The organism is Enterocloster lavalensis (assembly GCF_046603895.1).
Taxonomy (GTDB): Bacteria; Bacillota; Clostridia; order Lachnospirales; family Lachnospiraceae; genus Enterocloster; species Enterocloster lavalensis.
Genome location: NZ_CP176637.1, coordinates 1267545 through 1325215 on the forward strand (window position 1 = coordinate 1267545; position 57671 = coordinate 1325215).

Below are 57671 nucleotides of genomic sequence, written 5' to 3' on the forward strand. Positions count from 1 at the left end.
GCGCGGTTGAGAGGTCCGGTAAGGTTCTTGTGCCGGAATGAGATTGGAATGCGGCTGAAAATCAATAAATCCCCCGTCAGCGGGCGCGGTTCTTGTGGCGCCCGGGTGGCGGGGGATTTTTTTGTGGGGGGTGGGAGGTGGGCGGCGCGGCGGCGTGGGGGCGGCGCGCAGTATGTGGGCGCGCGGGCGCAGGGACGGCGGCGCCCGGCGGGCCGTGTTCGGGGGCGCAGAGGCGGCGCCCGGCGGGCCGCAGGCGGACGGAGCCGCCGGACTCACCCGCCCTGCGCGCTACAGCAACACTCCGCTTTTAAACAGCATAATCTCCCGGAACCCGTTGATCTCGCTGCGGGTTTTCTTGCCCGAGGCAACTTCCAGCACCAGCTTCCACAGCTTTTCCGACAGCTTTTCCAGAGAATCCCCGTTCACGATAGTGCCCGCGTTAAAATCGATCCAATGGCGCTTGCGCTCATACAGAGCGGTGTTGGACGAGAGTTTAATGCACGGGATGGCAGTGCCCAGCGGATTCCCCCTGCCGGTGGTGAACAGCAGAATCTGCGCGCCCGAGGCCACCAGGTCGGTGATGCTGACGTTGTCGTTTCCCGGCCCGGTCATCAGGTTTAATCCGGGCCTGCGAACCGGTTCCCCGTAGTCCAGGGTATCGCTCACCACGGCGCGGCCGCCCTTCTGCACGCAGCCCAGGGATTTCTCCTCCAAAGTGGTGATCCCGCCCTCCTTGTTGCCCGGGGACGGATTCTCGTACACCGGCTGGCCATAGTCCAGATAATACTGTTTGAAGGAATTGATCAGGTTCACCACCTTCTCAAAAGTCTCCCGGGAGTCGGCCCGGTTCATGAGAATCGTCTCAGCCCCGAACATTTCCGGCACCTCCGTCAGCACGGCCGAACCGCCCAGAGAAGTGATCCGGTCGGCCACAGTGCCGCAGAGCGGATTGGCGGTCACGCCGGACAGGGAGTCCGAGCCTCCGCACTTGAAGGCGATTTTAAGCTCCGACACCGGCACCCGCACCCGCTTATCCCGCTTCACGATCTCCGCCAGCTCCCGCAAAAGCTCCAGCCCGGTCCCGATCTCATCCCCGGCCTCCTGGGTGACCAGCACCCTGAACCGGTCCCGGTCGTAATCCCCCAGCACAGGGAGAAATTCGTGGATATTGTTATTCTCGCAGCCCAGGCTCACCAGCAGCACGCCGCCCGCATTGGGGTGTTTGGCGATGGCGGCCAGTAGCTTCTGCGTCATCCGGTGGTCGTCCCCCAGCTGGGAGCAGCCGGAATTGTGCGGAAACGCGAAAATGCCGTCGCAGGCATCGCCGAATTCCACGGAGGCCAGCTTTGCCAGCACATCCGCCGTGTGGTTGGCGCAGGAAACTGTGGGAATAATCCAGATTTCATTGCGCACCCCCACCGCGCCGTTTTTGCGGCGGTAGCCCTTGAACGTTGGTCCCGAAGGGGCGGACGACAGGCGCGCCAGGGCCCCCGTTCCCGCAGGGGCCGCCGCTCCCGCCGTTCCCGCAGGGGCCACCGCCCCCGGCATTCCCGCAGGGGCCACTGCTCCCGGCGCCCCCTGCTCTCCCGCCCTCACGCTGTAAGACGGGCGGTACTCATATTCCAGCGTGCCCTCCAGGTTGGTGCACATATTGTGGGAGTGCACCCAGGAGCCTGCGCGCACCCGCTTTGTGGCGTGTCCGATGGGATAACCGTACTTGATCACGTCCTGGCCCGGCTCCAGATCAGACAGAGCCACCTTGTGGCCTCTGGGAATCACCTCCGCGGCCGTGCAGCAGCCGCCCGTGAACTGAATCTCACAACCGGGCTCCAACTGCTCCAGCGCGATGGCCACATTATCCGCCTCATAAATTCTAAAATAAGCGGTCTTCAACGGATCACCGCCTTCATCTCCCCGATAAACCGTCCGGCCTCCGCCAGAATGGCCTCCCGCGACGGAAGATTAAAGCACTCAAACGAACAGTAATCCTCAAATCCCGCCGCCTTCAGCAGCCGGAAAATAGCCGGGAAATCCAGATGGCCATACCCCGGAAACCAGCGGTTGGAGTCCGCCAGATGCACGTGCATAAGCCTGTCCCCCATGCGGTCAATGGCTTCCCCGAAGTCCCGGTCCTCGATGTTAGCGTGAAACACATCCCAGTGCACGCCCACGCACTCCGGGTTGCCCAGATCCCGCTCAATAAAATCCATGCAGGAATCCACAGTATTGAACAGCGCCGTCTCATAACGGTTGATGGTTTCCAGAATCAGCTTCACCCGCTGCTGCCCGGCGTAATCCACCACCTTCTCCAGATTTCGCGCCAGCAGGGTCCGCTCCTCCCGCTCCTTCCCCGGCGTTCCCAGTCCGCGGATCAGCCCCAGCGTCACCTTGCAGTCCAGAATCTTCGCGGCCCGGATATGCTCCATCAGGCGCTCCTGCGCCCGTTCCAGCGTCTCCCCATCATCCAGCAGCGTGATGTGCTCCAGCGTCCTGGCCTGGCCGGTGGAAATGTTGGAACAGGCCAGCCCGCGCCTGTCAAGCTCCGCCTTAAATCCCTCCACGTCCAGGTCCCGGTAGTGGGAAATGCACACCTCGGCGGCGTCAAATCCGCTGTCCCGAAGCCAGTCCAGGGCCTCCGGGTACTGCGCCGCGGTAAAAGGAGAGAAAATTGTGTCGTACTGGATGGTCATCGTTGAACTGAATTTCATCATCTTCCGCCCTCCCCTTTAAAAGCCATGGGACAGCGCGCCGCCGTCCACCGCGAAGTCCTGGCCGGTGAGATAGGTGGAACCCTGGCTCAGAAGGAACAGCATCATATATCCGATCTCCACCGGATCCCCGAACCGCCCAAGCATAGGTTTCGCCAGAGCCGCCTTGTGCCGTTCCGGATTTTTCCGGTACATCTCCTGGTTCAGCTTGGTGGAAAACCATCCCGGCGCCACGCTGTTGACCAGAATATTGTCATGCTTCCACTCCTCGGCCAGACCGATGGTCAGCCCCTTCACCCCGGACTTGGTCATGCAGTAGGGAACCACGCCGGAATGCCCCATATAGGCCGCCATGGAGGAAATGCTCACAATCCTTCCAATATACCGGGATTCCTTCAGGTACGGATAACACATGCGGCAAAGCTCAAAAATGGATTCCAGGTTCACATCCTGAATCTGTTTGTACTTTTCCATGGGATATTCCTCAGCCCGGCACTTGTAGGTGATGCCCGCGTTGTTGATCAGAAAATCCAAATGCCCCTCATCTGCGGCAATCCGCTCCACAATCTCCCGTACCGCTTCCCGATCGGTCAGGTCCGCGTGGATATCGATCATATTTCCGGTGATCTCCTTCTCGTCGCTGCGCTCGATGATATCCAGGTTGTAGACTGTGGCCCCCGCGTTTGTCAGCACCTGGGCGATCCCCATCCCCAATCCCCTGGAAGCGCCGGTCACAATCCCCACGTGCCCCTCCAAATTAAATAGTTCGTTGACATAATCCTGGCTGTTCATCTTCTACCTCCTCTTCTTTTTTGCCACCGTTTCCCGATGCAATTTCAATATAGCACAATCCCCCTGGCCCTTCAACTAAAATCATCAGTTTTTGATAATATTTATTTCATTTTATGTATATATTTATTTCATATAAATTTTTATACCCTTGTGCACTTCATAAATTAGATATAATACTGTCATTTTTTAGTTTAATATAGTCAAAATATATTCAAAATATATTGCATTCATGGGGAGGCAGTGATAAGATGAAAACAGAAAAATATAACCAGGAGGTAACAGCTATGAAGTTTCGACACATCAAGGACATTGACGGATTTTTCGAGGCAGTGGGGTCCTGCAAGGGGCGCGTGGAGCTGGTGACGGACGAGGGCGACCGGCTCAACCTGAAATCCAAGCTGACCCAGTATTTGGCGATGGCTAAGGTGTTTACTCAGGGAAATGAGATACCGGAAATGGATGTTGTGGCGTCGGAGAAGGAGGATATGGAGAGGTTGTTGGAGTTTATTGTGATGGGGTAGGGTGCGGAGAAAGGACGGGATGGGGGGGAGGCTGGGATGCATCCGTTCGTGAGAGGCAGGGGGGCGGGGCTTGAGACTCCGGTTTCCGCGGCGGGAGTGTCTAAGGCCCAAGAAGCCGGGAAAGCCGGGCACCGCTCCGAGCTCCAGCGCCGGCCTGATGCCGGCCCCTCCGCCTACGCTTTGCTCCGGGCGCTGAACGCCCTGCGCAATCCCGCCTTTCCCGACTCCTTGGACCTAAGACTCTCCGAGCCGCTCCAAAGTCGCCTCAATCCCCGCCCCCCTGCCTCTCACCCACTACGTTTTCTCGATTACCTCTTCCCTCGCTTTTCCTTGGGGTAAAAAAATCTCTGGCTTAGGTGACTGCCCTTTGCCAGAGATTTTACAATTTATTCCAAAAATCAGGTTGGAAGATCTTTTACTTTATTTGGGAGTGCGTTGTGGGGGGACTTTTCCTTTACGGCAGGAAATGCCAGGCCATGGCGGGGGAGGGGTTCGGGGGCGTGTGGAGGGGAGTCAATGGTGCTTAGGTACCGGCAGTGCAAAAGAAGGGGGCAAAAGCTTGCCTCAAAGCAAGCTTTTGAGTGGACCTGAACAGCGTATTCCTTCAGGAATACGGTGTGAATGTCCACGGTACCCCTTCTTTTGTGCTGTCGGGACCTTAGCAACATGACTTCCCGGAACTCGCCCCCGAACCCCTCCCCCGCCATGGCCGTCCCTTTCAGCTCACCCCCGTAAAAATGCTTTGCAGATATTCCACATCCCCATGATACCGCTCCCGGCTGGAGTTTTCCAGCAACATCGCGATGTGGGGTTTGTTCTGTTTGACCAGTTTGAGGAGCGGCTCGAAACAGAAGTCGCCTTCCCCTACATGCCGGAACTGCTGGATTCCGTTCTCGTAGACGAAATCTTTCATGTGGAGGGCTCCGATGCGGTCGCCGTAGTAGGCGAAGGCTTTCTCTACGGCCCGGCGCTGGGACTCGGGGGAGACGGAGTCGGGGCCGATCAGGTTGACGGCGTCCAGGATTACCTCCACGTTGGGGGAGTCGATGTCCTCCAGAAAACGCTTCATCCGCGCCGGACTGTACAGCGTGTGGTCGAATACGCCCTCCACGCCCACGATCACGCCCAGCTTCTCCGCGGCGGATACGATCTCTCTCATGCTCTTTAACAGGAGCTGGTAGGCTTCTTCCGTGTAGGTCTCGGGTGTGACGGCCATGTCCGGGTCCAGGCGTCCGGTCTCGGTGCCTACCATGTCCGCTCCGATCACGCGGGCGTATTTTAAGTGCTCAATGAAACGGGCTACCTCTGCCTGCCGCTGGGATTCGATGGGGTTCACCGGGTTGATGTAGCAGCCCAGCACCGCCACGTGGATTCCGTTTTCCTGCAAAAGGGAACGGATGTGGCGGGCGAAACCGGCGCTGTAGTGGCCGGGGGTAAAGTTGTAGTTGGAAATGGATTTGGACATTGCCAGCTGGATCTGGGTGACGCCCGCGGCCTTTACCTGGCCGAAAAGCTCCTCCAGCTCCATTTTCGGGCAAATGTCATGGCAGCGCATTCCTGCATTAATCTTCATCTGTTCTGCTCTCCTTTTTCTGCATGTAACGGTCCATGGCGTCGGCCACGATCTTGGAGTAGGCCACCGCCTCCACTACCGTCTTGGCGCCCAAGACCACGTCGCCGGAGGCAAAGATGCCTTCCACCGTGGTCTCGCCGTATTCATTTGTCTCCAGAAGGCCGTTTTCGGTGGCTTTTAAGCCTTCCGTGGTGTTCACAAGCTTGCTCTTGGGGCCCTGACTGATGGAAATGATCACAGAGTCCGCATGTACCTGCTCGGTGTTCTCCTCATAACCGGTGATATTTCCATTTTCATCGCTGTAAATGCTTCGGAATACCGGGCCGTCGTCGTTGATTTCAATGATCTGTTTGCCGAATTCAAATTTGGCTCCGTCCAGCATGGCGTACTGGGTTTCGTGAAGGCTGGCGTCGGAGCGGGCGCCCCGGGCGTAAAGGGTCACGTCCCGGGAGCCGTGGCGGATCACCGTTCTGGCTACGTCCATGGCCGAGTTGCCCACGCCGATTACGGCCACCGTGTCCCCCAGCTCGTAGGCGTCAGGGTTAGCAAGGTAGTCGATGGCGAAGTGCACGTTCCCCAGGGATTCTCCCTTTATGCCCAGCTTCTTGGGCCGCCACACGCCGGTGCCGATGAAAATGCTCTGGTAGCCGTCCCGGAACAGATCCTTGATCTCCAGGGCTCCGCCGATGGTGGTGTTGGGGCGGATCTTGATGCCCATGGCGCGCAGCTTTTTCTTGTAGCGCTCCAGGATGGTCTTGGGCAGACGAAATTCCGGGATTCCGTACTGGAGCACGCCGCCGATCTTGTCCCGGGAGTCGAAAATGGTCACGCTGTAGCCCTTCTTGGTCAGAAGGATGGCGATGGTGATGCCCGCAGGCCCTGCGCCGATCACGGCGACCTTTTTCCCGTTTTTCGGAGCGCAGTGGACGTCGATGCGCTCGAAACAGGTGTCGGATATATAGTTTTCAATGCTGCTCACATGGATGGGCTGGCCCTTGCGGCCTAAAACGCAGTGGCCCTCGCACTGGCGCTCGTGGTTGCAGACCAGGGCGCAGACCAGGGACAAGGGGTTGTTCTCAAAGGCGATTTTTCCCGCCTCCTCCAGACGTCCCTCCCGCATCGCTTTGATGATCGCCGGTATGGGCGTGTGGATGGGGCACCCCTGCTGGCACATTGGTTTTTTGCACTGGAGGCAGCGGTTTGCCTCGTCGATTACATGTACTGCCATGTTCGTTTTTCCTCCTCTATGAGCTTCTGACTGTTTCATTTTTGTTCAGTCGCATCATAGCACGCAGACAGGGGCCCTGCAACACGCAAAGCCCCATTTTTCTGCACTTTTTGAGGAACAGCCCGTCAGCTTTTTAACGCTTCCCGCCGGTTTTCGGCCCCTTTTCCAGGGCGGGCTTTAAGCCAAATTGCCGCAGCACGCCCGCTGTTTCCATGAATTTGGCCAGATAAAAAAATATCAGGGAATCGATGGGCCACATGATCACGTTGCGCAGAATTCTGGGCGGAAGCAGCAGCCAGAATCCCTTGCCCAGAAGAATGGACAGGCAAAAGGTGTTGAGGATCACATTACAGATCAGCGCGACCGTGAATTTTGCCACCAATACCCGCCACAGGCGCATGGGGCGGCCGTAGAAGAAGCAGCCGTAAATGCACCCGGCCAGCATGGTGACCATGGTCAGCCCCGGGAAATAGGCGTTGGTGGGTTTAGCCAGGTATTTCAGGATATCCATGGTGCCGTTAAACAGCGGCCCTACCACCGGGCCGAACAGCCAGGCCACAAATTCATTGGGGATTCCGGAAAATCCGATCCGCACCGAGGGAATGATTTCCACGGAAAGACTGCCCAGCACCAGCGCGACGGCCCCCATCATGGCGCACACCGTGACGGTTTTTACCTGCTTGAATTCCTGTAGGGATCGGGTGAACAAAGTTGCTAATTTCTTCATAAAAAAATTACCTCCTTTGCAGACCTCTCGTACTACAATAGGAGATAATGATACACTATCCCTGTTGCAGCGGGATGCGGCCTACGCACCGCAAGGGATGATTCCCTTTTCGTCCAGCTGACAACTCCCTGTTCAGCCGGCACTTAACGCGCATAAACCTACTCTGCATTTCCATATTTAATTTTGACAAAGGCGGACCGGGAGAGGTCCGCCCTTCGCCTGACTATAACTATACACGATATTGAAAAATATGCAAGTGAAATTTCCGTTTCGGAAGATAAGCCGTCTGAACGGAAACGTCTCCGCCTTTTACGGCGCCTCCCAATAAAACACCCCGTCCCGCTCCGTCCGCAGCGCGAAGTCCTCCTCGTAGAGGTATTCCAGGCAGGAGAACGTCTTGGAGATCACCATTTTCAGCTTGATGAACTGGGCCTGGTCCGCAGGCACGCGCTCCATGCCGTAGGCCAGACGCGCCACCTCCTGGGTGGTCATGGCCCTGCGGCCGTGGACCAGGATGCTGCGGATCATATCCGCCTTGTCCAGGTAGGAAAACACAATCCGGTTCACCGTGCCCGCCAGATCCGTCACCGGTCCGTTGTGGGCCGGCAGCACCAGGCAGTCCGCGTAATGGTGCTTAATGTATTCCAGGGATTTAAAATACCGGGCCAACAGCCCCTCGTCCGGGTAGCTGGTCCCCACAATGGGCACAATCCCGTTGATCACCTGGTCCGCGATAAACAGCACCTTCTGGTCCGCGTCATACAGCCCAAGCTGGCCGTAAGTGTGGCCGGAGAGCTCCACCGCCTCAAACCGGTAATTCCCGTAACAGAACACATCCCCCGCCGACGCCGGGGTGTAGTAGAAGCCCGGGATGTCGAACTCCCAGCCCTTTTCTCCCTCCGCCCGCCGGTTGATCTCCATAAACATCTCCCAGACCTCGGGCGTGTCCTGCGGAGTCACGCCCACGCTGCGCAGCACCTGGGGCTGATCCTCCGCGGCCCCGTGGCTGTGGCTGTAGTACAGGCAGTCGTAGCAGTGCCGGTCCTCCAGGCGGTTCAAAAACAGCCTGGCTCCCCGCTCCGCGTACACGCTGGCCAGCCCGCAGTGGTCGTGGTGCTTGTGCGTCAGAAAAATGTCCAGCTGGTCGTAACGGATCCCCAGCTCCTCAAGCACTCCCTCCATGACCCGCAGGCAGTCCTTGTTGCGGAAGCCCGCGTCCACCATCAGGCTCCGTCCGCCTTCCGTTCCCTTGACAATAAATATTTTAATTTCGCTGATGCTCAGCTGCCCGCTGTGCAGCTCCACCTCGAAAATCCCCGGCGCGCGCTCAATCATGTTCTCACCTCTTCCTGATTTTTCCGGCGCTTTTCCGTCCGCTTAAGCAGCCGGTGCACGCCCAGGGCGATTGCCGTTCCCAACACGGCCCCCGCCAAAACATCTGTGGGGAAATGCACAAACAGATACAGCCGCGAGAACGCGATCAGCACCGCCAGCGCCAGGGCCCACAGCCCCCAGTCCCTGCGGTACAGGAAAATGCTCACCGCCCCCTCAAAGCTGGCCAGCGTGTGTCCGGACGGAAACGAAAAATCCCTCGGACTGGCAATCAGCAGGGGAATGGACCCGTCCAGCCAGCAGGGCCGCTGCCTGGCGATCAACGGCTTTAGAATTATATTTCCCAGCAGCAGCCCCACCGCCAGTGAGAGCGCCACCGCCAGGCCGATCTTTCTGGTCCGTTTTTGGCAGAATAACAGGGCGGCCACCAGTATCCAGAACCACCCGCTCTCCCCCAGAAACGTAATTCCTTTCATAACCTCATCCAGAAACGGCGTATGCAGCTTCTGGATCATATACAATAGTTCAAACTCCATCCTTTGGCAGTCTCATCCTTCCTGAAAACAGCGTTCCATTATTTTTCCCATTATATACTACGGGCGTTTAAAATGCAAGGCGGCCCGCGGCGGCGCTCCCGCTCTTCACCCGCAGACTGCTCTTCACCCGCGGGCGCTCTTCGCCCACGGTCCGGTCTGCGTCAGCGCTCTTGATATTGTTAATTTTTTATCAATATCAGGTGAATTTTTACAAAAACCTTGCTTTTTTCTAAAACTATGGTAAAATCCCTAACAATTACGAAAAATTCTTCGAAAATAAATCTAAAGGGAGCGTAACATCATGTCAAACTTCAAGGAATTCCTCAAAAAGAAGAACGTGAACTTCACCGTTCAGGCCTATTTCATCGACGCTCTGGGCGCTATGGCCTTCGGACTTTTCGCCTCGCTGCTCATCGGAACCATCTTCGACACCCTGGGGCAGCAGCTACATATCGAGAGTTTCAATGTGATCGCCCAGTACGCCAAGAGCGCCACGGGCGCGGCTCTGGGAGTGGCCATCGCCCACGCCTTAAAAGCGCCCCAGCTGGTGCTCTTCTCCGCCGCAACGGTGGGCATCGCGGGCAACACCCTGGGCGGACCGGTGGGCGCGCTGGTGGCTACGGTGGTGGCTACCGAGCTGGGCAAGCTGGTGTCCAAGGAAACGCGGCTGGACATCGTGGTAACACCCGGAGTCACCATCATTTTCGGCGTGCTGACGGCGCAGTGCGTCGGCCCCACCGTGGCCCGGTTCATGGACTGGTTCGGCACAGTGGTGAAAACCGCCACTGAGATGCAGCCCTTCTTTATGGGAATTCTGGTATCCGCTCTGATCGGAGTGGCCCTGACCCTTCCCATCAGCAGCGCGGCCATCTGTATCGCCCTCTCCCTGGACGGCCTGGCGGGCGGCGCGGCCACCGCCGGCTGCTGCGCGCAGATGATCGGCTTTGCAGTCATGAGCTACCGCGAAAACCGCATCGGCGGGCTGATGGCCCAGGGCCTGGGCACCAGCATGCTGCAGATGGGCAACATTGTGCTCAATCCCCGCATCTGGATCCCGCCCACGCTGGCTTCCATGATCACCGGCCCCATCGCCACCATGGTGTTCCGGATGGAGAACATCCCCACCGGCTCCGGCATGGGCACCTGCGGCCTGGTGGGCCCCATCGGCGTGTTCACCGCCATGGGCGGCGGCGCCAACATGTGGCTTGGCATCCTGATGGTCTGCTTCGTGCTCCCCGCGGTGCTGACCTTTATCTTCGGCGAAATCCTCCGCAAGATCGGCTGGATCAAACCCGGCGATCTGAAGCTGGACCTGTAATCCGGCGTTGGTTGGAGTCCGCCTCACTCCGCCGGTCCCAGGCAGCTGCTTCTCCCATTTAAATGGCGGGCAGGTTAATCCCTGTCCGCCAATTCATATCGAACCGCCTTCATGGACGGTTCATAGAGCTTGTACCGTCCCTTACCGTCCATCTTTGCCGCAAACAGCGCGATGTCCGCTTTCCGGTACAGCTCGTCAAAATCAGTCCCCTGGTCCGGCGTCATGGCGTAACCCACGGACACGGAGAACAGAATCTCCCGGTCACCGTGGCGGCAGATGCTTTTCATGGAGCGGACGATAAAGTCCATCTTCCGGTCCGCGTCCTCCTGCCGGATCTGTTTGCACAGAACCAGGAACTCGTCGCCGCCGATGCGGCACACCACGTCCTTTTCCCGGAAAAGCCGTTTCAGCTTTGCGGCGTTCTCTGCGATGATCTGATCCCCGCAGGCGTGGCCGAACACGTCGTTTGCCACCTTGAAGTCGTCCAGATCCAGCATGATTAACGCCGCCGTCTCATCCTCCTCCATACTGCACAGATACTCGCGGATGCGCGCCACTCCGCTCTGCCGGTTGTAAAGCCCGGTGAGGGAATCCGTGGCCGCCAGCTTTCTCAGCTTCAGCTCCTGGCTCTTCTGCTCGTCGATGTCCATGACAAAAATGCAGGAATACACGTCCGGCCGGTCCCCGATCTGCATCAGGTACATGACCGCCTTCATCCACCGCACCTGGTTCTTGTAAATCCAGCGGTATTCCAGGCTGTCCGTGTAAATCCCCGCCCGGTACAGCCCCATCAGCCGTTCGCGGTCCATAAACTTGGCCACAGCGGCCTGAAACTCAGGGGTCACCAGATTGTTGTTCAGATAGGCGACGGCCTCGGTATAGCTTGTGTCCGGTATACCAGCCTCCCCCATCCATTTCTCCCGCCCTTCGCCGTTTAAAATCATGTCTCTGGTCAGATTCGCCTGGAAATCATAGGTCGCCTGGCTGCGCAGAAGTTCCAGGGTTTTCAGCTGTTCCTCCCGGCACAGGGCCTCATTTTTCTGTTTTGTGACGTCCGTGTAATACCCAACCGCCCGGACGGGTCTGCCCTCCTCGTCCCGGATCGTCTCGCAGCCCACCCGGACCCAGACCGTTTTCCCGCCGCGGACGCGGACCGGGACCTCACAGGTATGGCTCTCGCGGTTTTCCCCGTTTTTCACTTCCTCTGTAAACCTGCGGTACCGCTCCCGGCCCGATTCCTGCAGGCAGAAGTTCTCAAAAATCCGTTCCGGGAAATCCATCACCGTCACCATTCCACTGCAAAACGGTCCGTAGGTGGCGGTCAGCTCCACGTTCTGCACCACGTTGGTCAGAATCAGCGTATTTCTCTCAAAATCCCAGTCCCAGCAGTTGAGCCCCGCCTGTTTGAGGATGCTCTCCGTGCGCTTGCCGGCCACCCAAAGCTCGTGCTCCTTTTGTTTGAGGCCGGTGATGTCCAGCACCACGCCGTGCACCAATCCCCGGATGTCCTCCCGGGCGTACCGGCTCTGGTCCGTGACCCAGATATAACCGTCCGCTCCCATGATCCGGTATTCCAAATCCGCGGTCCCGCCCCCCTTCTCCAGCCGGCCCGCAGCTTCCCTCACCCGCTCCCGGTCGCCCGGGTGGATCATGTTCATCATTTTATTGTCAAACCGCGCCCGGATCTGTTCCGCGCTCCAGCCCAGAATTTCCAGAAAACGGTTGCTGATGTACATAAAGGTGAGGCCGCGGTCATTTTCACAGCAGTGATAACCGCCCGGCGTCTCGTTGTTCAGGAAATGCAGCTCCTGGTTCTGACGGATGATCACCCGGTTGTGTTCCGCCAGCACCCTCTGCGCTGCCATGGACTCGGATATATCCGCGCAGGCGCTGATAATCGCAGGGCGTCCGTCCTCGGTCCGGATCACCTTTCCCTTGTCCAGTGCCCAGAACCAGCCGCCGTTCTTTTTCATCATGCGGTAGGTGGTTATGTATTCCGTACCCGGCTCGGTCAGGTCGCCGATGTCCTCCACCACACGCAGCCGGTCGTCGGGGTGGATGGTGTTGATCACCCGTCCCCGGATCGCCTCCGAGAATTCCCCGAAGGACTGGTATCCCAGAAGGCCCACCATCTCCTGGTTGGCAAAATACAGCGGAAACCCTTCCTCGCAGTACCCGCCGATCAAGCCGCCCGGCGTCATTTGGGCGAAAATGGCCGCGGCGGCGCGGCGGTTGTCCTCGGTCAGCGCCTTGAAACCCTCGTCGTTTTCCGCGGTGCGGACCGCCGATGCCAGCGCCCGCTGGGAGGCTTCCAGCTTATGCTCCCTGCGCTTCTGTTCCGTCACGTCGCTGACCGCTCCGTAGAACATCTGGTGCCCTCCCTGCTCCCGCAGAAAGAACGCCCGCAGATGCATCCAGATGGTGCCCTCTTCCTTGCAGAGACGACGTATATCCCCCTCCGCTCCGTTTAGCGGGTCCAGCCGCGCGCGCCGGAAAATGTCCACCGCCACCGGGCGGTCCTCCTCGTAAATCCCTTCCAGAATCGTTTTCCGGTATTCCTCCAGATCCACGGGATTGGTCCGCGTCACCTTGTAATACTGTTCATTGGCCCGGGTGAGTTCCATCTGATCGCCGCACACGTCGTAGAAGACCACGCCGCCCAAAATATTGTTGATCAGAATATCGCTGGCCACGCCGCCGCGCAGGAGCTCGTCCAGGCTGATGCGCTCCACCCCGGGAGCCGTCAGTCCGCGGAAATCCACATTCCGCTCGTCCGCCAGCCGCGCCTCCAAATCCTCAATGGGCATGGGGCGGTAAAAATAATACCCCTGCCCGTAAATGCAGCCAATATTCAACAGGAAATCCACCTGCTCCCGGGTTTCCACGCCCTCCGCGATCAGGCGCAGCCCCATGAGCCGGGCCATATTGGTGATAGCCTCCAGGATTCCCACGCCCTTGCCAACGCTCTGCTCGTCCATGTCCAGGAACTTCATGTCGATTTTGAGCACGTCCACATTGACGTCCTTTAACATGTTCAGGGAGGAATAGCCGCTGCCGAAATCGTCCATGAGCACGGTAAAGCCCGCAGTTCTGAGCCCCTCCACCACAGCGGTCACCGCCGTCGTGTCCTCGGCGTAGGCGCTCTCCGTGATCTCCACCTCCAGCAGCCGCGCCTCCAGGCCGTACCGGTCCGTCAGTTCCTTTAGCTCTTTCACCACGTCCAGAGTGTACACGTCCACCCGCGAGACGTTGACCGAAATCGGTATCGGGCGGTGTCCATTTTCAATCCATCTCTTCAGATGGAAACAGACCTTGTCCCAAATGTACCGGTCCAGGTTGGAGACAAACCCATTTTCTTCCAATAATGGAATGAAATCCCCTGGCCCGATCAGCCCGCGCTCCGGGTGGTTCCAGCGCACCAGGGATTCCAGGCCGATGATTTTCCCCGTGGCCATATTGCACTTGGGCTGGGCGTAAAATGTGAACTCATCCCGCTCCAGGGCCCGCTGCACCTCGGACAGGAGCATGTGGTTCTCTTCCATCTTCCGCTTCATCCGCGAATCGTAGCGGCAGGACCGGTGGGCATAGTTTCCCTTCATCTCCCCCAGCGCGATCACGGCCCGGTCGTACATTGTGCTGACCGATATGCTCCGGTCCACAATGGGATAAATGCCGAAGGCCGGCTGGAAACCGGCGTTGCCGCCCCGCACCTTGGCATAGCGGATCATCTTGTCCTGAAGGCGTTCCAGCACCTCCGGGCGGTCCGGCAGAATGATCCCAAAATCATCTCCCCCCATATATCCGGCTACCCCGCCGCTGGCCTGTTGTTCCTCCCGGAGACAGGCTCCGATCTTCACCAGAAAGCTGTCCCCGGCCTCCTGCCCGTACCACTCGTTAAACAGCTTGAAATGTTCGATGTCGGCAGCCATGAGACAATAAGGCTCCGGCCCCGCCTGTTTTAAAAACGCCTCCGCCTCCCGGAAAAAGACGGCCCGCCGGTACACGCCGGTCAGGGGATCCACGTTCGTATCCTGTAAACGGGAATTCCGGCGCAATTCCAGCTCACGCCGTTTCTGCTCATCGATATCCTGTATGAAACACATGACAATCTTGTCGCCGTTCGCCCCATGGCGCACCGGAACCAGGGTATGGATCCCCCAGCAGTAGGAACCGTCCGACCGTTTGCCCCGGAACTGCCCTTTGAGCGTGTTGTTGGGTTCTGCCGCCAGGCGGGACGGCAGGCTGTCCAGGCTCCAGAACTTCCGGAACACCTCCCGGTCGTCCGGGTGAACCAGCGTCTGCGCCGCAGCCTCCACCCCCGCGGCCAGCCGTCCGACACAGGCCGGAAGATCGTATTTCCCCTCCACCTGGTAGAGAATCTTGAAAATATCGCGGGTCAGATTCAGCTCAAACAGCACATCATAGGCGGAGGTGCTGGTCAGGTTGAAAAACAGATTCCGGTTGCCCTCCTGTATTTTGCGGGCGAAAACAGCATGGCAGCGGCCCTCGCCGGGCCAATCGATCCTGCCGGTATTGACCTCCACCCACTGGTCCACCAGCTGATTATAAAAAATGCTGTCGCTGCCGTCCTCCTGGCCCAGGGGACAGTCGAAACAGGGGGCGGACTCCCCGCAGAGCGCCCGGTAGCACAGTTCCCCCATTTTGAGGGAGGGAAACACCTCCGCGAGCGCATGATTAAAGTAGACGATCCGGTAATGATCGTCCACAATGTAGATTCTGGTATCTCTGCTCTCACTGTTGAATTCCATAAAGCCCTCATTTCCATCCACAGGATATGATGTTTCAGAATTGGCGCAATGGGACATCTGCCCGACGGTCCGCGTTTTCCTGCTGCCGGACCGGCCACGGCGCAGACCGGTCAAACCAATATGAATTAGCTTCATTATAAACTTATTTCACAGTGCAGTCAATTTTAAACGCGCAGTTTCTGTTTTCACTCTGACCGGCTGCCCTCACAAAATCCCTATTTCCCTCATATGGTACTGTATATGAGCATTCACGGGATACCACTCTGCCCTGCGGCGCGGGTCATATGGTGAATGCGGAATAAGGAGACTTGGTCATGTACAACTGCAATTTCAACCGCATAAATTCATCTGACAATCTCAATCTCCCACAGCCGGACTGCTGCTGCCCCGGCGGGTCCCGCTGCTGCCCCCGCTGCTGCGGACGCGGCCCGGCCGGACCCGTGGGACCCGGAGGGCCTCAGGGCAGACCCGGACCCATGGGGCCGAGAGGGTGTCCCGGACCTACGGGACCGGCCGGCCCCCAGGGACGACCCGGGCCAACCGGACCGGCCGGGCCCCAGGGCAGACCCGGACCCACGGGAGCCATGGGACCTCAGGGGTATGTGGGACCCACCGGGCCGACTGGAGCAACCGGAGCCACGGGGCCTGCCGGTTTGCCCGGGCGAAACGGAGCCATGGGACCCACCGGACCGACTGGACCGGCTGGGGCCGACGGGATAAACGGAACCAACGGGGCCATGGGACCCACCGGGCCGACTGGAGCTCCGGGAACCAACGGGGCCATGGGGCCAACGGGACCCGCCGGGCCGGTGGGAGCTACCGGGGCTACAGGACCCGCGGGGTCTGATGGAGTGGCCGGAGCCACGGGAGCTACCGGAGCCACGGGGCCGACTGGACCGATGGGAGCTACCGGGGCCACAGGGCTGGCGGGCGCTAACGGAGCGGTCGGGCCAACTGGGCCGACAGGGGCCACGGGGCCGATGGGGGCTACTGGAGCCACAGGACCGGCAGGCGCTAACGGAGCGGCCGGACCAACTGGGCCGACCGGGGCCACGGGACCTTCCGGGAGCAATGGGTTGAATGGAGCAATGGGGCCAACGGGACCGACGGGCGCCACCGGGGCTACGGGACCGGCCGGGAGCAACGGACTGATGGGCCCGACCGGGCCGACTGGAGCGACGGGCGCCAACGGGCCTACCGGGGCAACCGGCGCTACCGGAGCCACGGGGCCAGCCGGAACCAACGGAATTATGGGGCCGACCGGGCCAACCGGGGCGGCGGGACCGGCCGGGCCGACTGGGGCAACCGGGCCCGCGGGAACGAACGGGACCAACGGAGCTATGGGACCGACGGGACCAACGGGGGCCACGGGACCAACTGGACCAACGGGACCAACTGGACCAACTGGACCCACGGGACCAACGGGACCAACCGGCGCAACCGGCACTGTTCCGGACGACGTGTTTGCTGCCTTTGCGACCTTCGCCATCCCGTTTACAAACGCCACCCAAATCCCGATGGGGACCGTAACTGCAGATCCCACGGGGCAGATTGTTCTGACCGACAACACGCGGATCACGCTGGCACCGGGATATTACCTGATTTCCTACCACGTATCCGCCCTTGTGGCGACACCCGGTTATATTCAGATCACGCCCTATTACAACAATGCCTCGCACATTGAATACGGCATCTACTTTAAAACAGGGACGAATTCAACCTCCGCCTACGGATCCAACTCGATCATCATCGAAGTTCCGGCGGAAACCCGTTTTTCCCTGACCTACAACAGCAATGTCACCAGCTCCGAAGGCACCGCTACCGTCACGGTTCTCAAGCTGAACCGGCCGCTCTCCGCTTAGAGCCTCTGCCGGTTCCCGCCTGATACCGGCACTTGACGTCTCCGCCTCTGCCGGATTCCCCAGGCAGCGCATAGCCTTCAGACCGGACCTTTGTCTCCACCCCAATGCCGTTTCCCTCACATTCACCAAACTTGTTCACATTTCATATAGTAATATTGAGCTGACAAACAGCTCAATCGAAAACTTTACGGGGAGGACGCCGTGATTACCATCAGTTTATGTATGATTGTTAAGAATGAGGAGGCGGTTCTGGGGCGGGTTCTGGAGCAAATGAGGGGAATTGCAGACGAAATCATTGTCGTGGACACCGGCTCCGCAGACCGGACCAGGGAAATTGCCGCACAGTTCACCGATCACGTGTTTGATTACAAATGGCACCAGGACTTCGCAGCAGCCAGAAACTTTGCCTGCTCAAAGGCGTCCATGGATTATTGGATGTGGCTGGACGCGGACGACGTGATCCGTCTGGACCAGCAGAAGCTATTGCTGAGGCTGAAAGAATCGTTAAATCCGGCCACGGACATTGTGATGATGAAATATCTGACCGGTTTCGACCAGAACGGTCATGTGACATTTTCCTATTACCGCGAGCGGCTGATCAAAAACCGCCGGGGCTTTTTGTGGGAAGGCAGAGTCCACGAGGCGGTCACGCCCCGCGGCAATATTCTCTATTCGCCGGTGGAAATCGAGCACCGCAAACTCGCCGCCGGGGACAGCGACCGGAACCTCAGGATCTATGAGACCATGATCGGGGAGGGCGAAACACTTTGCCCGCGCCACCAGTTTTACTATGGGCGCGAGCTGTATTATCACCAGCGATATGAGGAGGCCGTCAAAGTCTTCGAGCACTTTCTGGAGGAACCCGACGGCTGGGTGGAAAACCGGATCGACGCCTGCCTGCAGCTGTCCCGCTGCCGGGAACAGCTGGGACAAAAGCGGGAGGCGTTCCTGGCTCTGACGGGCAGTTTTCTCTATGACGAGCCCAGGGCGGAAATTCTCTGCGAGATCGGCCGCCTGCTGATGGGGGAACACGCTTACAAGACCGCCGCCTACTGGTACCAGCGGGCCCTGGAGCTCACGCCCCGGGACACCTCCGGCGCATTTGTGCTGCAGGACTGCTACGGGTATATCCCATATATGCAGTTGTGCGTGTGCTTCGACCACCTGGGCGACCACAAAAAAGCCCGCGAATATCACCTTCTGGCCAGGGAATTGAAGCCGGAAGCCGAGGCCGTAAAGCAGAACCAGTTGTATTTTGACAAGCTCTTTCAAGATGAGGAAGGATAACCTGTTCACATCCTCCTCACATTCCGTTCACAAAATTGTTACCATTTCAACAAACTTTCCTAACATTTACCGGATATACTGAATCATGTAAAGAGCTAATGCCAACAAGACTTTTTTTCATAATACTCTGGCCGACCGGAAGAATCCGGTCGGCCTCCTCCCTTTTCAGGGGCAAAATTCCACTTTGTTTTCAATCAGCAGCAACCGTGGCCCGCCATCTCAAAATACCCGTTGGTCCCGTCGTAGGGCTCATTCTTCATGCACAGGTGCACGGCCGGGAGCTTGAAGGTCCGCGGCATGGCCAGGATGTTGGGGCTTGTTCACCAAACTTGTTCGATTTTCATATAGTATATTGAGTTGGTAAACAGCGTCCGGCCGGACTGTCCCCAAAATCCCCGCCGCTGCCCTCTCACACCGCCGGAACCGACGCCATAACCGTTTCCGGTGTATCGATCACGCATTTGAATCTCAGACAGCTTCCCAGAGAAGCCAGGCATCGACAATAAGGAGCGATTATTATGTGTTTTAATTATCCGAATGGAATGAATTACGGCGGCGCCCCCGGAGGCGGCGAGCCGGATCCGGCCGCATACGACGCGCGCAGATATCCCGGATCGAATTGCTGCAACTGCTGCAACCGCGGTCCGACCGGACCGCAAGGTCCCATGGGGCCTCAGGGACCGATGGGACCCATGGGGCCGCGAGGCTGCCAGGGTCCCCGGGGAATCACAGGACCGACCGGCACAATGGGCCCTCAGGGTTATGTAGGACCCACAGGCGCAACTGGACCAACCGGACCGGTCGGCTATCCCGGGCAGCCCGAACCAATGGGGCCCACTGGGCCGACAGGACCGGCAGGGGCGAATGGGCTTAACGGAGCCATGGGACCTACTGGGCCGACCGGGGCAACAGGAGCCAATGGCTTAAACGGAGCCAATGGGCCAATGGGGCCGACTGGACCAACCGGACCAGCGGGGGCCAACGGGCTTAACGGAGCCATGGGACCAACCGGGCCGACCGGACCGGCGGGGGCCAACGGACTTAACGGAGCTATAGGGCCCACTGGGCCCACTGGACCGGCAGGGGCGAATGGACTCAATGGAGCCATGGGACCCACCGGGCCGACTGGGGCAACGGGAGCCAACGGAGCTGCCGGACCGACCGGGGCAACCGGACCGACTGGCGCAACCGGAGCAACTGGGCCTACTGGCGCAACCGGGCCGACTGGGCCCACCGGACCTACTGGTACTGCCGGAATTACCGGCGCTACCGGGCCTACTGGAGTGGCGGGTTCCTCCGCAATTATCCCCTTCTCATCGGGAACGCCGTTGACAATGACCACCATAGCCGGTGGCCTGGCCGGTATTCCATCGCTGATTGGCTTTGGCAGCAATGCTCCCAGCGTCAGTGTGCTAGGTACCACGATTGACCACACAAATGTTGCCGGTACGTTGACAAACTTTGCATTTTCCGTGCCGCGCGACGGCACAATCACTGCTCTGTCAGCATTTTTCAGCACCACCGCAGCGCTGTCCCTGACCGGCTCCACCATCACAATCCGGGCGCAGCTCTATCAGTCCACCACGCCGAACAATATTTTTTCACCGATCGCCGGTGCAGTCGTCACCCTAGCGCCAGCGCTTACCGGTGTTATCTCCATCGGCAGTCTATCCAATGGACTGACAAGCGGCCTCTCTATTCCAGTGACCGCGGGAACAAGGCTTCTGCTGGTGTTTTCCACTACCGCTTCCGGTGTTTCTCTTGTTAACACCGTTGCCGGTTACGCGAGTGCCGGCCTCGCAATTTCCTAAAACATGCCGGTTCGTTAAATCATCTCCCCCGGACAGTGAAAACTTCAAACTGTCCGGGGGATTTTTAGCGCAATGTTCAAAATTGTATGTGACGCTATAGGTACTGGCCCCGATATCCCGACCATGGTTTGGACGGCAAGCAAAATGACTGGCTGCTTTCGCTACCTGTATAAGCATTGATCCCTGTGCCAGTGGAGACCGACACAAGCGGCCTAAACATTGGTTACAGGCCGCTCTTTGCTATCTGTTCAAAAGGCCTCGGGTCAACTTGGGGCTGTTGACAAAGTCCCCTTAGCGCCGGAAATATGATATAATGAAAAAAAGAGCGGAGAGGGGGATGGGAATGCAACTGAAGCTGCACATGGTAACGATAGAAGATTTGGTCCCAGAGGGACACTTTCTGCGAAAACTGGAAGCCACGCTGGACTTGTCCTTCATTCATGAAGAAACAGCCCATCTGTACAACCGCAGATACGGCCGCCCACCCATTGCCCCTGTTGTGCTGGTAAAATATCTGCTGGTAGGATACCTGTACGGGATCCCATCGGAACGGCAGATCGAACAGCGTATCCAGACAGATGTGGCCCTGCGGTGGTATCTGGGCCTGGATCTGTTTGACCGGGTACCGGACCACAGCACCATCTCTCAGCTGCGCCGTCGCAAGCCTTCTTTCCGCAAGGTTTTCCGTCGGCTGTTTGAGGAAGTGGTGCGGCAGTGCATTGAAAAAGGTCTGGTCAGCGGGAAATTGGCAGCTACCGACTCTACCCATGTAAAGGCCAATGCCTCCCGTGCGTCGGAGCATCTGGTGGAAATGCCCGAGGAACCGGGCGTATACTGGGAACGGCTGGACGGCTACGAGGAAGAAGGACTGCAGAAACTGGAGAAACGGACCGGACACCGCCGGAAGAAGCGGACAAAGCAAATCAAGCGGGACAGCCGCCGCAGCCACAAGCGTGTGAGCCGGACTGATCCGGAGGCAGGGCATATGAAACGGCCGGGGAAGCCGGAGGGCCAGTACTACCTGAGCCATCAAACCCTGGACACGGACCACGGTGTGATCCTGGGTGTGACGGTGACACCGGGCGATGTGCATGATTCCGTGCCATACCTGGACCATCTGGAGCAGATCCATCGAAATGTCTTCCCCATTCAGGCGGCCACAGCGGACGCCGCTTACGATTTTCCTCTGGCCCACCGTGTGCTGGAGGAGCAGGGAATCTCCTTTTATGTCAGGCCGCAGCCTTCTGCTGATAGGACCAAGGCGGAATTCAAACGGGATGCCTTTTCTTATGATGCGGAGAAAGATGTTTATCAATGCCCCAATGGGAAAGAGCTTCGAGTGAAGGGGCTGTACCGCAGCGCCAGCGGTGTGTACTGGGAGTATTGGGCAGACCGCGGAGACTGCCGGAGCTGTCCTTTCCGGGAGAAATGTTTGAGCGAAAATGATAAACGCGGCGCACGAAGGCTGCTGGATACCTACTTCCGTCCCACAGTACGGCGGCATCTCGCCCGGCAAAACGAGCCGGACTATCTGGATGCGCTGCGCAAGCGGCAGATCTGGTGCGAGGGCACGTTTGCCGCCCAAAAGTGGGGACATAACTTAACACGCGTCTTACGACGGGGTTTAGAGGCAGCGGAGGACCACTGCCTCCTCTCGGCGACCGCTTTGAACTTAAAAAGGATGATAAGATGTATGGGATGACGCCGGTAGGCGTCTTTTTTATTGCTTTTTTCCGCTCGTAATAAATGATCAGGCACTTTGTCAACAGCCCCAACTTGGCCCAAAGCTCCAACGTTCCGCTTGATTGGTTACGCCTCATTCTCTCTATCGCTCCTGTTCCTTATTTTTCTCCAACTGCCTATATACTGTTAGTCTTTACCTCTTTAGCGTAAGGCGGTCGTGTTAAATTTGTTTTTTCCCGTGGAAAACGCGCCTGTAGTCTCCGCCTGGACGACGTTTGTCCAGTGACGAGATAAGCTCGTACTTCATTTTTCCTTGTTTGCAGGGTATATAGTCACTTTCCTTTTAACAGCGGCGCCACCTGGCCTACCGGGAGTAGCGGGTGCCACGATGGGCCTCACAAATGCTGCCGGTACGCTGACAAACTTTGCATTTTCCGTGCCGCGCGACGGCACAATCACCGCTCTGTCAGCATTTTTCAGCACTACCGCAGCGTTGTCCCTGACCGGCCCACCATCACAATCCGGGCACAGCTCGATCAGTCCACCACGCCGAGCAATATTTTTTCACCTATAACTGGAGTAGTTGTCACCCTGGCGCCAGCGCTTACCGGTGTTATCTCCATCGGCAGTCTATCCAATGGACTGACAAGCGGCCTCTCCATTCCAGTGACCGCAGGAACAAGGCTTTTGTTGGTGTTTTCCACTACCGCTTCCGGTGTTTCTCTTGTTAACACCGTTGCCGGTTACGCGAATGCCGTCCTCGCAATTTCGTAAAACATGCCGGTTCGTTAAATCATCTCCCCCGGGCAGTGAACGATACTGCCCCTGATATCCCGACTATGATTTTTTTGGGGGGCGGGCAGAATGGCCGGCTGCATTCGATCACCTGTTTAAACATTGTTCCAGTGCCAGCTTCATAGTTTCAAAAGCTTGTTATCATTTCATATGGTATACCAGGCTCTCAAATGGATACCACTTCATTTTATTGCGTAGCATTTAACCGTTTGCCTGTTGCACCTCGTCTCATTTACAAGGTTTGCAGCCGTTTTTCCTTAAGCTGCATTATATCAGCTCCAACGGGCCGCAAGTACGACCAGAATAGCCGGACCGCCTGCGCATATCACAAAACTTGTTTACTTTTCATATGGTATAGTAGACCGCCAGGCGGATGTCCCCTCGTTTTGTTGCAAATCGGACATCCTGCCATTTCCCCTCCTCCCATTGGATTAGGCCAGGCAATTCAGATCGCCTGCCGAGCCCTCTGCCGCAGGGGGGCGGACCACCGCAGGAATGCCAGGTGCGCAGTGCATGATACGTGTAATACCGGTTCCTGCTGTTGGAAGATTAAAAAACAAGGAGCGATCGCTATGTATTATAATGATCCAAATCGAACTAATTGTGGTAACATCCCTGGAAACTATCCCCCTGACGAATCGGCATTTGAGACATGCAGATGTCCCGGAGCAGGTGGAAACACGCCCAGAGACTGTAACTGCTGTTGTAACCGCGGACCGACTGGTCCCCAAGGCCCCATGGGACCCAGAGGCTGTCCCGGACCGCAGGGACCCATGGGTTATCCTGGCCCCCAGGGGCCCATAGGCCCGGCAGGCCCCATAGGCCCGGCAGGCCCCATAGGGCCGCAGGGCTTTCCTGGAACCCCTGGTCCAACTGGCCCGACTGGCGCAACCGGAACCAACGGAATGAATGGCATTATGGGGCCAACCGGTCCTACGGGAGCCAACGGACCCGCAGGCGCAACCGGTGCCACTGGACCCACAGGCGCTAACGGCGTTGCCGGCCCCACTGGCCCTACCGGAGCCACTGGCGTTACCGGCCCTACAGGTGCCACCGGCCCTGCAGGTGATACAAATTCTGCCTGTTGTGGTTGCACGGAGCAAATAAGAAATATACTCCAACAAATTGTTACGCTATATCCCAATAACAATATATTTGTCACATTAAGGAGTGGTGATGCAGTTGTTGGCCGCCCTGGCGCTTTAATACCCGGGCCAAATGGACGTATCGGATTATTTGAAGTGGCCACCACCCAAAATCTCTCACAGTTTTTGTCTATCTGCAGTATCGATACGATTCAAATAAATAATGCAACTTACAATGATACTATTGTTTATTTGCCGGAACCGGTTCCGGCTCCAACCGATTGTTGCTCTGATTGCGAATCAACCATTCGCTCTCGTCTGCCTGTCGGAACATCCAACGTTAGTATCATCACAAGTACCCAGACACCATCCACGGGAACGGTTATAAGAAATGAATTCGGTATGATCGTACTCGCTAATGAAGCCGCTGCCACGATAACCTTCATATCATCCTGCAGTATCGATCTATTTTTCATTTAAAGCTCAGTACGGGTGGACAACATTGCCCACCCGTTTTGCGATGCAGTTTGCCAATACTACTGATTTCAAGCGAAAAACCGTGCGGTAAAATGAATTTTCCTGTCCCATATTCATCGAAAACAAATCCTGCAATCCGCAAAAGCCTGCCGGCATGCAGGGCCGCGGATACTTACCGGGCCAGCTGACATTACCACCAGCTATCTTTCCTGTTTTAACCGGGCAATAAAACAGCGGAGCCGTTCCGTCAGCCGCAGGAATCCTTTCGGAACAGATGACGTTGTATACTTCTGTCTGATTCCGGTGCTTATGAGTCGGAATGTATTGTCTGCGCGCTTACCAGCGAAGGGGCAAATACCATTTTCCTTCATTGGAGCAAGTATAAAATGAACATTTATGGCTCTTTGACGGGTCAACGGCATTATTGGCAATAACGTAAATAGCGCGGGGATGTGATTGTTTAAGGGATATATCCTTTGACCAAACGGTCCCGCAGGTTCAGAGCTGCAACTCGTATCACCAAACTTGTTTACTTTTCATATGGTATATTAGACCGCCAATCGGATGCGGGTTCATTTCACTGCGAACCCTGCATCCCGCCATTTCCCCTCCTTCGATTGGACAATGCCTGTCCATTCGCACCGGCGGCCCTCTCTGTTGCAGGGGGACGGACAAATACAGAAAAAGGCAAGACTCAAACTATCATACTCAACAAGATCGGCCACTGTTATTGAAAAACTGATTATTAAGGAGCGATCAATATGTTTTATAATTATCCAAATGGATCAAATTGCGGAAATACACCCGGAGGCTGCAATCCTGACGAAGCGGCATTTGACGAGTGCAGATGCCCTGGAGCAGGCGGATGTGCCCCCAGAGGTTGTAATTGTTGTTGTAACCGCGGACCGACCGGCCCCCAAGGGCCCATGGGCCCCAGAGGCTGCCCCGGACCGCAGGGCCCCATCGGCCCCAGAGGATATCCCGGCCCTCAGGGCCCCGTAGGACCGGTAGGTCCCAGAGGACCTCAGGGATTTCCTGGGCTTCCAGGTTCCACCGGACCGACCGGCCCAACCGGACCAACCGGCTCCAATGGAATAAACGGCGCCATGGGGCCCACCGGGCCAACCGGCGCAAATGGCATGAATGGAGCCATGGGACCTACTGGCCCCACTGGACCGACCGGCGCTAACGGGGCTGTAGGTGCTACAGGACCGACTGGTGCTATCGGCCCCATCGGGCCTACCGGCGCAACGGGACCGACCGGAACCGCAGGCGCAACCGGCGTGACTGGCCCCACCGGGCCAACCGGCGCCACAGGTGCAACCGGCCTAATCGGCCCAACCGGCGCCGCAGGTGCAGCCGGCCTAACCGGCGCAACCGGACCCACTGGCCCAACCGGCCCAACCGGCGTCGCAGGTGCAGCCGGCCTAACCGGCGCAACTGGCCCCACTGGCCCAACCGGACCCACCGGCGTCGCAGGTGCAGCCGGCCTAACCGGCGCAACCGGACCCACTGGCCGCACTGGCCCGACCGGCCCCACTGGCCCCACCGGCCCGACTGGCCCAACCGGCCCCGTAGGACGTACCGCCACCGTAACCGTCGGCGCGGTAACTGCCGGAGAGCCTGAGGACCCAGTTGTAGTCAACAATTCCGGCACCAACGAGGATGCAATTTTTGACTTCGTAATCCCGCGCGGCGCAACCGGTGCGAACGGCACTGACGGTGTTACCGGTCCTACCGGCCCCGAAGGCCCCGTCGGCCCGGAAGGTCCCATCGGCCCCGAAGGCCCCGTCGGCCCCGAGGGCGTAGCAGGCCCCACCGGCCCCGCCGCCACCATCACGGTAGGCTCGGTATCCACCGGCGAGCCGGGTACTCCGGCAGAAGTCATCAACATTGGCACAGACGAGAATGCGATATTCGACTTTATAATCCCCCGCGGAGATACCGGCCCCGGAGGAGGCGGTACGCCGGAAGTTCTGGCAACCACCGATTCCACAGGGCAGCCCTCCGTCGCCGGAGGCGCTCTGACCTTCAATGAGAACCCTCTGATATCCGGCACAGCCATCACCCATGCGGCGGGCTCCACGGATATCCAGATCACAGAGCCCGGCATCTACCAGATTACGTTCCAAAGCTCCATCGCAGTGGAAACCGGTACGGCAATCCCGTCCACCCTTACCCTGCGGGCCGAGTTCAACGGCGCCAACATTTCCGGGGCCGTGTCGACTCATACCTTCACCGCCACCGGTGAGGTGGCCAACTTGTTCTTCAGCGTTCCCTTCCGGGCAACAGGCCCCGGAACCCTGCGAATTGTGGCCGACGCTGCCGGTTACACCTACCAGGATATCGCCCTCACCGTATTCCGGCTGGGAGACGCCTGATATCCGATTATGATCCGCTGACCACCCTAACGTTTTCCCCCCCGGACCGCGGCGTCCCGCAGGCTCTGCCAACGGTACTCCGCCTCCGGTGCCCCACAGGCTTCGTCAACGGTTTATCATCTTACAAAACACCAAGGCCGCGGAAATTCCCGCGGCCCTGTTTTTTATCGCTCTGAAATTATTTCGGAAAATAACTGTGATACAATTCAAAAAAATTGGTAGTGGTGGACCCTTCCCCGCCCTCAAAGTGGATCTCCGACCACATTTTCTCGTCGAACACCACCACATGGCTGTCGGCAAAGGGGGCGTAGATCTTCTGGAAGGCGTTGTTCTTCTTCTCCTGCGCCAGCTTTTTCTTGCGCGCCGCAGTGGCCGCCTGATCGTAGGCGTTGGTGCATTTTAAAATGTAAAAGGCGCCGTTTTCCTCCACAATCCCGCTGATCTCGTCCTGCTCCAGCGCAAACGCCGCTTTCTCCAGCTCGCTCTGATTCTGATTCCGCTCCATCTGCACCGCGACCCCGCCGCCCGTCGAATACTTCTTGGCAATGGCTGAGAAATCCGCGCCCTCCGCCTGGACCTGGGCCAGAACCTCCTCGGCGGTCTGGCGGTTCCTCACCGAGATCGGCAGCACTTCAATCACCTTGGCCTCCGCATCGCTGATTTCCAGATTCTGGTCCTGCGTCAGCTCCGTCACCAACTTGTCCGCACGGTAATACTCGCAGTACAGTTCATAGACTTCTTCCTGATCCGCTCCGATATAGTCCCGGTCCGCTTTGCTCAAAAGCCCGTAATACTGTTCCGACAAACGCTTGATGGAATCCTTCTCCTGGCTGGTGAGCTCGATGCCGTTCTCATCCGCCAGCAGGTTCATGGTTCCCAGTTCCATGAAAAATTGACGAATCTGCCCGGTCAACCGGTCCTCGAAATTCCCTCCACCCGCCTTGTCCTCCACCGCCCAGATCTGGCTGGTATAAATATTCTGATATCGGTTTCGTTCCGTGGCCGCAATGGTCATCAGCTGCCCCTTGGTGTAGGACCGCTTCACTTCCTCTTTGCCCGGTTCAACCGCAGCGCTTCTGCTGCAGCCCGCCGCCAAAAGAAAAACCATCAGTACAACCGTCGCAAGGCCGCAGCGGAATATTCTCCCCCGGCTAAGGTGCTCTCTCGTCAATCTCTAAACTCCTTTCAAAGTAACTGCTTCAAAACTTTTAAAACGCCGTCGTTTTTGTTACTGTCCGCCTGGAAGCGCGCCAGTTTGCGCACCTCCTCCCTGGCATTGGCCACGGCGAAGCTGTAATAGGCCTGCTGCAGCATCTCGATATCATTTAACTGGTCTCCGAAGGCCATGGTTTCCTCCGGGCGGATCTCCAGGCTCTCCTGAAGCCGTTTGACGGCCTGGCCCTTGTTTACGCCCTGAGCCATGCAGTCCATCCACATTTCACCGGCCAGCGTAATCTTCATCCGGTCCTGAAACGCCTCCCGGATATCCGCGGCCGCGTGCTCCACGTCCTGCTCCTTGTAAATGGAAATCTTGATACAGGGGTCCTCCAGAGCCAGCACATCCTTCACCCGGCGGATGTTGAATTTATATCCCTCCAGCATCCAGCGGTATAAGGCGTCATTTTCCGAGTCCATGTAATCCCCGTCCTGGCCTGCGTAGATCACACTCAGATCCGGGTGCCTGCGCACCGCTTCGATCACCTCCCGGACCAGCTCCGGTTCAATGGGATTCACAAACAGGCTCCTGCCGTGGCAGCCCAGATACGCCCCGTTGTTGGCGATATAAAATATCTTCTTTTTGACCGGCTCAAACGCCCCCTCAACGCTGGCCCAGGGCCGGCCGCTGGCAATCGCAAACTGAATTCCCTTTTCCCGCAGCTTCAAAATAACCTCAAACAGCTCCGGATTCACTCCACCGGAACCATCCTCCACCAGCGTGCCGTCCACATCCGATACGATCAGTTTAATCATCTTCCCTGTCATCCTCCGTCAAATTCTTCAGTTCATGGTAGAGCCGTCCCAGCGGAAGTCCCACCACGTTGTCGTAATCGCCGTCAATTTTGCGGATATACACCGCAAAACGGCCCTGTATTCCATATGCCCCCGCCTTATCCAACGGTTCCCCGCACCCGGCGTAGTCCCGAATCTCCTCGTCAGTCATGGGGTAAACATACACATCCGTTTTCTCCACAAACGTGGTCCCGTGCAAACATCCGCCGGGCTCCACCAGCAGCAGCGTCACGCCGGTATAAACCTGGTGCGCTTTTCCCTGAAGCTTCTCAATCATCTCCGCGGCCCGCTCCGGCGTCCCGGGCTTTCCCAGAACCTCCTTGTCCACGGCCACCATGGTGTCGGCCCCGATCACCAGCGTCCCTTCCGGGCATCTGGAAGCCACGTCCTCGGCCTTGATCCGTGATAATTCCATCACCATCAGGTCCGGTTCCGTCTCCTCGGTACACTCCTCCGCCAGGCTGGGAACAATCTCCGGCTCCATCCCAACCTGCGCCAGCAATTCCCGGCGTCTGGGCGATCCGGAGGCCAGCACCACATTCCTTCCCTTCCACATAACGCTCATCCAGTCGTTCTCCTTTTCTCAATTCATCCTGCGGCCGCAGCCGCCTTTTCCGGTACGCTCAAAACAGGGCCGCCACAAAACATGCGCTTGCAGCAGCCCCCCATAATTTGTCAAAACACTTTCAAACGCCCGATCACCGGCTCCTCATCCTCCGCGCCTCCCAGACGGGCCCGGACGCAGACGATAAAATCCGCCAGATAAAATACGGTAAGGCCCACGGCCAGCACGCTTCCCACATGGCCGGGAATCCGCACCACCGCCTGTCTCACCCGCGCATCCAAAAAATAAAAGAAAAATAATCCCAAAAATCCCCAGGCCAAACTGCTCTCCAGGCAGATAATGCCGCGGTAATTAAACGGCTTGCGGCTGTAGTCCCACCAGAACGCCCCGAACAGGCGGATCATGATGTTAGCTGTGAACAGCTCCATGGTCGTCGCCATTGCCATGGAAGCGGTGTACAGTTCCACCGGCCGGCCCACCATGGGGCTCAGCAATATGTATGCCCCAAGGGCGCCCACGCCGTAGATCACGCAGAACGGGCCGTGCCCAAAACCGCGGTCCATCACCGGACGTCTGTTCTCAAAGCTGAGCACAGCGCACTCTAAGAGATATCCAAGAAAACTGTACAGAAAAAACAAGTTTATCATTTGGTAAAGACCCATTTTCCAGTTCCTCCCATCCGTCCTGTCAGGACGATGTGATCAATCCCCCAATCAAGCTGCCCTCATACCTTCCCGCCGCCTGTAAGCGGCCCAATACCTTCCGCTATCGCCCGCCGTTTCCCTGCGGCCGTTATACGCCGCGATCTCCCGCGGACCATTCCATTAGTAATAGCCGTTAATCACCAGCGCCAGGCAGATTCCCAGAATCGCCCCTGCGACCACCTGAAGCGGCGTGTGTCCCACATACTCCTTCAGCTTCTCCTGCAGCACCTCCGCGTTCAGCTTGAGCGGATTCTCACTCAGGATGGAATTCAGCAGTTTCGCCTGCTTTCCGGTCTCACGCCGCACGCCGGTGGCGTCGTACATCACCACCATGGACAGGACAAAGCACACGGCAAACTCGAAGGAGCTCACGCCGTAGTGCAGCGCGGCAGCCGTGGTCAGCCCGCACACGGTGGCCGAGTGGGAGCTTGGCATACCGCCGGAACCCACCATGCGCTCCCAATTTATCGTGCGGTTCAGCGCGAAATCGAGCATCGTTTTCAGCACCTGGGCCACAATCCAGCCCGCAACCGCGCTCACCAGCACCTGGTTGCTCAGTATTTCATTCCAAATCTTCATCCAACCGTCTCCTAATTGATTCTACCCTAAGTCCCTTTTCTTGTTCCGGCTCTGCAAAATCCGGGCGTCTCAATGCCTGGCGGGCTGCAGCATGCGCAGCAGGCGAAGATGGCGCAGCCGCCCCAGCGTCTCCGCCCCGCCGCAGAATTTATCCGCCCAGACAATGGCAAAGCCCGCCGCGCTGGTAGGCGGGACGGGAGTCAGCGGCCACATATGGCGCAGAATGATATTCTGTTCTTCGTCTGTCAGTTGAAAATGCAGGCACGCATTCTCCAGCGCCCTGCGGGGATGGGTGAAACCGTGAAAATGCTCCCCCGTCTCCCGGGCATGGGTATGCCAGTCGTACAGAAACAAATCGTGGAGGAGACCTGCCCGGGCAGCGCTCCTCCAATTCCCGCCGTATCGCCTGCAAATCCGGTAGCCCAGATAGGATACCTGGATGCAGTGGGTTTTACACGTAGTATTCCCATGCTGTATATACTGATCCATGGAATTAAAAACCGGATGCGCCAGAATGTCCTTCACACACTCCATGTACTCCGGATCGTTTTCGTATTTTCTGCACCGGACCCAGGTCTCGTCCGCAGCCCACTGGGCCGCCTGGCTTCTCCTGTCCCCGGCTGTCAGGTCTGTCTTAAAATGTTCCAATCGAATATCGCCTCTCCTCAGCGCAGCGCCAGCGGCCCATTGCACTCAATCCATATTTGGGCCCCCGGGACTAACCCGGGCGCCCAAATCTTTTATCAACCAATCAGCCAATCATAGAGCTCCTGGTACTTTCCTGCCGAAACTTTCCAGGAGAAGTCCGTCGCCATAGCGCGGTCGATGATCTTATTCCACTCTCTTCGCTTGTCATAATAAATGTGCTTCGCGTACCGCACGCTGCCCAGCATCTCATGGGCGTTGTAGTTGGCGAAGGAAAATCCGGTGCCGGTGCTCTCGAATTCATTGTACGGCTCCACCGTGTCCTTAAGTCCGCCGGTCTCGCGCACAATGGGCACCGTGCCGTACCGCAGCGCCATCAGCTGGCTCAAACCGCAGGGTTCAAACAGCGACGGCATCAGGAACGCATCGCAGCCCGCGTATATCTTGCGCGACAGGGCGTCGGAATAATAAATCTGCGCCGAAACCCGGTCCTGATACTTCCACGCATAGTGGCGGAACATGTTCTCGTAGCGCTCGTCTCCGGTTCCCAACACCACCAGCTGCATGTCCTCGCCGCACAGCTCATCCATCACGCACTGGATCAGGTCCAGTCCCTTCTGGTCCGTCAGGCGGGACACAAGGCCCACCACGAACTTCTTCTCGTCCACCGGCAGTCCCAGCTCGGCCTGTAACGCCTTTTTATTCTTAACCTTTTCCTTGCGGAAGTTCTTCGCGTTGTAGTGCTGAACGATACTCCCGTCAGTCTCCGGGTTGAAATCGTCGTAGTCGATGCCGTTGACAATGCCCCGCAGGCTGCCTGCCCGCGCGCGCATCAGGCCGTCTAGGCCCTCGCCGTAAAACGGCAGCTTGATTTCCTCCGCGTAAGTATTGCTCACCGTGGTGATGGCGTCCGCAAAGACGATTCCGCCCTTTAGCAGGTTGCCGTCCTTGTACGCCTCCAGCTTGTCGGGGGTAAAGTAATAGTCCGGCAGCATGGTCAGCTTTTTGATCGTCTTGACATCCCAGATTCCCTGGAACTTCAGGTTGTGGATGGTGATCACGGACTTGATATCGCGGAAGAAGTCGCCTCCGTGGAAGCGGTCCTTGAGCAGCACCGGCACCAGGCCGGTCTGCCAGTCGTGGCAGTGGATCACGTCCGGCTGGAAACCGATCACCGGAAGCGCGGAGAGGCCGGCCCAGCAGAAGAAGCAGAACTTCTCCAGATCCCAGTACCAGTCGCCGTAGGGCTTCGATCCGTTGAAATAGCTCTCATTGTCAATAAAATAAAAGGTGATTCCCTGATATTCGTACTGTAAAATACCTACATAGCGGCTCTGACCCAGGTAATCCATATAAAAATGGTTTACATACTGCATCTTCTCCAGCCACTCCTGTTTGATGCACAGATACTTGGGAATCATCACCCTCACGTCAAAATACTCTTTATCGCAATATTTCGGCAGAGAACCGACAACATCCGCCAAGCCTCCGGTTTTGATAAACGGTACAGCTTCCGAAGCCATGAATAATATCTTCTTCATTCAAACCTCCCTCTCCTGTAAAACAGGCGCCATTACGGCTGCTACTGTATAGTATACATTATTTTTCCGTAATTAGGAAGTCTTTTAGGTTTTTCTCTTAAATTTTTTTGTACTCCAAGGTGATTTTATCCGATATCAGTGCGATGAATTCAGAATTTGTAGGCTTGCCTTTTCCGGTGCTGACCGTATAACCGAAGACTTCATCAATGGTTTCCATCTTGCCTCTTCCCCACGCCACTTCGATGGCATGACGGATGGCCCGTTCCACGCGGCTGGCTGTGGTCTGGTGCTTCTTGGCAATGGTGGGATACAAAATCTTCGTCACCGAGGTCATCATCTCGGAGTCCTGCACCGCCATGGAAATGGCGTCCCTCAAATACTGATATCCTTTGATGTGAGCCGGTATTCCCAGCTCGTGGAGCATGCGGGTGATGTCCTTTTCCAAATGCTCCTCAATGTACTCCTCCCGGCTCAGGCGCGGCTGTTCCTTCACGGACCGCGGTTTCACTTCCCTTGCCTGATCGTTCCTGGGCTGGCCGCCGATGTGGCGGATCTTGTTCACCAGAACCTCCCGGTCAAACGGTTTCATCAGGTAATAATTCGCTCCCGCCTGAAACGCTTCCTCCGCCATCTGTTCGCCGCCCACCGCGCTGAGAATGATAAATGCGGGATTCTTGATCGCAGGATGTTCGCTTTTCACCCGCTCTACGACGGATATTCCGTCGATCTTTGGCATGATCAGGTCCAAAAGCACCACATCCGGCGTTTTGTCCTTGATCATGTTGATCGCTTCCTCTCCGTTCTCTGCTTTTCCAATTACAGACAAACCGTCTTCGTTCTTCAATATCTCATCCAGTGTATTCAGAATTATTGGATTGTCGTCTACAATCGCTACGCTTAACTCTGCCAATGCTCAAATCCTCCCCTTCATTTTTTAGCGGCAGTCACATTTTGTCGAATTTACAGTTTTTTCCTGCCATAGGGTTCTTATTTACATAATTGTCGGTTTTTCATCTCAAATTCCCGACAAATTACATTATAAGCAACGCTCCTCCCATACTGCAACAAATTATGACCGCAACATTTGACACGTGATGGTTTGCAATTCTACCATCAAACCCGAAGAAAAGCAATCAATTAAATTTGGTTTTAACGAAATTTTAACAGATTTTCGTCTAATTCGTCGATTCCGGCCCTATATTAACGCTTTTTTTGCAACATTTTCCACTATTTAGAAATTATTTCTTCCGTCATCTCTTTCAAGGGGGGTATAATCGGGCAAACCGAAATGCTCCTTCAGCCTGGCAGCAGACAAGCTGCCGCAATCCATGTCAATCCGCATAAAGTTTCCAAGGAAAAAACCGAAAGCCAATCCTTTTCCACCCGTTTTTTTGCGCGTGTCTCTACTCTGTTCGCGATGCTGTAATGTATGTTAACGTCCCTGTGCATGATCCTCCGTAAATTTTCTCATGTGCTCGTTCAGACCTGTATCGGTGTCCCCGCCGTCAGCCGGGACGTCCCCAAAACTAACTATCAGGCGATTCGGGTCCATAACTTAAAACGCACGCGTTTCATTTTCTCCCCTCCCTATTTATAACAAAAATATTTTTAGTACCTTAAAAATTTTGTTGAATATTTGTGTCGCCTCTGTTACAATAGTGTTAGGATCATTCAGAAGGATGAATGAAAATCTTAAGGAGGGGATTATTATGCAACATTTAAATTGGATTGTCCCGGTAGTCGGCCTGATCGGCTTCCTGTTCGCGGTCGTCACCCGCGCCCAGGTCATCAAGCAGGATCCGGGAACTGAAAAAATGAGAGTGATCGCCGACGCCATCGCCGAGGGCGCCCGGGCCTTTTTGGCTGCGGAGTACCGCGTTCTCGTTATCTTTGTGGCCGTGCTCTTTGTGGTCATCGGCCTGGGAACCCACAGCTGGATTACAGCGGGCTGTTTCCTGGTGGGAAGCGCCTTCTCCACCGCGGCCGGTTATCTGGGAATGAGCGCAGCGATCCGCGCCAACTGCCGGACTGCCAACGCGGCGAGAGTTTCCGGCATGAACCGCGCGCTCTCCATCGCGTTTTCCGGTGGCAGCGTCATGGGCATGGCCGTGGTTGGCCTGGGGCTCATGGGCGTGGGAACGCTTTACATTGTCACCGGTGACGTGGGCGTGCTTTCCGGCTTCAGCCTGGGCGCATCCTCCATCGCGCTGTTCGCCCGTGTGGGCGGCGGCATCTACACCAAGGCGGCCGACGTGGGCGCGGACCTGGTGGGTAAGGTGGAAGCCGGAATTCCTGAGGACGACCCCCGCAACCCGGCCGTAATCGCCGACAATGTGGGCGACAACGTGGGCGACGTAGCCGGCATGGGCGCGGACCTGTTCGAGTCCTATGTGGGCTCCCTGATCTCCGCCCTCACCCTGGGAATCATCGCCTATCAGACCGCGGGCGTCCTGTTCCCGCTCCTGTTGTCTGCGGCGGGCATCCTGGCTTCCGTGGTTGGCGCTCTGATCATAAAGACCGGCAAAAACGGCGACCCCCACAAGGCATTAAAAACCGGCGAGTACAGCGCCACCGTTTTGGTTGTGGTCTGCGCTCTGATCCTCAGCCGGATGTTCTTCGGCAACTTCAACGCGGCCTTTGCCGTGATCGTGGGCCTGCTGGTGGGCGTGCTCATCGGATTTATCACCGAGGTTTACACCTCCGGGGACTACCGTTTCGTTAAGCGGGTGGCTGAACAGTCCGAGACCGGCTCCGCCACCACGGTAATCAGCGGAATCGCCCTGGGCATGCAGTCCACCGCCATCCCGATTCTGCTGGTCTGCGTAGGCATTTTCCTGTCCTATAAACTGGTTGGCCTTTACGGCATCGCGCTGGCCGCCGTGGGCATGCTCTCCACCACCGGAATCACCGTAGCCATCGACGCCTACGGCCCCATCGCGGACAACGCCGGAGGCATCGCGGAGATGGCCGGCCTGGACAACTCGGTCCGCGAGATCACCGACAAGCTGGACTCCGTGGGCAACACCACCGCGGCCATCGGCAAGGGTTTTGCCATCGGCTCCGCGGCCCTGACGGCCCTGGCCCTCTTCGTCTCCTACGCGGAGGCGGTCAAGCTGACCACCATCGACATTCTGGACGCCAACGTGATCATCGGCCTCTTCATCGGCGGCATGCTGACCTTCCTGTTCTCCGCCATGACCATGGAATCCGTGTCCAAGGCAGCGCACCAGATGATCGAGGAGGTGCGCAGGCAGTTCCGCGAGAAGCCGGGCATTCTGGCCGGCACGGACAAACCGGACTACGCCTCCTGCGTGTCCATCTCCACCACAGCCGCCCTGCGGGAAATGTTCCTGCCCGGCCTGATGGCGGTAGCCGCTCCCCTGATCGTCGGCCTGCTTTTGGGCCCGTCCGCGCTGGGCGGACTTCTGACCGGCTCCCTGGTGACCGGCGTCCTGACCGCGATCTTCATGTCAAACTCCGGCGGCGCCTGGGACAATGCCAAAAAGTACATTGAGGAAGGCCACCACGGCGGCAAGGGCAGCCCCGCTCACAAAGCGGCCGTGGTAGGCGACACGGTGGGCGATCCCTTTAAAGATACCTCCGGCCCCTCCATTAACATTTTGATCAAACTCATGACCATCGTATCCCTAGTATTCGCACCGCTGTTCCTTCAGTACGGCGGCCTGCTCTGATACCGGACGGTGAGAACGCGCTGCCGCGCCCGGGTGAAAACCCGAAGGTGCGGCAGCGTTTTTTTGTGCGGAGTTCTGATCCTGATTGAAACTTTTCTCTGAATCTGCTATAATGGTAAAAGCCAAATGTGAACGCGATAACATTGGCGTTCGATTCAACAAAATTTAATCAATCCGAGGTGTAACTATGATGAACGCAAACCAGACGCCTGAAGAAACGCTTTCCTATCACATCGACCGCACTCTGTATCAGGGCCGTCCCACAGACTCTGCGGGACGGCAGGACAAGGAGCTGCTGACTTACGACCTGCTGGACTCCCTGGGCGTATCCTACAGCCGCGTGGACCACGACGCCCTTCCAACCATCGAGGCCTGCCGGGAGGTGGACCAGCTATTGGGCACGGAAATCTGCAAAAATCTCTTCCTGCGAAACGCCCAGAAAACAGACTTTTACCTGCTGCTCATGCCCGGTGATAAGAAATTCAAAACCGCTGCCCTCTCCAAACAGATTGGCAGCGCCCGCTTATCCTTCGCGGAACCGGAGTTCCTGGAATCCCTGCTGGGCCTGACCCCCGGCTCCGTCACCGTGATGGGTCTGATGAACGACCGGGAAAACCGCGTCCGGCTGCTGATCGACAAGGACGTGCTGGCCCGGGAGGATTTCGCCTGCCACCCCTGTATCAACACATCCAGCCTCAGGTTCAAAACCCAGGATCTTCTGGACAAGGTTCTGCCCGCCCTGGGGCATCCGCACACGCTGGTGGATTTGCCAAGGTCGGAATGAGACAGGGGAAAGGAACCGGTATACCATTAAGTGGCGTACCGGTTCCTTCTATAATTAATATGTATACGAACATGAGGTGATATGCGCTTTCCGGGATTCCCCCCTCGGTATACCATTTCTTTTCCCAACACTTATCCGCCCGCTCACAGGAATCGATTCAACACCGTCTTTGTATAAATCTGTGCGATCTCCACGCTCTCCGCAAGATACCGGTCCACCAGCTCCCGGATTTTGCCGCGCTCAACTCCATTTTCCTGCACGAACTTAAAATATCCCAGGAACAGCGTACAGAGGCCGTGGTTCAGTTTTTTTGCGTTCTCCTCTGTGAGCTCCCCCTCCGCCACAAGGCGTTTGCAGATAAAATAGTCGCGGTCGTAATACTCCGGAATCTCCAGCATCTCCTTGATCAGCGGACTCACCCGCACAATGGCCTCCGGAAACATTTCATAGTATTCTTTCAGCGCCTCTCCCAGATCCTGGTTGAGATTCCGGTAAAAGATGCACTCAAACGCCTCCGGCTTCTCAAATGCCTCGGTCGCGTAGGCCCGCCAGATGCCGAAATACAGGTCCCAGATCCCTGTCCAACGCTTCTCCTGTTCGGACAATTCCAGTATGTATCCGTTCAAAGCGTCCAACTGGGCGTAAAACAGCAGCTCATCCAGGTTTTTAAAGTACCGGTACATGCTGGCCGAGGAACAGCCGAGCTCCGTGGCAAGCCGGCGGATGCTGACCGCGCCCACACCTTCCGTCCGGATGATGCGGCGGGCCATCACCACATAGTCTTTTCTGCTCAGATCTTTAAAGTAGGGCGTTTTGCTGGTGTCCTTCATCGATCCTTCCCCCTGTTAAATGTTATTATGATAACTTCTTAGCTTATCTTACAACAAAACAGGGATTCCGTCAATTTTGAGCTGACGGCGCGGCGTTCCTCCGGTTCTCTTTGATAAAACGCGCAACCGCCTCCAGGTCCAGCCCCAGCTTCCCGGCTCCAATCCGGTCGGAGACCTCCACAACACAGGGCTGTTTCAGCTTTGCCTCCTCCATAATGTCTTTGTAGTAGAATACTTCATCGGTCCTCCCATCCGCCACAATCTTCTTATTGCACATGATGATCAAACGCTCGAAATTCTCCGCCACAAACTCCATATCGTGTGTGATTGTGATCAGAGCCTTTCCACGGGCCGTCAGCTCACGGATCAGGCGTGACAACCGCTCCAATCCATCCAGATCCTGACCCGCGGTGGGTTCGTCAAAAATCAGCACCTCGCAGCCCGACGCGATCACGGACGCGATTGTCACGAATTTGCGCACGGACAGCGGGAAATCATAAGGATTCTGGTCCAGGAATTTGTCCATGCCCGTGAGGACGGCCGCGTCCATAATTCTGCGCTCCCGCTCCTCCTTTGGCAGTTTCATCCGCTTCAGCCCGTATTCGATTTCCTTGTAAACGGTGTTGTTGAAAATCTGATCGTCCGGGTTCTGGAACACATAGCCCACGGTTCTGGCAATCTGCGCCGTGGTATACTCCTTCGTATTCTTTCCGTCCACAATGATATCGCCGGAGGTGGGTTTGGTCAGGCCGTTTAACATCTTGACCGTAGTGGTCTTTCCTGCTCCGTTCTGGCCCACAATGGCAATGTTTTCCCCTTTTTCCAGTTTAAAGGATACCCCGTCCACAGCCACAAAGCCGTTCGGGTATGTAAATGACACATTTTTCACTTCAACTAAAGACATAACAATCCCCTCTCCGGCTCATCGGCCCATATATGTGCAAATCTGTCCAACCGCCTCGTCGGTTGTAATGGGAAGCTCCCCTAAATCCACTCCCCGTTTCTTTAACCCGAGACCGATATTGGTACACTGCGGAAGCCGGGTGTGGTATTTGGCGCAATCCGGGTTGGTAATCACCTCCCGGGGAGTTCCCTCCAGCACCACCCGCCCCTGATCCAGCACAATGATGTGGTCGGAGTAGCGGGCAATCTGCTCCATCTTGTGCTCGACCAGCACAATGGTCCGGCCCATATCCTTCATCAGCTTAATCACCTCAAACACGTCATCCGTGCTCTGAGGATCCAACTGCGACGTTGGCTCGTCAATTACCATGATATCCTGCTCCATGATCAGGATCGCTGCAAGGGCGATGCGCTGCTGCTGTCCGCCGGACAGCTGATAGGGATTGCGGTCCCGGAATGCCTCCGTCTTGGTGAGCCTCAACACATCCTCCACCCTGCGGCGGATCACATCCGGCTCCACTCCCATATTTTCCAGGCCGAACGCCAGCTCCTCGTACACGGTGTTTGCGATTCCGCTGATCTGCGTAAACGGATTCTGGAACACAAAACCAACCTCGGTGGCCAGACTTCCCAGTTCCACCTGGGCAATATCCCTGCCGTTAATCAACACCTGTCCCTCCAGATCTCCCTGGTAAAATTTCGGGATAAATCCGCGGATCACATTGCAGAGCGTGGTCTTTCCGCTCCCGTTGGCCCCGATAATGGAGCAGAATTCGCCTTCTTTGATGCGCAGGGAAACGTCGTTTAACGCATTCTCCTCCGCAATCGGATAACGGTATGTGACATGATTGAGCACTACACGATCCATGTTATAATCCTCCCTCCTACGGCAGCCGCCAGCATAATCATAAATACCACCCGCAGAGCCCGATCCGTCCCGGTATCCGCGACTGTGTGCAGGCGGGTCTTTTTCCCGCTCACGGAAAATGCTCTCGCTTCCAGCGTGATCGCACGCTCCTCCGCGCTGACGATCGAGTTTAAAATCAGCGGACCAATGGTGGGGAAAAATGCCTTGGCGCGCACAAACATGTTGCTTTCCGTCTCAACGCCCCTGGAACGCTGGGCGTCCATGATCACGGTCATTTTCTTGGACATCTGCGGAATGATGTTCACCGTGGACATGATCACATAGGTAGCGGACGGAGACACGCCCCGGTCCTCCAGAGCCACCACCAGTTTCCCCACGTCCACCAGTTTGATTCCCAGCACCGCCGCTGTGCCCACTCCCATGATGCGGGTGCACAGAGTGACGGCGTTATCGATTTCCTCCTGTTTGACGGAAAAGATCCAGAACTTCCACAGCACCGTGTCCCCGGGCAGAAACAGCGCCTGCATGACAAACACCACCACGGAAATCAACACGATGGATTTCAACCACATGCCCACAAATTCTCCGGCTTTTCCCGCCATAGCGGCGATCGCGATCATCACCACAATCAGAACCGCTGTGTACCGGTAATCATAAAACAGGGAAGAGACCGCGATAAACAGGCACAGATACAGCTGTGTGATCGGATTCAGATCCCGGATAAAATTCTTTCCTTCCATTATTTTGCCACCTCCCCGCATTTGGCCGCTTTGCGCCTTCTCGCGTCAATGAATACCCTTCCGTTCATAAACTTGTAGAGATACCTGCCAGACATGCCGCGGATCACCAAAAACGGAACCAGCACGGAGATAAATTTGTCCGGCAATTCCCCCACCATCTGGGCTGCAAACTGTCCAACCCAGAACGGCTGGCCGCTGGCAATGATGGTGGCCGCCAAGATCGACACGCCGCTGGTGCCGAAGCCGCCGAAAAATATGTATTTGATGACCACAGTGCCCACTACGGAGCAGAGCGCAACCACCAGGCCGGAAAATACCATTCCGGGGACAGAGGTAAACAGCCCCTTTTTGGCGAAAAATCCAACTACCATGCCCATAAGTCCCGCCAACAGCGCATAGGGGAACAGCGTGGGATCGCTGACTGCGTTGATGGTGATGCTGAGGAAGCCCGTAACCAGCGCCACCCACGGACCGGCCAGCATCCCCACCAGATAGGTCCCGATGCTGTCCAGATACAGCGGCAGCTTTAAGGCCAGCGCCAGATTGCCGCAAATGAAATTAATTGCAATCGCTATGGGAATCAGCAGGATTGCCAACAGCGTAAAATCATCTTTTATCGTTTTCTTTGCCATAACCTTTACCTTCTCCTATCATCATGATTACCGGAATTCCCGGTCCAGCATCGCGTTTATCTCGGTCCTGTATTCCGGGAACTGTGTCAAATAGAATACGTCGAAAAACCGTCTGGAATCCGTGTCCACCGCAATTTTACAGTTCGCCTGCAGCTCCGGATAACGCTTGGTCCGGTACACAACGGACATTCCTTCACAGCGCCCCTGGGTCTCAATCTCCACATGGGCGTCCTCCAGCGTGAGGATCCCGGGGTCGATCAGATACCCGGCCACCAGCGGATCGCAGAGCTGGCAGCCCATCACCCGGTTGATCTCCCAGCGGCGGTCCGTATACCGGCGCGTAATCTTATGGATGAAGCGGGAAATGGGAGTCCCGATCAGATAAAGCAGTTCGCGCATGGCCGGCGTCATATACACCTTTCCGGTGGCATCCAACCCCACCATCACAATCTCCTTAAAACCGGCCTGAAACACTTCGCTGGCCGCCTGGGGATCGTGGAAGAAATTGAACTCCGCCACCGGGGACATATTCCCGCCGTGCTCCGCACCGCCCATGACCACCAGGCGGCGGATATTTTGGGCAAAACCGGGGTCCTTTCTCACCGCCAGCGCGGCGTTGGTCATGGGCCCCAGGAGCACCAGGGTCAGCTCCCCGGGATGCTCCGCCGCCGCTCGGACCAGGTAGTCCACCGCCGGTTCCTCCATGGTTTTCAGCCGTTCCGGACGTATATTTACGCCGCCCAGACCGTCGCTGCCGTGAAAGTCGTCGCTGTAAGCCACATCCTTGCCCAAGGGGCGGTCCGCTCCGCGGTAGACCGGGATGTGATCCGCCCCGCACAGCTCCAGAACCGAAAGGGCGTTGTCCGTAACCTGCCTGATTCCCACATTTCCGTCCACTGTGGTCAGCGCCTCGATCTTCAGCCGGTCCGCCGCCTTCACAGCCAGCAAAATGGCCATGGCGTCGTCCACTCCCGGGTCCGTATCAATGATAATCCGTTCCATCATCTGCCTCCTCCTGCTGATTGCCGCGCCTTGGCGCCGCCTAAAATCTGTTCCAGTTCCTCCCGGGAAGGGATGGAACTCTGCGCTCCTTTTTTGGTCACCGCCATGGAGGACGCGGCGTTGGCGAACCGGATGGCCTCGTCCTCGCTCATCCCCTCCGCCAGCGCTACAACGAAGGCCCCGTTAAAGCAGTCGCCCGCTGCGGTGGTGTCCACGGCCTCCGCCTTTCTGGCCGGATAGGTCCTGAATCCGTCCCCATCCGCCAGCAGCGCGCCTTCCTCTCCCAGGGTGACCACCACACGGCCGAGCCCCTGCGCCATAAGGGCTTTGGCGCCCTGCCGCACAGCCTCCATCCCGTCGCCGGTCACGCCGCTGAGCTTCATGAGCTCCGTCTCGTTGGGCGTCAGGTAGTCCACACAGGACAACAGCTCCGCCGGTATTAAGTCCGGGGCCGGGGCGGGATTGAGGATCACCGTCTTGCCAAGCGCCCTTGCCCGTCCCGCCGCGTAGGCGATGGCAGACATGGGAATCTCCATCTGCATCAGCACGTAGTCGCACCACTGGAACAGGTGGTCGTTTTCCTTCAGATACTGTGTGTCGCATGCCTGATTGGCTCCCGCCACCACCACGATGCTGTTGCTGCCCGCCGCGTCCACGTAGATCACCGCGGTTCCGGTGGGCAGCGCTTCGGATTCCCGCAGGCCGGACACGTCCACGCCGCAGGCCGCCAGGCTCTCCCTCTGTCCGGCTCCGAACTGATCCCTGCCGACGCAGCCCAGCATCTTCACCTGTCCGCCCAGCCGTCCGACGGCGTACGCCTGATTGGCTCCCTTGCCGCCCAGGTTGTATGTAAGCTCCTCTCCCATAACCGTCTCGCCCACCGCAGGCATTCGTTCCATGGTTATGGACAAATCCATATTCAGGCTGCCAATCACCAATATATGTTTTCCCATCTTATCCTCCTTGCTGGCATTTTGTTAATGAAAATGTTTTCTTAAAGTGTTTTCATAGTTATATATTAGCACGTTTTTGGAATTCGTCAACCGATTTTGTAATTTTTTTAATAAAAATATTTCAGGAAAAGATTTTTATTTGGGATTTTATTAACAATCGAAGGGTAGGAAAGAGGTGTGGAAAGAAAGGGCGCCGTGACAATCATGGGGTGAGGATGATTGGACGGCGCCTTTTGGGGGTTATGAGGTTGTGTTGGGGCCGATTTTTACTCCCTTCATCGCCACTTCGGCACCGGCGCATGGGGATACTGAACCGCAATCCGGTTCTCTGGCTTTTCATCCACCAGATAAAGCACAGCCAGGAACAGCCATTCCAACGGCTTCATCATGTAATAAACCAGATCCGCCGCCTGGCTCGACCGGATCAAACGGGCCACCGGAAATCCGTACCGATCATAGAAGCGGCGGATTGGGCCATGCAGCCATGAAGCCCGCTCTTCCAGTATCTGTTCAAACGCATTGGCAACGCATAGCTGACGGTTGACCACCACACGATGGCCGTTGCGAACCCCTGTGCGCAGGGGCTTTACTACTTCGGGATGCCCCTGAGCCGCTACCGTGCAAAGATAGTGCTCATCGAACATCACATTAGGGGGAGGTATCTGCTGAGATAATCTCCAGTCTCCTGTTTCCGTCCAGGCCCGGATCACACTGTCCGGCTGCTGCCCGAGCAGAGCCAGAATCCCAATCAAAATGCCCAGAAGGGGAAGCATCAGGATCAGAGCCGCCACCGGCCAGTGAGAAGCGTCTAAAAGAACATCATTCAACCATTTCAAATAAGGCTTGTTCCACTCCCGAATCCGGCCCTCCTCCGGGCCCTGCCACTCCTCCACCGCACGCCGGACCGTCTTCACTCCGATCAGTACACAGTTAAACGGGAACAAGCAGAACAGCCATTCCTCCCCCATCACCTGTACGATCCACAGCATGCACATGCCAATTCCCAGATAGATGGCCGATATGCCAAGCACCGTCAAGAGCGGCGGCAGCCGATTGATATCCCGTTTCGATAACATCAGATACCCCAGGACTCCAACGCAGGAAATAACAGCAATGGTCAACGCCGACTGGGTCCAGATTGGGGTATGCATCTGCCCATTATGTAAGATTTCCTGCCAGTCAGAGCGAAACTGAATGCCGCTTGTGCTTCCGCTGAATATCCAATCGTACAAACCTGTGTAAATGATTCCCAGCGCTATGGTGACGGACTCCGTTCTCCGCTCCACTTGCCGAACCTCTGCCGTGCCTTTTCGGAACAAAAGGAAGAGATTCTGCAATGTCAGTATGAGGGGATGAATTAAAAAGATCCCTGCAAGTCCCCCGCCGAGTACCCCTGTCCATAAGGCTTCCAAAACAGCCGCCAGCAGCGCCGGACCGGCTGACAGGCTTGTTCCGGACATGGGTGCTGTCACTCTGTCAAACAGATAAATTGCGGTAAGCGTACCAGCGCCGGCAATTATGCTTCCTATAAACGCCCACAGATTCGGCCCTCTCTTGATCCTGTTCCAGATATTCTTCACGGTTTAAAAACCTCCAGATATTGTGAATGCAGAAACTGTTTTCCTGCTTGGATTTATGGTGAATTATCTGATTGTATTTTATCATATGATTACGGATATTCATACGATTTTACGGTGGCTATTATTCCTGGGCTTTTGGGGGCGGACTGATCAGCTTTCCATCGTGGATAATTGGAGAGTCCGCTCATGAGTGAGTCAATATAAAGACAGCATTTTTGCAGAACAGCGCGAGTTCACAGTTGAATTTCATGTAAGTCTCCTGCCAGGCTCCCAATTTTAATCACTTTCTTCCTCCAGTTTTTCAAACTCATCCAAATTCAATTCACGCCTCAATTCTTCTACCGTCGGCATATATGGCATATATTTTGCTGCATAAATCTGGGTATTGTCTTCCGGCAAGGTGAAACGTACCAGCGTATCACTCTTATCTGCACAAAGGAGAATGCCAATCGGCGGGTTATCGCCTTCGTTCATCATCTTTCTTGTGTAATAGTTTACATACATCTGCATCTGCCCAATATCCTGATGGGTCAAATCCTCCGTTTTTAAATCAACCAGAACAAAGCATTTCAAAATATAATTGTAAAATACAAGATCGATATAAAAATGTCTGCCGTCAATATTGAAATGTTTTTGACGGGCCACAAAAGAAAACCCTCTGCCCAGCTCCAAAAGGAACTTTTGTAAGTGATCTATAAGCGCCTGCTCTAATCCTGACTCATAGAAATGCTCATTCCTTGGCAAATTAAGAAATTCCAACACATATGGATCTTTTATTATATTTTCGTATTCCGGCTTTGGCACTGTAGTTTGTATCTCTGCTGCAACAGCCTCCTTGTCCTTACTGGAAAGTATCCGATGATAAAACATTGTGTTAATCTGCCTCTGTAACTGACGAACACTCCAGCCGGATTTTACAGCTTCTTCCGTATAAAATAATCTGGCCTTTTCATCGTTTACTCTCATCAACAGCCGATAATGTGACCAGCTTAATTCGCTCCACAGTGTGGAGTGTTTTGGAAATGCAAGGTAGAACTGCCTCATATTCCGTAATCCCTGCACACTAAATCCTTTTCCAAATTCTTTTGTTAAATGCTCTGATATATATTTTAAAACCTGTTTGCCATACGCTGCACGTTCTTTTTCTCCGCAAACTTCATAAAGTGTTTTCCCAATATTCCAATAAGCTGTTACCATTGCCTGATTGACTGCAACATAGATCTACCCCTGCGCGTCAATGACATGGCTGCGGATAGAAAGATACGCCTCCTCTGTTTTGGAATAATCCTCAATATTATTAATTTTTACTATCTCATCCATAAAATGTCTCCTTTCGATTTACAACTGAACTTCACCACATTTTAAAAATGCTCCACGGTGTAAACCGTAGCCCATATCTATTGTTGCAAATATATTCATTGAAGCGTATATTTTCATGCTTATTTGGCACTTCTTTTAAAAATTATATCACGATTTCACTTGTTTGCGTTAAATTCTTTACCCCTTAAAATCTTTTATCGTCCTATGATTAATTCATCTTGTTATCGCATAGCGAAAAGGAAGGCTTTTGTGAGCGAGCTCACAACGCCTTCTGGTCGCCTCCCGCTACTCCGTCCGGGCTACAGCCGCTGGCACGCCTGCGGCGCACCATCGGCTGTGCGGCTTTCGCCGCATAGGCCATAGTGAAAAGGAAGGCTTATGTGAGCGAGCTCACAACGCCTTCCTTTTCACTATGGCCTGCCCGGACTCAATGCTCGAGCATGTTTTCAATCAATATCCCATACCCCCTGGTGCTATCCTGCAAAAACACATGGGTCACTGCTCCGGCCAGCTTTCCATCCTGTATAATCGGACTCCCACTCATCCCCTGCACGATTCCCCCCGTCAGCGCGATCAGATCCGGGTCGGTTACTTTAATTACCATACTTTTATTCTTATGCCCTGAGTTATAATCTACCTTCTGTATTTCGATATCGTAATCCCTCAGCTCCCCCGACACGCTGCTTCTGATGGTCGCAGGCCCGGGCTTTACGTCCTGGCGGCAGGCGATCTCCATGGCGCCTTCCGGCAGGCCGGAGTCGTTCACATTTCCTTTGACCATGGCTTCCATTCCGGTCTGGCGCAGAAAGGCTTCGTTTACAGTTCCGAATATCCCCTCGTTGGTGTTCTGATTGATCTCCCCCATCAGCGAGCCCGGTCCGTAATAGATCACACCGGACAGCAGCCCCGGCTTTCCAATGGTCCCCTTCTCAATTCCCATAATCTGGGTGGTATACAGTTCCCCCTTGCTGGTCTCCACCAGGTCGCCGGTGTCGCTGTCGCTGATTCCATGCCCCAGCGCGCCGAAGTTTCCGTTTAAGTCCAGGTATGTGACGGTGCCGATTCCCTGGGTGTCGTCCCGCACCCAGGCGCCCAGCTTGTACTGTCCGTCCTCGGTCTTGACGGGGTTCACGCTGACGTCCACCTGCTCGCCGCCCCGGCGGACCGAGACCACCGCAGCCTCGCCGCCCGTCTTGTTCACCGCGTCCATAAGGTCTTCCTTGGTGTTCATGGGCTTTCCGTTGAACGCTTCAATGTAATCGCCTGATTTCAAAATACCGTAGGCCGGTTCCACCTCCATGCCGTCCGCCGCCGTCAGCTTTCCGGTGCCGATGACCATGATTCCGTCGGATTTCAGATAGATTCCGATGGGACATCCGCAGGGCACCGCATAGCGGGTGTCCACCACGTCCACCTGGATGTCCTTGAACTTGATCAGGCCGAAAAGCTTCAGCCCGACCTGATAGGATCCCTGGTTTTCGGCGTACATGGAAAATGGCTGCCTCCCATTCACCGTGATCTGGTCGGCGGGTATGTTGCTCTTGTTTCCCAGCACCACTTCCTCACTCTCACTGGATAAGGTTGTGTTGATGGGAAGCGGGAACGAAAACTGCTCCTTCTGGTCCTGGACAATGCTGATCCGGTCCGGGATGGCAGTGTCTAAGTAGTACCAGGAATATCCAACGGTGACGGTGAGCGCCGCCCAGAAAATACGGTTCAGCCACCGGTAAAACGTCTTATTTCCTCTCATGTTCTTACCTCCTCGTCTTGTATTTTGTTGATTTTCACAGGGCGAGGCACCCATCGGTTCCTGGAATGCTGCAATCCTCCCCGGGCTGCGCCAGCGGTCCATTACAGTCAAAAAAAGAAAGAAGCCGGTGTTTTGTGCCCCTTTCTTAGTATGATCTGATCTTCTGTTTTCAATCTGTTTTATTTTGTCCCGTCTGCCAAATCCTTCATTCGTACAATATTTTTTCGCGCCTGTGGCTTTAATCCGGATTTTTAAAAATTTTCAAGCGGTCCTCCCCTTCCCGGTCCCCTCCAATCGCCTGACCGCCTCCACTGCCTCCACCGCCGGTCAGCCGCTTCCTCGGCCCCTTTTCCCTCAGACCTGCATCCACCTCTGCCAGCATCCGCATGAGCTCCAGGGCGCTGCGGAAGGAGACGTAATATTGGCTGGAAAAGCTGGTGTGCAGACGTCCCTGCATGGAGGCGTGCTGCCTGTAAAGCACATGGATGATCAGAACTTCCTCGGCCTGCGCCGTATAAGCCAGCCGCTTCTGAATCGGCATGGCCATTTGATCCGGGCTGTTTTGCGTTCCCGCCTCCTGCCGCATCGACAGCTTCTGGAACCGCTCCGCCTCCGCGCGGCTCAAAAAGCGGGGTTCCATGGTGCGCATGGGCGCGCCGATCCGCTCGCAGACCTCATCCACCCCGAGGACCAGCTCATGAATCCCCGCAAAATGGACGGGGACCGGCAGGCAGTAGTTTACAATCACCCCGTACGGCCGGTTCTCCTGGTATCCGTTGATGCAGACCAACATGATGCTCGCGTCGTTTGTATTGATTCGTGTTTCCTTATCATCTCCAGGTATGTGATCCCTAAACATAATTCTCCCTTCCTGTATGGTAAAATGCCGCCTGCGCCCATGCTCCGCTCCACCCCGAATTCTCCCCCTCCTTTTATTTACAACGCAATATCTAGTTTGTTGTATTCAGAATCATGGACGCGGTAAATCATTTCATACTATATCACATTTTTACATAGATTTCCACCGGTTTCCGCCATTATGGACATGCCAATCAGACCTGGCTTCATCCGGCTTCAGGCCTGATTATTTGGCATCCCTGAAAATGGGCTTTTTTGGCAGATTTTATCCGGAAAATTCCGGAAGTTTTTCCAAAGGGAGGGGAAAACGGCGGAGACGGGCGGAAATGAGGCCGTTCTCGAAAGGACCTTTGGCCGTTCGGTTACAACAAAATAGATATTGCGTTGTACGGCGTCACAATGAGTCTCATACTTTCCAGCTGTTTTCTGTGTCTGCTCCCGCTCTCAATGGTGTAAATGCGGGTCGTATTGATATCCTTATGGCCCAATATATCCGCCAGCTTTGACAGGTCCTTGGTCATTGCGTAGTAGGTCCTGGCAAATAAATGCCTCAGGTTGTGGGGAAATATTTTCTCACGGTCCACGTTGGCTTTCAGGCCCAGCGCCTTCATCTCCCGCCAGATATTGCTCCGGTCCAGCGCCTTTCCGCTTCTTGTCACAAAGATCATTCCGCTCTCAATCCCCTTCCTGGCAGCGTAATCCAGCAGGATTTTGCAGAGCCTTTTTGTCAGCAGCACCGTCCGGATCCTGCCCTTGCACTCCACCTCCGCTTGCCCCTTGCAGAGCGCCGCCACCGTGATAAACGGCAGCTCCGACACGCGGATTCCGCTGGAGCAGATAGTCTCTAGCAGCAGGGAAAGCCGTTCGTTTCCCTGGTCCGCAGCCGTTCTCACCAGGCGGAGATATTCTTTTTTTGTGAGCTCCCGGCTTTCGGGATAAAAAGTATTTTTGCTGATTTTCAGGAATCTGGCCCTGCAATCCTGCCAATCGCAGTATTTGAAAAAGCCGTTCAGCGCGGCCAGGGCTCCGTTAACGGTCACAGGCGCCAGATTTTCGCGCAAAACGCTTTTCCAGAGAATCACCTTCTCCTTGTCCACCGGCCTGCAGTCCATGAACTCTTTGAAACGGGTCAGGTAATATTCATATTTTTGAATCGTCTCCCTGCTCCGCTCGCAGCGGTCCAGCCATAAACAATAGTCGTCGATTTTCTGTGTTGTGATGATTCTCTTCTGATTGTCTTTCATAGCGGCCTCCTGATGTGTTGATGTCCTGTATTCTGTCCCGATAAGCCAAAAGCATCCTTCATCTCTCTAACGCGCTTTCAAATAGAAGTTCTCCCAACAACGCAAAAAAGATGCCCAATTTTATCAAAAATGAGCATCTTTTAACGATTCTTGTCTTTTTTATGATACCTTTTCTTATTTTGTGCTGTCCGCCAGATCCTTCATCTCCCGGGCATTTTTCAGCACCGCATCGGTGATTTTCGCGCCGCCCAAAAGCCTGGCCAGCTCCTGCACGGATTCCTCTGGCCCCAGGGCGCGGATGGTGGTGGCGGTGCGCCCCTCGGCCGCGGATTTGGCGATCTCGAAATGGCAGTCCGCCATGGCTGCGATCTGGGGCAGGTGGGTGATACAGATCACCTGGTGGGTCCTTCCGATATAGGAGAGCTTCTCCGACACCTTCTGGGCCGTGCGCCCGCTGATGCCGGTGTCGATCTCGTCGAATATCAGGGTGGGAATGTCGTCGGTGTCCGCCAGCACGGTCTTGATGGCCAGCATGATCCGCGAGAGCTCGCCGCCCGACGCCACGTCGCCCAGGGGCTTTTCCGGCTCTCCGGGGTTGGTGGAGATCAGAAACTGGGCCTCGTCGTAGCCCTGGGCCGTGTAGTGGTCCAGTCTGGAAAATTCCATGGAAAAGGTCACGTCCAGAAAGTTCAAATCCAGCAGGCCCTTGCGGATGCTCTCCGTCAGCTTCCGGGAGGCGGACATTCTTACCTGGGACAGCTGGCCGCAGAGAGCTTCCAATTCCTGCTCCGTCTTTTTAAGCTCCCGCTCCGCCCCGGCTTTGCGTTCCTCGAAATTCTCCAGCTCGTCCAGCCGCTGCTTCTTCTCTTCCAGTTTCCGGAAAATGGCTTCCACCGTATTGCCGTATTTTGCCTGGAGGCCGTGAATCAGGTCCAGGCGCTCCTCCACCTCCCGGAAACGCTCCTCGTCCAGCTCCATGTGTTCCAGATAGGCGGCCGTCTCGCGGCCCGCGTCGCTCAATATGGATTCCGCGTCGTAGAGCTGGTCCCGGATGCCGTTTAAGGATTCGTCGTAAGCGCAGGCCTGATCCACCTCCTGAAGCGCCCGGGACAGCCAGTCCCCCTCCAGGGCCTGCTGCACGGCGGATAGGTTCTCTGCGATGCGGCGGCTGTGGCTGATCCGGCGGTACAGGGCCGTCAGCTCCTCCTCCTCGCCCTCCCGGATTCCCGCGGCCTCGATCTCGTCGATCTCAAAGCGCAGGAAATCCTTCTCGCGGATACGGCTCTCCTCGTCAACCCCAAATTTTTCCAGTTTTTCCCGGAGGGCCCGGTAAGCCTCGTAGGTTTTCGCCGTCTTTTCTTTTAAAGGCTGGGTTTTTCCCCTGACATAGGCGTCCAGAATCGCGAGATGTTTGGATTTGTACAGAAGGGACTGGTGCTCGTGCTGGCCGTGGATATCGATCAGCAGGCCGGTGATCTGCTTCAGCCTGGCCGTGGTCACGGTCTCGTCATTGATCCGGCTGACGCTGCGGTTGAGCATAATTTTCCGGGAGATGATGAACAGGCCGTTCTCGTCCGGCACCGCCTCCAGGGCGGCCAGGGCCTTCAACTTCTCCGGAGAATCCACGGAGAAAACAAGCTCCACGTAGGCGTAGGGTGCGCCCTGGCGGATGCTGTCCCGGGACGCCTTGCCGCCGAGGGCCATACCCACGGAGCCGATGATGATGGATTTACCGGCGCCCGTCTCGCCGGTGAGAATGTTTAAGCCCTGACGGAACTCCACATCCGCTTTCTCGATCAGGGCCAGGTTCTTCACATGCAATTCCAGTAACATTGAAATCCCCCTTTTCTCGCAGCCGCCGCAATGAGCGCGCGGCCCCGGCGGCAGACTATGCCTCCACCATCTTCTTGATCTTCTCCATCACGATAATGGTGTCGTCCACGCTGCGGATGGCGCACATGATGGTGTCGTCCCCCGCGATACAGCCCACGATCTCATGGAAGTGAATCGCATCCAGGGCGGCCGCCACGGCCATCGCCATGCCGGACACGGTCTTGATCACCAGAATGTTCTGGGCCATGTCCATGGACATAAAGCCGTCCTGCAAAACCCGGATAAATTTGGCGGCGGAAGTCCCCTTCGGCCCCTCCAGCACCACATAACGCTGACGGCCTCCGTCCGCCTGGATCTTCGTCAGCTTCAGCTCCCGGATGTCCCTGGACACGGTGGCCTGAGTCACGTTAAAACCCGCCTCGTTCAGCTTTTCCGCCAGCTCCTCCTGGGTCTCAATCTCATACTTGCCGATCAGCTCCACGATTTTGCTGTGCCGTTCTACTTTCATAATGTCTGTCTCCTCCTATATTCTTCCGGCCAGATGGTTGCTCAGATTCTGCATAAAGGAGATCTGCTTGAGTTTCACCATGATCGTGTGCATCTCCGACCGTTTAATACGGATGCTGTCCCCTTTTTCCAGTTCAATGAATGTGTCCCCGTCAAATGCAGCCACCTGGCCGCCGTTCACAAAGTCGATTCGGACCGTGTCCTCGGGCGCCAGGACGATACTCCTGGCGTTTAGCGCGTGGGAGCAGATGGGCGTCAGCACCATCATCTTGGCCCCCGGCGCGATCACCGGCCCGCCGGCCGATAAATTGTACGCGGTGGAGCCGGTGGGCGTGGCCACCAGAATTCCGTCCGCAGAGTATTCGTTCAGGAAATCGTCGTTCACATAGACCTTGAAGCGCAACGCTTTCAAGGCGTCCTTGCGGGTTACGGCGATCTCGTTGAGCGCAATGTCGCACATCACGGTCTGCCCGTCCCGCACGGCCTCCCCCTGGATCATCATGCGGGATTCCAGCTGATAGCGGTCCTCCAGCAGCGCGTCCATCACCGGCGCGATATCCTCCTGGCGGCTGATCTGGTTCAAGAAGCCCAGATGGCCCCGGTTCACGCCCACCATCGGGATATCCCGCCCGGCCAGGTCCCTGGCCGCCTGGATCAGGGTTCCGTCCCCGCCGATGGTGATCACGCACTGGACCTCCTGCGGCACCATGGCGCTCTCGGTGTGCCGGTTGGAGCAGTCCTGGGGAAATGCGGGCTGCACCGTGCACTGCGCGCCCTTCCCTTCCAGATAGGAGCGGATAAACATCTCCGCCTCGCGCACATATTCTTTATCATAATTGGCAATTATATAAAAGCGTCTCATACCGTCCCCCGTCCTCTAGTCCAGCTGTGAGTGGGCCGCTTCCACCACGGCCGCGGGATCCACGGGAAGGTCCTCCGGCCTCTGGGGCGTCTCCCCGCCGGAAAGCTTTTGCAGATGGAGCAGATACTCGATATTTCCCTCCGGCCCCTTGATGGGCGAGTATTCCAGATTCAACACATTAAAACCGTTTTCCACCGCATAGCTTATCACCATGCGGATCACCTCCAGGTGCACCGACCGCTCCCGCACCACGCCTCTTTTGCCAACCTTCTCGCGCCCGGCCTCAAACTGCGGTTTGATCAGGCAGACCACCTGTCCGTCTCCGGTCAACAGCTCCCGCACCGGTCCCAATACCTTGGTCAGGGAAATGAAGGAGACGTCGATGCTGGCAAGGGCGATGGGGTCCGCGATGTCCGAGGGCGTCACGTAGCGGATATTGGTCTTTTCCATGCAGACCACCCGCTCGTCGTTTCGCAGCTTCCAGTCCAGCTGCCCGTGGCCCACGTCCACGGAATAGACCTTCACCGCGCCGTTTTGCAGCATACAGTCCGTGAAGCCGCCGGTGGAGGCGCCCACGTCCATACAGACCTTTCCCGCCGGCTCCACGCCGAAATGCGTCATGGCCTTCTCCAGCTTCAGGCCGCCGCGGCTCACATATTTGAGGGTGCTTCCACGCACCTCGATGGCGGCCGCCTCATCGAACTGCGTGCCCGCCTTATCCTCCTTCTGCCCGTCCACATAGACGATGCCCGACATAATCAGCGCCTTCGCCTTCTCCCTGGAGGGCGCCAGATTCCTCTGCACCAGGAGTACGTCCAACCGTTCTTTCATTCCGCTAAAGTTCCTCTCTTTTCTTCTTCAGTCTCTTCCTAATCCAAATATCCCCTGCTCTTCATGGTCTTTATAATGGAATCGCTGTCGATGCCCAGGCCCTCCCGCAACACGGACACGTTTCCGTGCTCCACATAGGCGTCGGGTATGCCGATATTCAACACCCGGCGGTGGGGATAATGCTCATGGATATAGGCGGTGACCGGCAGGCCGTAGCCGCCCTGCAGCACATTCTCCTCCAGGGTGACGATCACCTTGTGCCATTCTGCCAGGCGGTCCACCAGCTCCCGGTCAAAGGGCTTCACAAAGCGCCCGTTTGCCAGGGTGCAGGAGCGTCCCTCCGCCTTCAGCTTCTGCCGGATGTGCTCTGCGGTGCTGACCATGCTTCCCACGGCCAGAAGGGCGATCCCCTCCTCCTCGTAGAGCATTTCCCCCTTGCCGTAGACAATGGGTTCCCGGAAATCCCTCAGGCCCCGGTACGCCTCGCCCCGGGGATAGCGGATGGCCAGGGGGCGGTTGTAGTCCATGGAAAATTCCAGCATGGCGCGCAGCTCCCACAGGTTCTTGGGCGCCATGACGCTCATGTTGGGGATGGAGGTCAAAAAGGAGTAGTCGAAAATTCCCTGATGGGTCTCCCCGTCGCTGCCCACCAGCCCTGCCCGGTCCACGGCGAACACCACCGGCAGGTCCTGGATACAGACATCGTGTAATACCTGGTCGTAGGCCCGCTGGAGAAACGACGAATAGACCGCTACCACCGGCTTCAAACCGGCTGCGGCCATGCCTGCCGCCGAAGTAACCGCGTGGGCTTCGGCAATCCCCACATCAAAGAACCGTCCCGGATAATGCCGGGCAAAGTCGGAGAGACCCGTGCCGTCCGGCATGGCCGCGGTCAGCGCCACCAGGTTGGGGCGCTCCTTCGCCAGCTGGCAGAGCTTGCGGGAAAATACCTCGGTGTAGCTTGGGTACTGTTTCTCCTTCAGGGATTTCCCTGTAGTCACATCAAAGGGATCCACCCCGTGGAAGCGGGACGGATTTTTCTCCGCAGGCTTGTAGCCCTTGCCCTTTTTGGTCAAAACATGCACCAGCACCGCGTGATCCAGCTTTTTCGCCTCCCGGAACACCTTGCAGAGCTGGGAAATGTTGTGCCCGTCCACCGGCCCCAGGTAGGTGATGCCCATATTCTCAAAGAGCATCCCCGGGATAAACAGCTGCTTGATGCTGTTCTTGGTGCGCTTGATCTTGTCGATCATGGGCGCGCCCACCACGGGAATCCGGTCCAGGGCGTTGGCCACGTTCTTTTTCAGATCGTTGTAGCCGCTGCCCGTTCTCAGGCCGTTCAGATAGCGCGACATTCCGCCCACATTCTCGGAAATGGACATTTTATTGTCGTTGAGCACGATGATAAAATTCTTCTTCATGCGCGCCGCGTTGTTCAATGCCTCGTAGGCCATCCCGCCGGTTAAGGCTCCGTCCCCGATCACGGAGACCACCTCGTAGTCCTGTCCCAGGATATCCCGCCCCTGGGCGATGCCCAGACCCGCGGAGATGGAGGTGGAGCTGTGACCGGTGTCAAAGCAATCGTAGGGGCTCTCCTTCCGCTTGGGAAAGCCGGAGAGCCCTCCGTATTGGCGCAGCTCGTCGAATTCCGCCATGCGCCCGCTTAAAATTTTGTGGGTGTAGGACTGATGCCCCACGTCCCATATGACCTTGTCTTCCGGCAGGTCAAAGGTCCGGTACATCGCAATGGTAAGCTCGACCACGCCAAGGTTTGAGGCCAGATGGCCCCCCGTGTGGCTGATCTTCTCAATTAAAAACGCTCTTATCTCCTGTGCGAGCTGTCCCAGCTCTTCCAGAGACATCTGCTTGATGTCCTGCGGACCTTTTATCTGTTCCAATATCATGTTCTGAAATCCTTCTTACTCCGGCTTATTTTTTGCGATCCATCAGCATGCGGATCAGATTCTCCAAAAATTCATTGTTGCCCGGAAGCTGTTCCAAATCTTCAATGGCCTGTGCGGACAGCTGTTCCACGTCCTTCTTCGCCTTCTCCAGACCTTCCAGGGTCACATAAGTGGTCTTGCCGTTGCGCGCATCGCTTCCCGCGGGCTTGCCAAGCTCCTCCTCGCTGCCGGTCACGTCCAGGATGTCGTCCTGAATCTGGAAGGCCATGCCGATGTGGGACGCCAGGCGCTCCACGATCTTGCAGTCCTCCTCCGCAGCTCCGCCCAGCACCGCGCCGATCAGCATGGAAGCCTCCAGCAGCGCGCCGGTCTTTAAGCGGTAGATGAAATCCAGCTTGTCCCTGGGGATATCGCTGCCCGCCAGCTCCACATCCACGGTCTGGCCGCCGATCATGCCGAACGCGCCGGTCTTGTGGGCTAAAATGCCGATGGCGCGCCCGATGGCGGAAATCTCATCGGGATCGATGCTGGTCTCAAAGGTCCTGGCCGCCGTCTCAAAGGCGTACATCATCAGCGCATCGCCGGTCAGAACGCCGATGTCCTCGCCGTACTCCGCCCAGGTGCTGGGCTTTCCCCGGCGCAGACGGTCGTCGTCCATGCACGGTAAATCGTCGTGAACCAGCGAGGACGTGTGAATCATCTCCACCGCCGCCATAAAGGGGATCACGCAGTCCAGCACATCCCCGGTGAACAGTCGGCAGACTTCCTGCATGAGCATGGGGCGCAGGCGCTTGCCGCCGGCCTTCATGCTGTAATTCATGGCCTCAAGCACCGTCTTCTGATGCCCGGTCTCCTCCGGCAGGTACGGCTCGATTATCTGCTCGATCTCCTTTGTCCTGCGCTCCATTTCCGCTTTAAACTGTTCCATATCACTCATGTTCATCACCCTCGCTCAATATCAGAATTTGTTTTTCCACTTTGTCAATCTGTGCGTTCAGCGTTTTCACCAGCTTCATCCCCTGCTCATAGCAGGCAAAGGATTCTTCCAGCGTGTTCTCGCCGTCCTCCAGTTTTTTAACCATCTCTTCCAGCGCCTCGAAGGTCTCCTCGATGCCCGGCTCTCTGCCGGCCATCTCCTGACCTTTGGCGCTCTTTGCGCTTTTTGTCATGTCAGCTCTCCGCCTTTCCTGTCATCTAAGGATTCCGTCTCCTCCACGCGGGCGACGGCTCTTCCGTCCCGCACCCGGACGGTGATCCGGTCCCCGGGCTTTACCTGGGAAACGGACTCCAGGCGTTTTCCCCCGCCGTCGGTGATGAATCCGTAGCCGCGGCTGATCTGCTCCAGAGGCGACAGCGACTGGAGACGCCCCGCCAGCAGCGCCAGCCGGTGGCGTCCGGCCGTGACCCGCCGCTCCATGATCCGCCCCATGCGGTCCTCCAGGTCGACCAGGCGCTGGCGTTTCTCGTTGAGCTGCCGCTCGGGGTGGTGCATTTTCAGGCGCAGCACGTCCTGGTTCAGGCGGTAGCGCACCCGCTCCAGCCTGCGCTCCATGCCCCGGTTTAAGGTTCTCCGGTAGAGGTCCGTCTGAGCCTCAAACTGGCTGTAGTCGAACACCGCCAGCTCCGCCGCCGCCGAGGGCGTGGGGGCC

At 56.6% G+C, this 57671-nt stretch carries 46 protein-coding genes, 1 pseudogene and 1 riboswitch (1 of these 48 only partly in view); of the genes and pseudogenes, 10 read left to right on the forward strand and 37 right to left on the reverse strand.

Translation table 11 applies throughout. The annotated features are described in order from the left end of the window. Positions 1-288 precede the first annotated feature (288 nt). The 3 genes from ACK2JC_RS05585 to ACK2JC_RS05595 are packed head-to-tail and all read right to left on the reverse strand — an operon-like array spanning position 289 to position 3500. Positions 289-1893 (reverse strand): altronate dehydratase family protein, encoded by a 1605-nt coding sequence (locus tag ACK2JC_RS05585; RefSeq protein WP_320936151.1) that lies wholly within the window; start codon positions 1891-1893, stop codon positions 289-291. Continuing rightward, entirely contained in the window at positions 1890-2711 is an 822-nt protein-coding gene (locus tag ACK2JC_RS05590; RefSeq protein ID WP_227169238.1) for a sugar phosphate isomerase/epimerase family protein, read from the reverse strand. The genes ACK2JC_RS05585 and ACK2JC_RS05590 overlap by 4 nt, the downstream gene beginning before the upstream one ends. Positions 2712-2726: 15 nt before the next feature. Next, positions 2727-3500 (reverse strand): SDR family NAD(P)-dependent oxidoreductase, encoded by a 774-nt coding sequence (locus ACK2JC_RS05595; RefSeq protein WP_107434447.1) that lies wholly within the window; start codon positions 3498-3500, stop codon positions 2727-2729. A gap of 284 nt (positions 3501-3784) precedes the next feature. Here ACK2JC_RS05595 and ACK2JC_RS05600 point away from each other — a divergent pair, with 284 nt between their 5' ends. Further along, a complete protein-coding gene (locus ACK2JC_RS05600) occupies positions 3785-4021 on the forward strand; it encodes a polya polymerase (protein WP_368272217.1) in 237 nt (78 codons plus the stop codon). Between the two features lie 718 nt (positions 4022-4739). Here ACK2JC_RS05600 and ACK2JC_RS05605 read toward each other — a convergent pair. The 5 genes from ACK2JC_RS05605 to ACK2JC_RS05625 form a co-directional block, all read right to left on the reverse strand. After that, the gene (locus ACK2JC_RS05605; RefSeq protein WP_320938158.1) at positions 4740-5594 is read right to left on the reverse strand and encodes a sugar phosphate isomerase/epimerase family protein; all 855 of its coding nucleotides are present in this window, start codon (positions 5592-5594) and stop codon (positions 4740-4742) included. After that, the gene (locus ACK2JC_RS05610; RefSeq protein ID WP_320938159.1) at positions 5584-6822 is read right to left on the reverse strand and encodes an NAD(P)-dependent oxidoreductase; all 1239 of its coding nucleotides are present in this window, start codon (positions 6820-6822) and stop codon (positions 5584-5586) included. The genes ACK2JC_RS05605 and ACK2JC_RS05610 overlap by 11 nt, the downstream gene beginning before the upstream one ends. 133 nt (positions 6823-6955) lie before the next feature. Continuing rightward, complete coding sequence (locus ACK2JC_RS05615; RefSeq protein ID WP_320938160.1) at positions 6956-7549, reverse strand: folate family ECF transporter S component; 594 nt, start codon at positions 7547-7549, stop codon at positions 6956-6958. A gap of 65 nt (positions 7550-7614) precedes the next feature. Then, positions 7615-7717: riboswitch (THF riboswitch) on the reverse strand. A 141-nt stretch (positions 7718-7858) separates the two neighbouring features. Beyond that, a complete protein-coding gene (locus ACK2JC_RS05620) occupies positions 7859-8884 on the reverse strand; it encodes an MBL fold metallo-hydrolase (protein ID WP_092362228.1) in 1026 nt (341 codons plus the stop codon). Further along, positions 8881-9417 carry a phosphatase PAP2 family protein gene (locus tag ACK2JC_RS05625; protein WP_320938161.1) on the reverse strand — a complete coding sequence of 179 codons (537 nt, stop codon included), beginning with the start codon at positions 9415-9417 and terminating at the stop codon, positions 8881-8883. The genes ACK2JC_RS05620 and ACK2JC_RS05625 overlap by 4 nt, the downstream gene beginning before the upstream one ends. Before the next feature lie 301 nt (positions 9418-9718). Here ACK2JC_RS05625 and ACK2JC_RS05630 point away from each other — a divergent pair, with 301 nt between their 5' ends. After that, positions 9719-10735: a PTS transporter subunit IIC gene (locus ACK2JC_RS05630; protein WP_092362224.1), complete on the forward strand. Its 1017-nt coding sequence runs from the start codon at positions 9719-9721 to the stop codon at positions 10733-10735. Positions 10736-10809: 74 nt separating this feature from the next. Here the strand turns inward: ACK2JC_RS05630 and ACK2JC_RS05635 are convergent, their stop codons facing one another. Continuing rightward, entirely contained in the window at positions 10810-15504 is a 4695-nt protein-coding gene (locus ACK2JC_RS05635) for an EAL domain-containing protein (RefSeq protein ID WP_320938162.1), read from the reverse strand. A 314-nt stretch (positions 15505-15818) separates the two neighbouring features. On the opposite strand from ACK2JC_RS05635, the gene ACK2JC_RS05640 reads away from it, so the two are divergent. From ACK2JC_RS05640 to ACK2JC_RS05665, 6 genes and pseudogenes are all read left to right on the forward strand, one after another. Next, positions 15819-17366, forward strand: a complete 1548-nt coding sequence (locus ACK2JC_RS05640) for a collagen-like protein (protein ID WP_411338462.1) — start codon at positions 15819-15821, stop codon at positions 17364-17366. A 201-nt stretch (positions 17367-17567) separates the two neighbouring features. Then, a complete protein-coding gene (locus tag ACK2JC_RS05645) occupies positions 17568-18653 on the forward strand; it encodes a glycosyltransferase family 2 protein (RefSeq protein ID WP_320938164.1) in 1086 nt (361 codons plus the stop codon). A 1106-nt stretch (positions 18654-19759) separates the two neighbouring features. Beyond that, positions 19760-20464 (forward strand): exosporium glycoprotein BclB-related protein, encoded by a 705-nt coding sequence (locus tag ACK2JC_RS05650; RefSeq protein ID WP_368274979.1) that lies wholly within the window; start codon positions 19760-19762, stop codon positions 20462-20464. Between the two features lie 337 nt (positions 20465-20801). Next, positions 20802-22166, forward strand: coding sequence for an IS1182 family transposase (locus tag ACK2JC_RS05655; RefSeq protein ID WP_411337769.1), 1365 nt, complete (start codon positions 20802-20804; stop codon positions 22164-22166). A gap of 551 nt (positions 22167-22717) precedes the next feature. Further along, on the forward strand, positions 22718-22921 hold the full coding sequence (locus ACK2JC_RS05660; RefSeq protein WP_334293931.1) for a hypothetical protein: 204 nt from the start codon (positions 22718-22720) through the stop codon (positions 22919-22921). A gap of 2344 nt (positions 22922-25265) precedes the next feature. Then, positions 25266-26036 (forward strand): annotated as a pseudogene (locus ACK2JC_RS05665) (hypothetical protein); the annotation flags it as partial. Between the two features lie 1027 nt (positions 26037-27063). On the opposite strand, the gene ACK2JC_RS05670 reads toward ACK2JC_RS05665, so the two are convergent. The 8 genes from ACK2JC_RS05670 to spo0A all read right to left on the reverse strand — a co-directional run bounded on the left by ACK2JC_RS05670 (position 27064) and on the right by spo0A (position 33839). After that, on the reverse strand, positions 27064-28056 hold the full coding sequence (locus tag ACK2JC_RS05670) for a peptidylprolyl isomerase (protein WP_411338463.1): 993 nt from the start codon (positions 28054-28056) through the stop codon (positions 27064-27066). Positions 28057-28070: 14 nt separating this feature from the next. Beyond that, a complete protein-coding gene (locus tag ACK2JC_RS05675) occupies positions 28071-28856 on the reverse strand; it encodes an HAD family hydrolase (RefSeq protein WP_092362180.1) in 786 nt (261 codons plus the stop codon). Further along, positions 28849-29460, reverse strand: coding sequence for a Maf family protein (locus ACK2JC_RS05680; RefSeq protein ID WP_320936319.1), 612 nt, complete (start codon positions 29458-29460; stop codon positions 28849-28851). The genes ACK2JC_RS05675 and ACK2JC_RS05680 overlap by 8 nt, the downstream gene beginning before the upstream one ends. Positions 29461-29570: 110 nt before the next feature. Then, complete coding sequence (locus ACK2JC_RS05685) at positions 29571-30122, reverse strand: putative ABC transporter permease (RefSeq protein ID WP_092362176.1); 552 nt, start codon at positions 30120-30122, stop codon at positions 29571-29573. Positions 30123-30284: 162 nt separating this feature from the next. After that, complete coding sequence (locus tag ACK2JC_RS05690; RefSeq protein WP_092362174.1) at positions 30285-30743, reverse strand: divergent PAP2 family protein; 459 nt, start codon at positions 30741-30743, stop codon at positions 30285-30287. A gap of 69 nt (positions 30744-30812) precedes the next feature. Further along, on the reverse strand, positions 30813-31277 hold the full coding sequence (locus ACK2JC_RS05695) for an HD domain-containing protein (RefSeq protein ID WP_092362368.1): 465 nt from the start codon (positions 31275-31277) through the stop codon (positions 30813-30815). Between the two features lie 209 nt (positions 31278-31486). Beyond that, entirely contained in the window at positions 31487-32929 is a 1443-nt protein-coding gene (gene glgA / locus ACK2JC_RS05700) for a glycogen synthase GlgA (protein ID WP_320936320.1), read from the reverse strand. Between the two features lie 97 nt (positions 32930-33026). Beyond that, on the reverse strand, positions 33027-33839 hold the full coding sequence (gene spo0A / locus ACK2JC_RS05705) for a sporulation transcription factor Spo0A (RefSeq protein ID WP_092362170.1): 813 nt from the start codon (positions 33837-33839) through the stop codon (positions 33027-33029). A gap of 799 nt (positions 33840-34638) precedes the next feature. Here spo0A and ACK2JC_RS05710 point away from each other — a divergent pair. Next, positions 34639-36621: a sodium-translocating pyrophosphatase gene (locus tag ACK2JC_RS05710; protein ID WP_092362166.1), complete on the forward strand. Its 1983-nt coding sequence runs from the start codon at positions 34639-34641 to the stop codon at positions 36619-36621. A 187-nt stretch (positions 36622-36808) separates the two neighbouring features. Next, positions 36809-37405 (forward strand): prolyl-tRNA synthetase associated domain-containing protein, encoded by a 597-nt coding sequence (locus tag ACK2JC_RS05715; RefSeq protein WP_320936322.1) that lies wholly within the window; start codon positions 36809-36811, stop codon positions 37403-37405. 143 nt (positions 37406-37548) lie between these two features. Here the strand turns inward: ACK2JC_RS05715 and ACK2JC_RS05720 are convergent, their stop codons facing one another. From ACK2JC_RS05720 to xseA, 20 genes are all read right to left on the reverse strand, one after another. Beyond that, complete coding sequence (locus ACK2JC_RS05720; protein ID WP_320936323.1) at positions 37549-38235, reverse strand: TetR/AcrR family transcriptional regulator; 687 nt, start codon at positions 38233-38235, stop codon at positions 37549-37551. A 70-nt stretch (positions 38236-38305) separates the two neighbouring features. After that, positions 38306-39139, reverse strand: a complete 834-nt coding sequence (locus tag ACK2JC_RS05725; RefSeq protein ID WP_092362159.1) for an energy-coupling factor ABC transporter ATP-binding protein — start codon at positions 39137-39139, stop codon at positions 38306-38308. Between the two features lie 18 nt (positions 39140-39157). Beyond that, the gene (locus ACK2JC_RS05730) at positions 39158-40006 is read right to left on the reverse strand and encodes an energy-coupling factor ABC transporter ATP-binding protein (RefSeq protein WP_092362157.1); all 849 of its coding nucleotides are present in this window, start codon (positions 40004-40006) and stop codon (positions 39158-39160) included. Next, positions 39994-40746, reverse strand: a complete 753-nt coding sequence (locus ACK2JC_RS05735) for an energy-coupling factor transporter transmembrane component T (RefSeq protein WP_320936324.1) — start codon at positions 40744-40746, stop codon at positions 39994-39996. The genes ACK2JC_RS05730 and ACK2JC_RS05735 overlap by 13 nt, the downstream gene beginning before the upstream one ends. Further along, positions 40746-41378, reverse strand: coding sequence for a hypothetical protein (locus tag ACK2JC_RS05740; RefSeq protein WP_092362153.1), 633 nt, complete (start codon positions 41376-41378; stop codon positions 40746-40748). Before ACK2JC_RS05740 ends, ACK2JC_RS05735 begins: the two co-directional genes overlap by 1 nt. Positions 41379-41405: 27 nt before the next feature. Next, positions 41406-42383, reverse strand: a complete 978-nt coding sequence (locus ACK2JC_RS05745; RefSeq protein ID WP_320936325.1) for a nucleoside hydrolase — start codon at positions 42381-42383, stop codon at positions 41406-41408. After that, on the reverse strand, positions 42380-43333 hold the full coding sequence (rbsK, locus tag ACK2JC_RS05750) for a ribokinase (RefSeq protein WP_320936326.1): 954 nt from the start codon (positions 43331-43333) through the stop codon (positions 42380-42382). Before rbsK ends, ACK2JC_RS05745 begins: the two co-directional genes overlap by 4 nt. A 275-nt stretch (positions 43334-43608) precedes the next feature. Then, a complete protein-coding gene (locus tag ACK2JC_RS05755) occupies positions 43609-44793 on the reverse strand; it encodes a DUF6688 family protein (RefSeq protein ID WP_368271355.1) in 1185 nt (394 codons plus the stop codon). A gap of 396 nt (positions 44794-45189) precedes the next feature. Next, positions 45190-46134 carry a YhcG family protein gene (locus tag ACK2JC_RS05760; protein ID WP_320936340.1) on the reverse strand — a complete coding sequence of 315 codons (945 nt, stop codon included), beginning with the start codon at positions 46132-46134 and terminating at the stop codon, positions 45190-45192. A gap of 526 nt (positions 46135-46660) precedes the next feature. Continuing rightward, positions 46661-47983: a SpoIVB peptidase gene (gene spoIVB / locus ACK2JC_RS05765; RefSeq protein ID WP_092362147.1), complete on the reverse strand. Its 1323-nt coding sequence runs from the start codon at positions 47981-47983 to the stop codon at positions 46661-46663. Between the two features lie 238 nt (positions 47984-48221). Next, positions 48222-48842 (reverse strand): hypothetical protein, encoded by a 621-nt coding sequence (locus ACK2JC_RS05770; protein WP_320936328.1) that lies wholly within the window; start codon positions 48840-48842, stop codon positions 48222-48224. Between the two features lie 361 nt (positions 48843-49203). Continuing rightward, positions 49204-50085: a tyrosine-type recombinase/integrase gene (locus tag ACK2JC_RS05775; protein WP_320936329.1), complete on the reverse strand. Its 882-nt coding sequence runs from the start codon at positions 50083-50085 to the stop codon at positions 49204-49206. A 174-nt stretch (positions 50086-50259) separates the two neighbouring features. Next, complete coding sequence (gene recN / locus ACK2JC_RS05780) at positions 50260-51918, reverse strand: DNA repair protein RecN (protein WP_320936330.1); 1659 nt, start codon at positions 51916-51918, stop codon at positions 50260-50262. Between the two features lie 55 nt (positions 51919-51973). Continuing rightward, positions 51974-52426 carry an arginine repressor gene (gene argR, locus ACK2JC_RS05785; protein ID WP_092362141.1) on the reverse strand — a complete coding sequence of 151 codons (453 nt, stop codon included), beginning with the start codon at positions 52424-52426 and terminating at the stop codon, positions 51974-51976. Positions 52427-52441: 15 nt separating this feature from the next. Continuing rightward, the gene (locus ACK2JC_RS05790) at positions 52442-53287 is read right to left on the reverse strand and encodes an NAD(+)/NADH kinase (protein ID WP_092362138.1); all 846 of its coding nucleotides are present in this window, start codon (positions 53285-53287) and stop codon (positions 52442-52444) included. Positions 53288-53302: 15 nt separating this feature from the next. After that, positions 53303-54118 carry a TlyA family RNA methyltransferase gene (locus tag ACK2JC_RS05795; protein WP_320936331.1) on the reverse strand — a complete coding sequence of 272 codons (816 nt, stop codon included), beginning with the start codon at positions 54116-54118 and terminating at the stop codon, positions 53303-53305. 38 nt (positions 54119-54156) lie between these two features. Then, complete coding sequence (gene dxs / locus ACK2JC_RS05800; protein ID WP_320936332.1) at positions 54157-56022, reverse strand: 1-deoxy-D-xylulose-5-phosphate synthase; 1866 nt, start codon at positions 56020-56022, stop codon at positions 54157-54159. A 25-nt stretch (positions 56023-56047) separates the two neighbouring features. Further along, positions 56048-56959, reverse strand: coding sequence for a farnesyl diphosphate synthase (locus tag ACK2JC_RS05805; RefSeq protein WP_320936333.1), 912 nt, complete (start codon positions 56957-56959; stop codon positions 56048-56050). Continuing rightward, the gene (xseB, locus tag ACK2JC_RS05810) at positions 56952-57191 is read right to left on the reverse strand and encodes an exodeoxyribonuclease VII small subunit (protein ID WP_302327097.1); all 240 of its coding nucleotides are present in this window, start codon (positions 57189-57191) and stop codon (positions 56952-56954) included. Before xseB ends, ACK2JC_RS05805 begins: the two co-directional genes overlap by 8 nt. Continuing rightward, on the reverse strand, positions 57188-57671 hold the 3' portion of the coding sequence (xseA, locus tag ACK2JC_RS05815) for an exodeoxyribonuclease VII large subunit (RefSeq protein ID WP_320936334.1). It continues 743 nt past the right edge of the window; only the last 484 of its 1227 coding nucleotides appear in the window; its start codon lies off the right edge, out of view; the stop codon is at positions 57188-57190. Before xseA ends, xseB begins: the two co-directional genes overlap by 4 nt.

What these genes read in the sequence shown, in the direction of transcription:
- ACK2JC_RS05690 (WP_092362174.1), bottom strand. Translation starts at nt 30,743, where the DNA reads ATGAAGATTTGGAATGAAATACTGAGCAACCAGGTGCTGGTGAGCGCG.
- ACK2JC_RS05770 (WP_320936328.1), bottom strand. Translation starts at nt 48,842, where the DNA reads ATGTTTAGGGATCACATACCTGGAGATGATAAGGAAACACGAATCAAT.
- ACK2JC_RS05730 (WP_092362157.1), bottom strand. Translation starts at nt 40,006, where the DNA reads ATGGATCGTGTAGTGCTCAATCATGTCACATACCGTTATCCGATTGCG.
- ACK2JC_RS05710 (WP_092362166.1), top strand. Translation starts at nt 34,639, where the DNA reads ATGCAACATTTAAATTGGATTGTCCCGGTAGTCGGCCTGATCGGCTTC.
- ACK2JC_RS05625 (WP_320938161.1), bottom strand. Translation starts at nt 9,417, where the DNA reads ATGGAGTTTGAACTATTGTATATGATCCAGAAGCTGCATACGCCGTTT.
- ACK2JC_RS05595 (WP_107434447.1), bottom strand. Translation starts at nt 3,500, where the DNA reads ATGAACAGCCAGGATTATGTCAACGAACTATTTAATTTGGAGGGGCAC.
- xseB (WP_302327097.1), bottom strand. Translation starts at nt 57,191, where the DNA reads ATGACAAAAAGCGCAAAGAGCGCCAAAGGTCAGGAGATGGCCGGCAGA.
- ACK2JC_RS05640 (WP_411338462.1), top strand. Translation starts at nt 15,819, where the DNA reads ATGTACAACTGCAATTTCAACCGCATAAATTCATCTGACAATCTCAAT.
- ACK2JC_RS05655 (WP_411337769.1), top strand. Translation starts at nt 20,802, where the DNA reads ATGGGAATGCAACTGAAGCTGCACATGGTAACGATAGAAGATTTGGTC.
- glgA (WP_320936320.1), bottom strand. Translation starts at nt 32,929, where the DNA reads ATGAAGAAGATATTATTCATGGCTTCGGAAGCTGTACCGTTTATCAAA.
- ACK2JC_RS05610 (WP_320938159.1), bottom strand. Translation starts at nt 6,822, where the DNA reads ATGGCAGTACATGTAATCGACGAGGCAAACCGCTGCCTCCAGTGCAAA.
- ACK2JC_RS05805 (WP_320936333.1), bottom strand. Translation starts at nt 56,959, where the DNA reads ATGAGTGATATGGAACAGTTTAAAGCGGAAATGGAGCGCAGGACAAAG.
- ACK2JC_RS05615 (WP_320938160.1), bottom strand. Translation starts at nt 7,549, where the DNA reads ATGAAGAAATTAGCAACTTTGTTCACCCGATCCCTACAGGAATTCAAG.
- ACK2JC_RS05695 (WP_092362368.1), bottom strand. Translation starts at nt 31,277, where the DNA reads ATGGAGTGTGTGAAGGACATTCTGGCGCATCCGGTTTTTAATTCCATG.
- ACK2JC_RS05605 (WP_320938158.1), bottom strand. Translation starts at nt 5,594, where the DNA reads ATGAAGATTAATGCAGGAATGCGCTGCCATGACATTTGCCCGAAAATG.
- dxs (WP_320936332.1), bottom strand. Translation starts at nt 56,022, where the DNA reads ATGATATTGGAACAGATAAAAGGTCCGCAGGACATCAAGCAGATGTCT.
- ACK2JC_RS05600 (WP_368272217.1), top strand. Translation starts at nt 3,785, where the DNA reads ATGAAGTTTCGACACATCAAGGACATTGACGGATTTTTCGAGGCAGTG.
- ACK2JC_RS05680 (WP_320936319.1), bottom strand. Translation starts at nt 29,460, where the DNA reads ATGAGCGTTATGTGGAAGGGAAGGAATGTGGTGCTGGCCTCCGGATCG.
- ACK2JC_RS05715 (WP_320936322.1), top strand. Translation starts at nt 36,809, where the DNA reads ATGATGAACGCAAACCAGACGCCTGAAGAAACGCTTTCCTATCACATC.
- ACK2JC_RS05620 (WP_092362228.1), bottom strand. Translation starts at nt 8,884, where the DNA reads ATGATTGAGCGCGCGCCGGGGATTTTCGAGGTGGAGCTGCACAGCGGG.
- ACK2JC_RS05725 (WP_092362159.1), bottom strand. Translation starts at nt 39,139, where the DNA reads ATGTCTTTAGTTGAAGTGAAAAATGTGTCATTTACATACCCGAACGGC.
- rbsK (WP_320936326.1), bottom strand. Translation starts at nt 43,333, where the DNA reads ATGGGAAAACATATATTGGTGATTGGCAGCCTGAATATGGATTTGTCC.
- ACK2JC_RS05795 (WP_320936331.1), bottom strand. Translation starts at nt 54,118, where the DNA reads ATGAAAGAACGGTTGGACGTACTCCTGGTGCAGAGGAATCTGGCGCCC.
- ACK2JC_RS05675 (WP_092362180.1), bottom strand. Translation starts at nt 28,856, where the DNA reads ATGATTAAACTGATCGTATCGGATGTGGACGGCACGCTGGTGGAGGAT.
- ACK2JC_RS05685 (WP_092362176.1), bottom strand. Translation starts at nt 30,122, where the DNA reads ATGGGTCTTTACCAAATGATAAACTTGTTTTTTCTGTACAGTTTTCTT.
- ACK2JC_RS05590 (WP_227169238.1), bottom strand. Translation starts at nt 2,711, where the DNA reads ATGATGAAATTCAGTTCAACGATGACCATCCAGTACGACACAATTTTC.
- ACK2JC_RS05755 (WP_368271355.1), bottom strand. Translation starts at nt 44,793, where the DNA reads ATGTCCGGAACAAGCCTGTCAGCCGGTCCGGCGCTGCTGGCGGCTGTT.
- ACK2JC_RS05745 (WP_320936325.1), bottom strand. Translation starts at nt 42,383, where the DNA reads ATGATGGAACGGATTATCATTGATACGGACCCGGGAGTGGACGACGCC.
- ACK2JC_RS05630 (WP_092362224.1), top strand. Translation starts at nt 9,719, where the DNA reads ATGTCAAACTTCAAGGAATTCCTCAAAAAGAAGAACGTGAACTTCACC.
- ACK2JC_RS05790 (WP_092362138.1), bottom strand. Translation starts at nt 53,287, where the DNA reads ATGAGACGCTTTTATATAATTGCCAATTATGATAAAGAATATGTGCGC.
- recN (WP_320936330.1), bottom strand. Translation starts at nt 51,918, where the DNA reads ATGTTACTGGAATTGCATGTGAAGAACCTGGCCCTGATCGAGAAAGCG.
- ACK2JC_RS05650 (WP_368274979.1), top strand. Translation starts at nt 19,760, where the DNA reads ATGGGACCCACCGGGCCGACTGGGGCAACGGGAGCCAACGGAGCTGCC.
- ACK2JC_RS05635 (WP_320938162.1), bottom strand. Translation starts at nt 15,504, where the DNA reads ATGGAATTCAACAGTGAGAGCAGAGATACCAGAATCTACATTGTGGAC.
- ACK2JC_RS05735 (WP_320936324.1), bottom strand. Translation starts at nt 40,746, where the DNA reads ATGGAAGGAAAGAATTTTATCCGGGATCTGAATCCGATCACACAGCTG.
- ACK2JC_RS05775 (WP_320936329.1), bottom strand. Translation starts at nt 50,085, where the DNA reads ATGAAAGACAATCAGAAGAGAATCATCACAACACAGAAAATCGACGAC.
- argR (WP_092362141.1), bottom strand. Translation starts at nt 52,426, where the DNA reads ATGAAAGTAGAACGGCACAGCAAAATCGTGGAGCTGATCGGCAAGTAT.
- ACK2JC_RS05720 (WP_320936323.1), bottom strand. Translation starts at nt 38,235, where the DNA reads ATGAAGGACACCAGCAAAACGCCCTACTTTAAAGATCTGAGCAGAAAA.
- ACK2JC_RS05740 (WP_092362153.1), bottom strand. Translation starts at nt 41,378, where the DNA reads ATGGCAAAGAAAACGATAAAAGATGATTTTACGCTGTTGGCAATCCTG.
- spoIVB (WP_092362147.1), bottom strand. Translation starts at nt 47,983, where the DNA reads ATGAGAGGAAATAAGACGTTTTACCGGTGGCTGAACCGTATTTTCTGG.